General features: G+C 73.9%; 41 protein-coding genes and 3 tRNA genes (1 of these 44 running past the window's edge). 18 read left to right on the forward strand and 26 right to left on the reverse strand.

All coding sequences use genetic code 11. The features are described from left to right. Positions 1 to 343, reverse strand: the beginning of a protein-coding gene (ppk2, locus tag R2737_17700; protein MEZ5118098.1) for a polyphosphate kinase 2. The gene continues 566 nt to the left of window position 1, outside the view; the window shows 343 of its 909 coding nt (coding positions 1-343); the start codon lies at positions 341 to 343; the stop codon falls past the left edge of the window. A 128-nt stretch (positions 344 to 471) separates the two neighbouring features. Between ppk2 and R2737_17705 the strand changes: the two genes are divergently transcribed. The 4 genes from R2737_17705 (at position 472) to R2737_17720 (ending at position 4,638) form a co-directional block, all read left to right on the forward strand. Beyond that, on the forward strand, positions 472 to 1,272 hold the full coding sequence (locus R2737_17705; protein ID MEZ5118099.1) for an enoyl-CoA hydratase/isomerase family protein: 801 nt from the start codon (positions 472 to 474) through the stop codon (positions 1,270 to 1,272). After that, positions 1,269 to 2,054, forward strand: coding sequence for an IclR family transcriptional regulator (locus tag R2737_17710; GenBank protein ID MEZ5118100.1), 786 nt, complete (start codon positions 1,269 to 1,271; stop codon positions 2,052 to 2,054). The genes R2737_17705 and R2737_17710 overlap by 4 nt, the downstream gene beginning before the upstream one ends. Positions 2,055 to 2,252: 198 nt before the next feature. Further along, a complete protein-coding gene (locus R2737_17715; GenBank protein ID MEZ5118101.1) occupies positions 2,253 to 3,686 on the forward strand; it encodes an aldehyde dehydrogenase in 1,434 nt (477 codons plus the stop codon). Positions 3,687 to 3,837: 151 nt separating this feature from the next. Continuing rightward, positions 3,838 to 4,638: a protease inhibitor I42 family protein gene (locus R2737_17720; GenBank protein MEZ5118102.1), complete on the forward strand. Its 801-nt coding sequence runs from the start codon at positions 3,838 to 3,840 to the stop codon at positions 4,636 to 4,638. 7 nt (positions 4,639 to 4,645) lie between these two features. Here the strand turns inward: R2737_17720 and R2737_17725 are convergent, their stop codons facing one another. The 5 genes from R2737_17725 to R2737_17745 form a co-directional block, all read right to left on the reverse strand. After that, positions 4,646 to 5,524 (reverse strand): sterol desaturase family protein, encoded by an 879-nt coding sequence (locus R2737_17725; GenBank protein MEZ5118103.1) that lies wholly within the window; start codon positions 5,522 to 5,524, stop codon positions 4,646 to 4,648. Between the two features lie 161 nt (positions 5,525 to 5,685). After that, positions 5,686 to 6,471 (reverse strand): GDSL-type esterase/lipase family protein, encoded by a 786-nt coding sequence (locus tag R2737_17730; protein MEZ5118104.1) that lies wholly within the window; start codon positions 6,469 to 6,471, stop codon positions 5,686 to 5,688. Positions 6,472 to 6,614: 143 nt separating this feature from the next. After that, a complete protein-coding gene (locus tag R2737_17735; protein MEZ5118105.1) occupies positions 6,615 to 7,073 on the reverse strand; it encodes a hypothetical protein in 459 nt (152 codons plus the stop codon). Between the two features lie 326 nt (positions 7,074 to 7,399). Then, positions 7,400 to 9,427, reverse strand: a complete 2,028-nt coding sequence (locus R2737_17740) for an acetoacetate--CoA ligase (protein MEZ5118106.1) — start codon at positions 9,425 to 9,427, stop codon at positions 7,400 to 7,402. A 252-nt stretch (positions 9,428 to 9,679) separates the two neighbouring features. Next, positions 9,680 to 10,336 carry an HAD-IA family hydrolase gene (locus tag R2737_17745; GenBank protein MEZ5118107.1) on the reverse strand — a complete coding sequence of 219 codons (657 nt, stop codon included), beginning with the start codon at positions 10,334 to 10,336 and terminating at the stop codon, positions 9,680 to 9,682. A 371-nt stretch (positions 10,337 to 10,707) separates the two neighbouring features. Here R2737_17745 and R2737_17750 point away from each other — a divergent pair, with 371 nt between their 5' ends. Then, complete coding sequence (locus R2737_17750; GenBank protein ID MEZ5118108.1) at positions 10,708 to 12,696, forward strand: WS/DGAT domain-containing protein; 1,989 nt, start codon at positions 10,708 to 10,710, stop codon at positions 12,694 to 12,696. Positions 12,697 to 12,798: 102 nt separating this feature from the next. Here the strand turns inward: R2737_17750 and arfB are convergent, their stop codons facing one another. The 3 genes from arfB to R2737_17765 form a co-directional block, all read right to left on the reverse strand. After that, entirely contained in the window at positions 12,799 to 13,236 is a 438-nt protein-coding gene (arfB, locus tag R2737_17755) for an alternative ribosome rescue aminoacyl-tRNA hydrolase ArfB (protein ID MEZ5118109.1), read from the reverse strand. 273 nt (positions 13,237 to 13,509) lie between these two features. After that, positions 13,510 to 15,648 carry a heparinase II/III family protein gene (locus tag R2737_17760; protein ID MEZ5118110.1) on the reverse strand — a complete coding sequence of 713 codons (2,139 nt, stop codon included), beginning with the start codon at positions 15,646 to 15,648 and terminating at the stop codon, positions 13,510 to 13,512. A gap of 187 nt (positions 15,649 to 15,835) precedes the next feature. Continuing rightward, the gene (locus R2737_17765) at positions 15,836 to 16,768 is read right to left on the reverse strand and encodes an oxygenase MpaB family protein (GenBank protein MEZ5118111.1); all 933 of its coding nucleotides are present in this window, start codon (positions 16,766 to 16,768) and stop codon (positions 15,836 to 15,838) included. A gap of 71 nt (positions 16,769 to 16,839) precedes the next feature. On the opposite strand from R2737_17765, the gene R2737_17770 reads away from it, so the two are divergent. From R2737_17770 to R2737_17785, 4 genes are all read left to right on the forward strand, one after another. Next, the gene (locus R2737_17770; protein ID MEZ5118112.1) at positions 16,840 to 17,592 is read left to right on the forward strand and encodes a VOC family protein; all 753 of its coding nucleotides are present in this window, start codon (positions 16,840 to 16,842) and stop codon (positions 17,590 to 17,592) included. A 72-nt stretch (positions 17,593 to 17,664) separates the two neighbouring features. Beyond that, entirely contained in the window at positions 17,665 to 19,152 is a 1,488-nt protein-coding gene (locus R2737_17775; protein ID MEZ5118113.1) for a ferredoxin reductase family protein, read from the forward strand. Between the two features lie 96 nt (positions 19,153 to 19,248). Next, positions 19,249 to 19,794 carry an FMN-binding protein gene (locus tag R2737_17780; GenBank protein ID MEZ5118114.1) on the forward strand — a complete coding sequence of 182 codons (546 nt, stop codon included), beginning with the start codon at positions 19,249 to 19,251 and terminating at the stop codon, positions 19,792 to 19,794. Beyond that, the gene (locus R2737_17785; GenBank protein MEZ5118115.1) at positions 19,791 to 20,609 is read left to right on the forward strand and encodes an FAD:protein FMN transferase; all 819 of its coding nucleotides are present in this window, start codon (positions 19,791 to 19,793) and stop codon (positions 20,607 to 20,609) included. Before R2737_17780 ends, R2737_17785 begins: the two co-directional genes overlap by 4 nt. Before the next feature lie 229 nt (positions 20,610 to 20,838). On the opposite strand, the gene R2737_17790 is transcribed toward R2737_17785, so the two are convergent. After that, positions 20,839 to 22,146 (reverse strand): amidohydrolase, encoded by a 1,308-nt coding sequence (locus tag R2737_17790; GenBank protein ID MEZ5118116.1) that lies wholly within the window; start codon positions 22,144 to 22,146, stop codon positions 20,839 to 20,841. 4 nt (positions 22,147 to 22,150) lie between these two features. Further along, on the reverse strand, positions 22,151 to 23,284 hold the full coding sequence (locus R2737_17795; protein MEZ5118117.1) for a glutamate--cysteine ligase: 1,134 nt from the start codon (positions 23,282 to 23,284) through the stop codon (positions 22,151 to 22,153). A 54-nt stretch (positions 23,285 to 23,338) separates the two neighbouring features. Between R2737_17795 and R2737_17800 the strand changes: the two genes are divergently transcribed. Further along, the gene (locus R2737_17800) at positions 23,339 to 24,877 is read left to right on the forward strand and encodes a gamma-glutamyltransferase (GenBank protein ID MEZ5118118.1); all 1,539 of its coding nucleotides are present in this window, start codon (positions 23,339 to 23,341) and stop codon (positions 24,875 to 24,877) included. Positions 24,878 to 24,952: 75 nt separating this feature from the next. On the opposite strand, the gene R2737_17805 is transcribed toward R2737_17800, so the two are convergent. The 3 genes from R2737_17805 to R2737_17815 all read right to left on the reverse strand — a co-directional run bounded on the left by R2737_17805 (position 24,953) and on the right by R2737_17815 (position 29,572). Next, entirely contained in the window at positions 24,953 to 26,299 is a 1,347-nt protein-coding gene (locus R2737_17805) for a trypsin-like peptidase domain-containing protein (protein ID MEZ5118119.1), read from the reverse strand. A gap of 166 nt (positions 26,300 to 26,465) precedes the next feature. Next, positions 26,466 to 28,694, reverse strand: coding sequence for a GGDEF and EAL domain-containing protein (locus R2737_17810; protein ID MEZ5118120.1), 2,229 nt, complete (start codon positions 28,692 to 28,694; stop codon positions 26,466 to 26,468). Further along, positions 28,670 to 29,572, reverse strand: a complete 903-nt coding sequence (locus tag R2737_17815) for a hypothetical protein (protein ID MEZ5118121.1) — start codon at positions 29,570 to 29,572, stop codon at positions 28,670 to 28,672. The genes R2737_17810 and R2737_17815 overlap by 25 nt, the downstream gene beginning before the upstream one ends. Positions 29,573 to 29,763: 191 nt before the next feature. Here R2737_17815 and R2737_17820 point away from each other — a divergent pair, with 191 nt between their 5' ends. Next, entirely contained in the window at positions 29,764 to 31,296 is a 1,533-nt protein-coding gene (locus tag R2737_17820; protein MEZ5118122.1) for a hypothetical protein, read from the forward strand. Positions 31,297 to 31,380: 84 nt separating this feature from the next. On the opposite strand, the gene R2737_17825 is transcribed toward R2737_17820, so the two are convergent. Next, positions 31,381 to 33,120, reverse strand: a complete 1,740-nt coding sequence (locus R2737_17825; GenBank protein MEZ5118123.1) for a GGDEF domain-containing protein — start codon at positions 33,118 to 33,120, stop codon at positions 31,381 to 31,383. Between the two features lie 175 nt (positions 33,121 to 33,295). On the opposite strand from R2737_17825, the gene R2737_17830 reads away from it, so the two are divergent. Further along, positions 33,296 to 34,513: an L-threonylcarbamoyladenylate synthase gene (locus tag R2737_17830; GenBank protein ID MEZ5118124.1), complete on the forward strand. Its 1,218-nt coding sequence runs from the start codon at positions 33,296 to 33,298 to the stop codon at positions 34,511 to 34,513. Between the two features lie 93 nt (positions 34,514 to 34,606). Here R2737_17830 and R2737_17835 read toward each other — a convergent pair whose 3' ends face one another. Together R2737_17835 and R2737_17840 are read right to left on the reverse strand one after the other, a co-directional pair. Continuing rightward, on the reverse strand, positions 34,607 to 35,500 hold the full coding sequence (locus R2737_17835; GenBank protein MEZ5118125.1) for a DUF559 domain-containing protein: 894 nt from the start codon (positions 35,498 to 35,500) through the stop codon (positions 34,607 to 34,609). A 200-nt stretch (positions 35,501 to 35,700) separates the two neighbouring features. Continuing rightward, a complete protein-coding gene (locus tag R2737_17840) occupies positions 35,701 to 36,051 on the reverse strand; it encodes a metallopeptidase family protein (GenBank protein ID MEZ5118126.1) in 351 nt (116 codons plus the stop codon). Positions 36,052 to 36,089: 38 nt separating this feature from the next. Here R2737_17840 and R2737_17845 point away from each other — a divergent pair, with 38 nt between their 5' ends. From R2737_17845 to R2737_17855, 3 genes are all read left to right on the forward strand, one after another. Continuing rightward, a complete protein-coding gene (locus R2737_17845; GenBank protein MEZ5118127.1) occupies positions 36,090 to 36,770 on the forward strand; it encodes a GNAT family N-acetyltransferase in 681 nt (226 codons plus the stop codon). A gap of 26 nt (positions 36,771 to 36,796) precedes the next feature. Beyond that, positions 36,797 to 36,869, forward strand: a tRNA-Glu gene (locus tag R2737_17850). 13 nt (positions 36,870 to 36,882) lie between these two features. Next, positions 36,883 to 36,959 (forward strand) — tRNA-Asp (locus R2737_17855). Positions 36,960 to 36,994: 35 nt separating this feature from the next. Here the strand turns inward: R2737_17855 and R2737_17860 are convergent. The 7 genes from R2737_17860 to R2737_17890 form a co-directional block, all read right to left on the reverse strand. Then, positions 36,995 to 38,191, reverse strand: coding sequence for a 4Fe-4S dicluster domain-containing protein (locus R2737_17860; protein MEZ5118128.1), 1,197 nt, complete (start codon positions 38,189 to 38,191; stop codon positions 36,995 to 36,997). Next, the gene (locus R2737_17865; GenBank protein MEZ5118129.1) at positions 38,188 to 38,439 is read right to left on the reverse strand and encodes a hypothetical protein; all 252 of its coding nucleotides are present in this window, start codon (positions 38,437 to 38,439) and stop codon (positions 38,188 to 38,190) included. The genes R2737_17860 and R2737_17865 overlap by 4 nt, the downstream gene beginning before the upstream one ends. After that, positions 38,436 to 40,220, reverse strand: a complete 1,785-nt coding sequence (locus R2737_17870) for a CoB--CoM heterodisulfide reductase iron-sulfur subunit A family protein (GenBank protein ID MEZ5118130.1) — start codon at positions 40,218 to 40,220, stop codon at positions 38,436 to 38,438. The genes R2737_17865 and R2737_17870 overlap by 4 nt, the downstream gene beginning before the upstream one ends. Next, entirely contained in the window at positions 40,217 to 42,934 is a 2,718-nt protein-coding gene (locus R2737_17875) for an FAD-dependent oxidoreductase (GenBank protein MEZ5118131.1), read from the reverse strand. Before R2737_17875 ends, R2737_17870 begins: the two co-directional genes overlap by 4 nt. A gap of 69 nt (positions 42,935 to 43,003) precedes the next feature. After that, a complete protein-coding gene (locus tag R2737_17880; GenBank protein MEZ5118132.1) occupies positions 43,004 to 43,486 on the reverse strand; it encodes a DsrE/DsrF/DrsH-like family protein in 483 nt (160 codons plus the stop codon). A gap of 25 nt (positions 43,487 to 43,511) precedes the next feature. Continuing rightward, complete coding sequence (locus tag R2737_17885) at positions 43,512 to 43,943, reverse strand: hydrogenase iron-sulfur subunit (GenBank protein MEZ5118133.1); 432 nt, start codon at positions 43,941 to 43,943, stop codon at positions 43,512 to 43,514. Positions 43,944 to 43,946: 3 nt separating this feature from the next. Then, entirely contained in the window at positions 43,947 to 44,207 is a 261-nt protein-coding gene (locus R2737_17890) for a sulfurtransferase TusA family protein (protein ID MEZ5118134.1), read from the reverse strand. A 298-nt stretch (positions 44,208 to 44,505) separates the two neighbouring features. Here R2737_17890 and R2737_17895 point away from each other — a divergent pair, with 298 nt between their 5' ends. From R2737_17895 to R2737_17905, 3 genes are all read left to right on the forward strand, one after another. Further along, positions 44,506 to 44,952, forward strand: coding sequence for a Fur family transcriptional regulator (locus R2737_17895; protein ID MEZ5118135.1), 447 nt, complete (start codon positions 44,506 to 44,508; stop codon positions 44,950 to 44,952). A 126-nt stretch (positions 44,953 to 45,078) separates the two neighbouring features. Beyond that, positions 45,079 to 45,411, forward strand: coding sequence for a hypothetical protein (locus R2737_17900; GenBank protein ID MEZ5118136.1), 333 nt, complete (start codon positions 45,079 to 45,081; stop codon positions 45,409 to 45,411). Between the two features lie 107 nt (positions 45,412 to 45,518). Further along, positions 45,519 to 45,595, forward strand: a tRNA-Phe gene (locus tag R2737_17905). A gap of 3 nt (positions 45,596 to 45,598) precedes the next feature. Here R2737_17905 and R2737_17910 read toward each other — a convergent pair. Continuing rightward, on the reverse strand, positions 45,599 to 46,120 hold the full coding sequence (locus tag R2737_17910) for a GNAT family N-acetyltransferase (protein MEZ5118137.1): 522 nt from the start codon (positions 46,118 to 46,120) through the stop codon (positions 45,599 to 45,601). Next, the gene (locus tag R2737_17915; protein MEZ5118138.1) at positions 46,117 to 46,377 is read right to left on the reverse strand and encodes a DUF1778 domain-containing protein; all 261 of its coding nucleotides are present in this window, start codon (positions 46,375 to 46,377) and stop codon (positions 46,117 to 46,119) included. Before R2737_17915 ends, R2737_17910 begins: the two co-directional genes overlap by 4 nt. Positions 46,378 to 46,462 lie beyond the last annotated feature (85 nt).

Here is a 46,462-nt window from a genome sequence, read left to right on the forward strand (position 1 = left end):
GGATCTCCCCGGCCGCCGGCAGCTGCTCGACGTAGCGCTGGAAGTACCACTGCGACTTCTGCCGGTCGGTGGGCGTGGGCAGGGCGACGATCTGCGCGACGCGGGGGTTGAGGTACTGCGTGACCCGCTTGATCGTCGAGCCCTTGCCGGCGGCGTCGCGGCCCTCGAACAGCACGACCAGCCGGACGCCCTCCTGCCGCACCCACTCCTGCATCTGCACGAGCTCGGCCTGCAGCCGGAACAGCTCCTTCTCGTACAGGGACTTGGGGATCCGGGGGGCCGTCATGCCCTTCTTCGGCTTGTCCAGCTGGATGACCCCGTCGACGACCTTGTGCTTGGCCACGACCACTCCTTCGTACGCGCGCCCGGCGCGACCGGCGCCGACGCGGCACAGTCAACCATCGCGGCGCGCGCTCCGGACTACTGTCGGGGCAACGCGACCATGACGGCGCCGGACCGGAAGGGACGGCCATGACGAACCCCCTCCAGACCCTCACACTCACCGTGGACGGTCCGGTCGCGCTGCTCACCCTGGCCCGGCCGGAGCGGCTCAACGCGATGAGCGCCCGGATGCTGGACGAGCTCATCGACGCCGCGTACGCGCTGGACCGGGACCACCGCGTCCGCGCCGTCGTGCTGCGCGGTGAGGGGCGGGCCTTCTGCGCCGGCGTCGACCTCGGTGACCTCGGCGCGGCGGCCGCGAGCCGGCCTCTGCGCGACCTCGCCGACCTCGGCCGCCGCGCCATCGACGCCGTCGCGGCGATGCGCCCCCCGACAGTGGCCGCCGTGCGCGGGCACTGCATCGGTGGCGGGCTGGTGCTGATGCTCGCCTGCGACCTGCGGGTAGCGGCCGACGACGCGGTCTTCAGCGTCCCCGAGGCCGCCCTCGCACTGCCGTTGGGGTGGGGCGGCATCCCGCGCCTGGTGCGCGAAGTGGGCCCTGCCGTGGCGCGCGACCTGGTGCTGACCTGCCGCGAGTTCGGGGCGGCCGAGGCGGCCCGGCTCGGAGTCCTCAACCGGGTCGTGCCCGCGGATCAGGTGGACGTCACCGCGCGCGGTCTCGCGGAGACGCTGGCCGGTCGCGCGGAGATCGTCGTGCGGACCACCCGGGAGCAGGTGCACGCCGCCGCCGAGGACCTGGCCAGCACGGCCGGGGCGGCTGCGGACGCCGACCTGCTCGTGGACGCGCTGGCCGACCCGGAGGCGACGCTGCTGCGCTCGGCCTACCTCGCCGACCGCGGCGTCGAGACCGGTCCCGGGGACGGGCGGTGACCGCCCCCGAGCGCGAGACCGCGGGCACCTCCCGGGACGTCCCCGGCGGGGTCCGCTCCGTCGCCACGGCCCTGGACCTGCTCGACTGCTTCGCCCAGGAGGAGGAGCTCGGGGTCAGCGACATCGCCCGACGGCTCGGGGTGTCCAAGAGCACCGCGCACCGCATCCTCACCACCCTCACCTCCCACGGGCTGACCGAGCAGGACGAGGAGACCGGCCGCTACCGCCTGGGCCTGCACCTGTTCGAGCTCGGGCACCTGGCGTCCAGCCGGATGCGACTGCGCGCGGTGTCCGTACCCCTGCTCGAGGAGCTGCGCGAGCGCACCGGCTGGACGGTGCACCTCTCGGTCCCGGTCGGCCCTGACGTGGTGTTCGTCGAGCGGCTGCCGACGCTGCGCGGCCTGCGCGCGATGCCGACACGACGCCGCCGGTGGGCGGTGCACGCGACCAGCTCCGGCAAGGCCATCGCGGCGTACAACCACGACGTGGCGGTGGCCCGGGTGGAGGCCGGGCTGCCGCGCTTCATGCCCGCGACCATCACCGACCCCGCCGCGTTCGAGCGGGAGCTGGAGGCGGTGCGCCGCCGCGGCTACGCGACCGCGTACGAGGAGTCGATGCCCTCACTCGGCTCCGTGGCGGCCCCGGTGCTGGACTCCGGCGGGATCGCGCGGGCCGCGATCTCGCTCGCCGGCTCGGTGGAGGAGTTCCGCGCCGCCGAGGAGCGCCACGCCCGGGTCGTGATGGCCGCGGCCCGCAAGCTGTCCACCCTCCTCGGCCGCTGATCGGAGATCCCCGCGAGATCGCAGTTGTGGCGCGGATCGAGGGCACCTTCCGCGCCACGTCTGCGATCTCGCAGCGATCTTGGGAGGGGGCCGCCCGGGGGGCCCGGGCGTGCGTTCCGCAGGTCGGAACGGGTTCCCCGGCCCGGCTAGGCCCTTCGTAGGCTCGCCGGGCACCGGCTGCCGGCGGGAGGACCACCCATGGACGTGTACGGCCACATCATCGACGGCCAGGAGGTCGAGTCCCTCGACGGCGCCCGGATGGACACCGTCGACCCCTACACCCGCGAGGTATGGGCCCAGGTCGCGCTCGGCAGCCAGAAGGACGCCGACGTCGCGGTCGCCGCCGCGCGGACCGCGTTCGACGAGGGCCCGTGGCCGCGGATGGGCTACGCCAAGCGCCAGCAGCTGCTGCACCGGCTCGCGGACCTGATGGAGGAGCACGCCGACGAGCTGGCGATGGCCGACACCCGCGACATGGGCAAGCCGATCACGCAGGCCCTGCACGACGTGGCCCGCAGCGTGTGGAACTTCCGCTTCTTCGCCGACCACGCCGTGCTGTCGATGGCCGACACCTACCCGATGGACTCCGGCCACCACGCCTACTCCCGCCTCGACCCCGCCGGCGTCGTCGTCGCCATCTCGCCGTGGAACTTCCCGCTGATGATGAGCACCTGGAAGGTCGCTCCCGCGCTGGCGTGGGGCAACACCGTGGTGCTCAAGCCGGCGGAGGACACCCCGGTGTCCGCGACGATCCTGGGACGCCTGGCGATCGAGGCCGGCATCCCCGCCGGCGTCCTCAACGTGGTGCACGGCTACGGCCCGGACTCCGTGGGCTCCGCGCTCACCAGCAACCCCGACGTCGACCGGATCACCTTCACCGGCGAGTCCGGCACCGGCAAGATCATCTCGGCCGCCGCGGCGCAGAACCTGATCCCGGTCAGCCTGGAGCTCGGCGGCAAGGGCGCCAACGTCGTGTTCGAGGACGCCGACATCGACAACGCCGTCCACTGGTCGATCGAGGCCATCTTCCGCAACGCCGGTCAGGTGTGCCTGGCGGGCAGCCGGCTGTACGTGCAGCGCGGGATCTACGACGAGTTCGTGGCCCGCTACAAGGCGGCCGCGGAGGCGCTGGTCGTCGGCGACCCGAAGGACCCCGCCACCCAGTTCTCCGCTGCGCTGGCAAGCGAGGAGCACTACGCGAAGGTGTCGTCGTTCCTCACCCCCGAGGCGCTGGCCGGCGGGCAGCTGGTGACCGGCGGCCTGCGCGAGGGCTGGAGCGTCGCGCCGACCATCATCACCGGCGCCCCCGCGGACGCCCGGGTCGTCAACGAGGAGATCTTCGGCCCGGTCGTCGTGGCCACCCCCTTCGACACCGAGGACGAGGTCGTCGCGCTGGCCAACGACACCCGGTACGGCCTGAACGCGATGCTGTTCACCGAGAACCTCTCCCGCGCGCACCGGGTCGCGGCGAAGCTGCGGGCGGGCACGGTCTGGGTCAACTGCTTCTTCATCCGTGACCTGCGGGCGCCGTTCGGCGGCGTCGGCGACTCCGGCGTGGGTCGCGAGGGCGGCAACTTCAGCCGGGAGTTCTTCACCGAGCCGAAGGCCGTCGTGATGCAGATCAGCCAGTAGGCCCGGGGGCCGCGGCGGCCGCTCGTCCGAACGTACGAGGCAACTCCGACCGGTCGGCGCGCATCAACTGCTCTGCGCGGGAAACATCAGGGGTGACAGGCGATCCCGCGCGGGGGACTCCCCGCCCGCCATTGGACCGAGGAGGTCCCCCGTGAAGCCGCTGGCCCGTGCCGGACTCGCCGGCACCCTCGTGCTCGTACCCGCCCTCGCCCTGCCGACGATGGCGAGCGCCGCTCCTGCTCCGTCCGTCGTCCCGGCCGCCTCGTACGACTGGTGCGGCAAGGACTACCAGGGCGGCAACTACATCTGCATCAGCGTCTCCCCCACCACGGCGAAGCAGTGGGCCCCGGTCACCATCGAGGGCTCGCTCAACAAGCTGGCCATGACGCAGAACAAGGACGCGCTGTCGCAGGGGCTGTGGCTGTGGCGACTCCAGGGCAACACCTGGAAGAAGCTCGACATCATGACCCCGGTCGCGTCCGACGGCAGCTTCCGGATGATCGCCAAGCTCGGCGTCCCCGGGGCGTACGAGTACCGCGTCGGCGTCGACCCGGCGTACCACTCCGGTGACGACCCGGTCAGCTCGGCCCCGTTCGGCCTGGTCACGACCGGTCCCGGGACCCCGTGGGGGACTGTGACTCCGAAGGTCTACACCAGCGTGCCGAAGACGATCGTGGTCAAGGACGGCAGCCCGGTGCAGTTCCGGCTGAAGTCCAACATCACCACCGGCTACACGTACCGGGTGGACACGGTGCGCGACAACGCGGACACCGTGGTGGTGGGCCCGTCGTACGTCCCGCCGAAGAACCCGATCCCCGGGCGGGGCGGGACCACCGTGGTCACGGCCTACCCGGGCCACTCCGGGGTGACCGTGCTGAAGTTCGAGTACGTCGGGCCCGGCGGCGACGTCGCGCAGACCAACAAGGTGAAGATCACCTGGATGAACGACTGACCGAGCGTCAGGCCGGCCGCGCGGCCGACGCTACCGCAGCCTCCTGCGGGCTCCAGCCGGGGTGGGCGAGCACGTACTTCCAGCGTGCTCCCCACCCCGGTGCGTGCCGTACGTCGCGCGCGATGGCGGCGAACTCGTGCCAGGCCACGTACACCGGGTTGTACGACGAGATGTTCTTGGTCAAGCCGTAGACGACCGGCTCCCGCTCCGGCTCGAACGTCCCGAACATCCGGTCGAACACGATGAGGATGCCGCCGTAGTTCTTGTCCAGGTACTGCGGGTTGGTGCCGTGGTGCACCCGGTGGTGCGACGGGGTGTTGAGCACCCACTCCAGCGGACCGAGACGGTCGATGCGCTCGGTGTGGATCCAGAACTGGTACAGCAGGTTCGCACCGTGGACCAGCGCCCACTGCCACGGAGCGAAGCCGAGCAGGAAGACCGGGACGTAGAACAGCAGCCCGGTCATCGGGGTCCACGACTGCCGGAGCGCAGTCGACAGGTTGTAGTACTGCGACGAGTGGTGCGTGACGTGCGCGGCCCAGAACAGCCGGCTCTCGTGGTGCACGCGGTGGAACCAGTAGTAGCAGAGGTCGTCCATGACGACGAGGAGCACCCACGCCAGGGCCACGGTCCAGCCGAACGAGCCGCCGGCGACCGCCCCGAGGTCCAGCGGTGACAGCGCCGAGATCCAGCTGTAGAACGCCAGGGCGACCAGGCCCCACACGGCGCCGATGACGAGGCTGCCGAGACCCATCGTGATGCTGGTGGCGGAGTCCTTCAGCGCGTAGCCGCGCTCGTCCTCGTCGGGGAAGAGCCGGAAGCTCACCGCCTCCAGCGTCATCAGCCCGATGAACATCGGAATGGCGATCACGGTGAGATCGGGCACCGCAGGAGGCTAGGAGATGGCTCCCGAGCGGGTCAACGAGGGGTGCTCGACGTGGCCTGCGGCTCCTCACCGGTGGAACGTTCGACCGGTCTTGCCGCGGGCAAGGGTGGACGAGGGTTCCACCAGTGGGCGTGGGGGCCGGCTCGGGCCCCCGCGGCGCCTCACTCCAGCGTGCTGAGCGACGCCGCGGCGGCCTCGGCCATCAGCCGCGCGCCCTCCTCGTTGGGGTGGATGCCGTCGGTGGTGAGCCCGGGACGCCACCCACCCTGCCCGTCGGACAGCACGGTCGTGGTGTCCAGCAGCAGCGCGCCGGACTCGGCGGCGAACACGCGGATCGTCGCGTTGACCAGGTCGACCCGGCCGCCGAGGTCGGAGTCGGACAGCGGCGGGATCGTCGACACCGCCATCCGTACGCCGGCGGAATCGGCCGCGGCCTTGATGGTGCGCAGGTTGGCCATCGTCTCCTCGGCCGGAAGCCCCGCCCCGATGTCGTTGGTGCCGCCCAGGACGACCAGCAGCTGCGGGTCGAGCGCGAGCGCCTCGTCCACGTGCTCCGCCATCCAGCCGGTGTTGCGGCCGTTCTCCGCGACGCCGCCGGCGTAGACCATCGGGTCGGTCTCCTCGTCCACCAGGCCGTAGAACCAGGACTGCGGGCTGAGGACGCCGTTGGCGAGATCGGAGTTGCCGACGGTGATGGAGTCGCCGAGGAACACCGCGCGGATCGGGGTCCGGATCGCGTCGTCGACCGCGGCCTCCGCCGCCACCTCGGGCGCGGCCTGGGCGCCGGCACCGGTGCCGTCGTCCGCGGCGGGACCGGCCGCAGCAGTGCCGCGGGCGACCGCCGCGGTGGACGCGCCGGCGCGCACGACCAGCCCGGCGATCGCCCCGATCGCGATGATGACCAGCATCACGGGGACCAGGACGCGCCAGAGGGTTCGCGTCGGCACCAGACCAGGGTCACACACGAAGGCCGTCCGGGTGAACCCGACCCGCGCCGGATCCGCGACCGGGGCAGGGTCCGATCCGGCCCGGACAGCACGACGGGGCCCGGAGACCTGTCGGTCTCCGGGCCCCGTCGTCCCGCGAGAGGTCAGACGGTGGCCGCCTCGGCAGGCTCCTCGCGCCGGACCCCCAGCGCGCCCATCAGGCTGCGCACGGCGACGCCGACGAGGATGAAGAGGACGCCGAGGCCGACGACCAGGGCGGACACCCCGAAGGCGACGACGGAGGTGAACAGGGATGCGCGGAGGAACGAGCCGTTCATCGCGACGGCGCGCAGCGGGTCCTCGCGGTCGAGCTCGGCGTACGTCTTGCCGCCGGTCGCCTCGATCGCGTGCTGCTCAATGATCATCGCCTCGCAGTACGCGGTGAACGGGCCGTTGACGTCCTGGCCGCCCAGGCAGGCGTCCTCCGACACGGTGATCCGCTCGTCGGCGAGAGTGTTGCCGACCATGGCGTAGGTGGTGGTGCCGGCGACCATCATGAGGGCGCCGACGACGATGAGCACGATGCTGATCCAGTTGGCCGCACCGGCCTTCTTCTCGTTCATTCCTCTGCTCCTCTCGCGGACGGGTCCGGGTCGCGGCCCGTCGTTGGAACAGGACGTTACGCCTGACGCATCAATGATTTCTGCTTCAACTAGCCCCGAATGCGGAAGTCAGGACCTCTGCGGACGGAGTGGTGACGGAGGGGCAACCGGGGCCGGGACATAGGTGAACGGTCAACGGGACCAACGACACGTTCCAACCCCCCTCGATGTGACCCGCACCACTGCGTCGGCCCTGACTCCCGAGTCAGGACAGGGCCAGCGTGGTCCGTGCGTCCCTGCGGTGGGGTGGATCGGGCGGCCCGGGCGCCCCGGGAACGATCCTCCGGTCAGCGCAGATCGGGCAGGGCGGCGATCCGGTCCAGCGCGTCGGGGTTCGCGAGGGCATCCCGGTTGCGGACCGGGCGACCGTTGACGGCCTCCGCAACGGCGATCTCCGCCAGCTTCCCGGTGAGCGTGCGCGGCAGGTCGTCGACCTGCAGCAGCACCGCGGGAACGTGCCGCGGCGAGCAGGTCTCCCGGATGACGGTCCGGATCCGCTGGCGCAGCGCGTCGTCGAGGAGTTCGCCCTCCGGCAGGACGACGAGCAGGACGATCCGGGTGTCGCCGTCCCACGCCTGCCCGAACGCCAGCGACTCGACCACCTCGGGGACGGCGTCCAGCGCCCGGTACAGCTCGCCGGTGCCGATCCGCACCCCGCCCGCGTTGAGGGTCGCGTCCGAGCGGCCGTGGATGACGAACCCGCCGTCGACCGTCCAGGACGCCAGGTCGCCGTGCGCCCACACGCCGGGATAGCGGGTGAAGTACGTGGCGCGGAACCGCTCCCCGTCGTCGTCGCCCCAGATACCGAGGGGCACGGTCGGGAAGCCGACGGTGCACACCAGCTCGCCCTGGCCGGGCGCGGGCACGGGCCGGCCGTCCTCGTCGTACACGTCGACCGCCATACCGAGGACCGGCCCCTGCATCTCGCCGGGCCGGTACGGCCGGGTCGGGTCGCTGGCGACGAAGCAGCCGACCAGGTCGGTGCCGCCGGAGATCGGGGCGGGCAGCACGCCCGGCCCCAACTCGTCGGACAGCCACCGAGCGGTCGCCTCCGACAGCGGCGAGCCGGTGACCATCACGGTCCGCAGGTCGTCCAGCGGGCCCGCCGCGGAGAGGGACACCTCGGCCGTGCGCATCGCGTCGAGGAAGCGGGCCGAGGTGCCGAGGTGCGTCACGGCCAGCCGCGACGCCAGCCGGAACAGCGACAGCAGGTCCGGATGGTTCGGCGCCCCGTCGTACAGGACCAGGGTGGCGCCGGCGGCCAGCGCGGACACCGCCCAGTTCCACATCATCCAGCCGGTCGTGGTGAAGAACAGCATCCGGTCACCCGGACCGAGGTCGCAGTGCAGGCGCTGCTCGACCAGGTGCTTCAGCAGCACGCCCCCGGCACGGTGCACCAGGCACTTCGGCGCCCCGGTGGTGCCGGAGGAGAAGAGCACGTACGCCGGGTGGTCGAAGGGCAGCGGCACCGGCTCCAGCGCGGCTCCGCGGTGCTGCGCGACCGCGTCGGCGAGCCCGTCGACGCGCAGGGCCCGGCCGGTCCCCGCCACCGCGCGGGCGGCGAACGCGGACACGTCGAGGACAGCGTCGTCGACGGCACTGGTGAGGTCGGTGGGTGCGGGCACCAGCAGGACCGCGCGCAGCGACGGCAGGCCGCGCACGATCTCGAGCAGGTGCTCGGTGCGGTCGTACCCCCGGCCGGCCCAGCGGTAGCCGGCGGTGCCGACGAGGACGGTGGGGTCGAGCTGCCCGAAGCGGTCCAGGACCGCAGGCACGCCGAACTCCGGGGCGGCGGACGCCACCACCGCGCCGAGCGACAGCGCGGCCAGGGTGACGGCCAGCGCGTCCACCCCGACGGGCAGCAAGAGGACCACGCGGTCGCCCTCGCCGACACCGCGGTCCCGCAGCGCGGCAGCGGTGGCCGCGACCAGGGCCCGCAACTCGGCGCGGGTGAGGACCGCCGTGACGTCGACGTCGTCGCCGGCCTCCGCGGCGGCGACGACGGCCGGTGTCAGCGGATCCAGGCCGGGGGGCTGGTGGAGCAGCGTGTCGACGACGTTGAGGCGGGCGTCGGGCCGGAACCGGGCCGTGCGGACGTCACCCGGCTCCTCGTCCCGCTCCCCCGGGTCGCCGATGACGCCAAGCTCGTCCCAGGCCAGCCGCCAGAAGGCACCGGGGCGCTCCACCGACCAGCGGTGCAGCGCGCCAGTGTCGGGCAGGTCCGCGCCGGCCGCCGCCTGCGCCGCCGTGCGGAATCGGTCCATCGCCGTCCGTGGGACCCGGTCCGGGTCCGGCCACCACACCGGTTCGGTCATGCGGCCATCCTTCCCTGCCCCGCGCCCTCCGAGCTCACCCCAGTGGGGCACACGATCCGCTAAGCGGATCGTGTGCCCCACTCCGGCGGCGTGTCGGGCCGGAACCTGACCATACGGACCGGGTCTGGGGACGGACGTGGCTGCTGTGACCGCGGGTGCGTCGCCGCGCCTCTCGGCGCCACCGGGACGCTGTGGCGACGTAGCCGCCGCGCGGTCAGCACCACCTCTGCCGATGCGGGCCTCCCCGGTCCCCTACCCCAGCCCCAGCGACCGACGCGCCTGGTCGAACGCGGCGGCCGGGTCCCGGACGTCCAGCAGGACGCAGCGCAGGCCCTCGCGGCGCCCGGCGTCCACGTACGCGGGGTTGTCGTCGACGAACACGATCCGGTCGGCGGGCAGGCCCATCCGCTCGATCGCGACCCGGTACGGCTGCGGATCCGGCTTGCGGATGCCGAGCTCGGAGGAGTCCACGAACACCGGGAACAGCGGGTACCACCACTGTCCCTCGGTGAACTCCCGGCCCTGGAAGTCGATCATCTCGTTGGTGAGGATCCCCAGGCGTATGCCGCTCGCCGCGGCCTCCCGGATCAGCGCCGCCGCCTCCGGTCGGACCGGGTCCACACCGGGGGTCTGGAACATCGCGCGCATCAGGTGCGGGTGCCCGTCCAGCGGGGCCCCCCGCTCGACCGCCCGCGCCGCGAACGACAGCCAGTAGTCCCGCTCGGTGATCTCCGCGGCCTGGTACCGCTCCCACAGCGGGTCGCCGCCGGGGTCGAGCGGGCCCCGACCCTGCACGGTGCCGGCCGGCAGACCGCGCAGTCGCTCGTAGTCGTCCGCGATCTCCCAGGCCGACTTGAACAGCACCACGCCGATGTCGAGCAGCAGTCCCTCGCACACGTCGTCCGTCACGGCGCCATCCTCTCCGCCGCGGACCCGGTCCGCCTCCCCCAGCCCGCACCGCGGGACGCCCGGCGCGGGCGAGCCGACGCTCCTCGCAGGCTGTGGCCCACGCCCAGGCGGCCCCATCGATCCCGTGCACACCTCCCACATCTGCTGGTGGAACCCACGACCCGCTGCCGGGCGCGAGGGGGTGGTCGTACGTTCCACCAGCAGGTGGGCGAGGCGTCGGGAGCCGCCGTGACCGCCTCAGTGCCGACGCGGGCCGCGGGCCAGCGTCCCGCGGGTCGGGGACCAAGGACCGGATGCCGGACGACCCCGTCGGGCCGTACGGTCGGCACGTCGCCCGCGCGGCCGGCGACCCGTCGGAAAGGAACCAGCACATGGCGACCCGGACCCGAGTCCCGATGAGCGCCCAGGACTCCCTGTGGCTGACGATGGACCGGCCCAACAACCTGATGATCGTCGACGGCGCGATGGTCCTCGGGGCCGTGCCCTCGCTGGACGACGTCAAGCAGGTCGTGCAGGAGCGGATCGTGGACCGGTTCCCGGTCTACCGCCGCCGGCCGGTGAAGGCGGGCAACGGCTGGGCGTGGGAGGACTACCCGGCCTTCGACCTCGACCAGCACGTGAGCTCCGTACAACTGCCGGAGCCGGCGGACATCGCTGCGCTGCAGCGGTTCATGTCGGTCGAGCGCGCCAAGCCGATGGCCAAGAACCGCCCGCTGTGGGTCATGTTCCTGATCGACAACCTGGTCCTGGACGACGGAACTCCCGGCGCCGCGGTCGTGTCGCGCTTCCACCACGCGATGGCCGACGGCGTACGCATGACGCAGGTCATGCTCAGCATGTGCGACACCGACTCCCGGCAGGTCGCGGCGAAGGTGTCCCGCAAGGCCCCGCCTGTGCCTCGCGACCCCGCGTCCGTGCTCGCCACCTCGCTGGAGACGATGAAGGCGACCACCACCGGCGTGCTCGGGCACGCGCTCTCGGGCGCCGCGACGGCGAGTGACCGCGTACGCGAGGCCGCGTCGGCCGCGGAGACCGCGGCCAGCCACCTGGCCGAGGAGGTCGCGCACGCCCTCGGCGACGCGATGGGCGACCCGCTGGGGTCTCTTGCGGCGCTGCAGGAGGCCCTGGCGGCCGTACCCGCCCAGGTCGCTGCGGCGGCGACGGAACTGGTGAAGGCAGGCACCCACGGCCTGGACGAGACGGTGGCGCTGGCCCGGCACGCGGACCGGTTCGTGGACGCGCTGGAGTACCTCGGCGTGCCGGAGAACCGGGCCCTCAACACGATGTCGTCGGCCACGAAACTGCTGGTCGCCGGCCAGACGGAGCGGACGTTCTGGAACGGCACCCCCGGCAAGAAGAAGGCCATCGCCTGGTCGCACCCGCTGCCGCTGGAGGACCTCAAGGCGGTCGGCCGCGCGCAGGGCTGCACCCTCAACGACGTGCTGCTCGCCGCGGTCGCGGGGGGCATGCGGCGGTACCTGTCGCAGCACCACGCGCAGCTGCACGAGGTGCTGTGGATGGTGCCGGTCAACCTCAAGCCGTTCGAGGACAACCTGCCCGAGGAGCTCGGCAACTACTTCGCGCTGGTCATCCTGCCGATGCCGCTGGGCTCCGAGGACCCGCGCGACCGGCTGCGCGAGATGCATCAGCGGATGGAGCGGATCAAGCACTCCGACGAAGCGGTGCTCACGTTCGGCCTGCAGCGCGGCATCTCGCAGTCGCCCGGACAGGTCGCCTTCTTCCTCACCAACTTCTTCGCGAACAAGGCGCTCGGCGTGCTCACCAACGTCCCCGGCCCGCGGACCGAGCTGGTGTTCGGCAACGTGCCGGTGCTGCAGGTCGTCGGGTTCGCTCCCTGCTCCGGGGACCAGCCGATGACCGCGACCATCTTCAGCTACAACGGGACAGTGACGGTCGGCTTCGCCACCGACGCCGGCCTGGTGCCGGACCCCGACGTGCTCGCCACGCACGTCGCGGAGGAGGCGCTGCAGATGTGCGCCACGCTCACCGCCGGCGGTACGGGCACGAAGAAGTCCCCGCCGAAGCCGGTGCCCGCACGCGGTGCGGCGAAGAAGCCCGCAGCGAAGGAGGCTGGCGCGAAGAAGGCCCCGACGCGGAAGGCCAGCGCCGCGAAGAGCGCGACGAAGAAGCCTGCGGCGGCGAAGAAGGTCGCCGCGAAGGAACCCGCCGCGACCACGGGCGCGACCAAGAAGCCCGCGGCGAAGAAGCCCGCCGCCCCGAAGGGCACGGCACAGAAGGCCACCTCACAGAAGGCCACCTCACGGAAGGCCGCCACGAAGGCGGCCGCCACGAAGAAGCCTGCCGCCACGAAGGCGGCCCCCAAGAAGGCGGCGTCCTAGCCCGGCCCGCTGCGGTACCCCCACCCCACCTGCGTTGAGTGCTCGCGCGTGGGGGTTTCGGGACGGTCCCGAAACCCCCACGCGCGAGCATTCGCGGAGACGCTAGTCGTCGCCGCGGGAACGTCGGCCCCGTTTCACCTCGGACCTGCGCTGCTTGGTCCGCAGCCGCCGCTCGACCGAGGACCGGGTCGGTCGGGTCGCGCGACGTGGTCGCGCCGGCGGTGCCGTCGCCTCCCGCAGCAGATCGGCCAGCCGGCGTAGGGCCGCCTCCCGGTTGCGCCACTGCGACCGGTGCTCCGACGCCACGACGACGACCTCGCCGTCGACGAGGCGGCCGCCGAGCCTGGCCAGGGCGCGGTCCCGCCAGGACGGTGGAAGAGCCGCCGAGCCGGCGAGGTCGTACCTCAGCTCCACGCGCGAGTCCGCGGTGTTCACCGACTGACCGCCGGGACCGGAGGAGCGGGAGAACCGCCAGCGCAGCTCGGCGGCGGGGATCGCCACCGAGCCGCGGATCGGCAGGTCACCGCCCGGATCGCTCACGTCCCCAGCATGCCCGGGCTCCTCGTGGCCGGAGGCTTGCACGGGGGTCGGCGCGGCGGGTCGTCGCTGCTGTCCTACGCCCCGGTGCCCGGGTCGGCCCGCGCACCACCTGCCCCATCCGCCACGACGACCGGTTCGTATGGCCAGCTTCCGGCCCGACACGCCGCCTCAGTTGGGCACACGATCCGCTTAGCGGATCGTGTGCCCAACTAGCGCCGAGGGAGCGGACGGGACCGACAGGGGTGGGAGGGACCGACCGGGGCGGGCGGGGCGTCAGAGGGTCGAGGTGACCGGGCCGCGGGTGATGGTGACCGGTCCGTTGCCGACCGCCGGGTCGAGGGCCACCGAGGCGGGGTCCCCGGGCCGCTGCGGGGTCAGCACGGTCGTCCACGTCATCCGACCGCCGGCGGTGGGGAACCGGTACGACCGCGCCAGCACCGTGCCCGGCGCCTTGTGCCCCCAGGACGTGGTGTGCCAGCCCTCCGACGACCCCGACCGGCCCCGGCGCGTCGACCACGACCCCGGCCCGGACCCGACCACCGTGACCCGCTGCCCGTCGCCGACCAGGGTGACCTGTGCCCCCGAGACCGCCACCCCCGTGCCCGGCGTCACCTGCCACCGCTGCGTCACGATGCGCGGCGGCGGGGGCTTGGGCTTCGGCGGCTTCGGACACTTCGGTGGCTTGGCGCCGGGCTTCGGCGGCTTCTTCGGCTTGCAGGGCTTGGGCTTCGGCGGCTTCGGGGTGATGTCCTTCGCGGTCAGCGAGTCGGTCACCACCAGCGCGTCGACGGCGCGGTCGTAGCGCACGCACCGCACCCAGACCACGGTCGACCAGGACGTGTCCCGCACGCACGCGATGTCCCGGCCGTCCTGGCCGCCGGCCCCGCGGTCGACCAGGCGCACGGACGACGAGGTACGCCGGACGGCGGCGACCGTCAGCGACGAGTGCGCCGAACGCGTCTTGAGGAAGGCGCGCAACCGGCTGGTGTTGTAGCGGTACGGACCCGGGTCGCCGATCCACTCCCGGCCGAGGGCGAAGAACGTCAGCCCGCCGCCGTCGTCGTGGGAGTGGGCCGTACGCGGGCGGGACGACGTGAAGCGCAGCGAGTAGAAGCTGTCCGCGGCCTCGGCCACCCGCTGGGGCAGCCGCCAGGTGGCGCGGCCGAACACGTAGCCGCCGCTGAACACGGAGTACAGCCGACCGGGGGCCGTGCCGATCGCGCCGGCGGTGCGCACCCAGTCCGCCTCCGGCAGGCCGACGCCGAAGGAGCTCGGCAGCGGCTGCGCGATGCCGTCACCCAGCGACTCCAGCCGGAAGTCCGGGCGCACCGCCTGCGCGATGAAGTCGTACAGCCGGTTGCGCAGCGTCGGGATCGGCGCCGGGGAGGTACCGCACTCGGCCGCGGCACGCTCGATCTCGCGCAGGAGCTGCTCGTCGTAGACGGCGTACGCCGGTGAGCCCTCCACGTCGGAGCCGTCGTCCTGCACGACCCCGCGCGCGACCGCGACCAGGTTGCGCCAGCCGGAGTTGCGCATCCACCCGTCGTTGCGCCAGCAGCCGACCGCGAACGCGCCGGTCTGCCGGATCAGGTCGGTGTTGTTGACGCCGTACCCGACCGACTGGCCCCCGTGGTAGGTGGACAGCATCGACCGGGCGTCACGGATCGCCGCCTTGCGCATCGCCTTGTCGCCCAACGTCTGCGCGGCGCACAGCAGGGTCTGGGTCCGTTTGCCGCCGAAGATGGACGCCTTGATCCAGTACGACCGGTCGGACGACTTCGCGTGGTCCTTGATCCAGAAGCGGATCAGCTGGGTGAACCGATCGATCATCGCCCGGTTCTGCGTGCGCACGCCGACGTAGAGCAGCGGCAGCGCCCAGTCCAGCGAGTGCACGTGCCGGTTGCCGGAGGTGTCGGCGGTGCGCTGCGGCTTCCAGTTCGGGTGCGTGGTGAGCGTGTACGTGCCGCCCTTGCCCAGGTCGACCCGGCCGGCCATCAGGTCACGGGCCCAGCGCTTCTCCTTCGCCCACGTCTTCGGCGGGTACAGCGCCAGGCACCAGGAGCCGATCTCGGTGGGCAGCGGGTCCGGCGGGCGCGGGGTCGGGACGGTCGGCGGAGACGGGGTCCCCGGATCGGTCGGCACGCCCGGGTCCGTGGGCGTGCCGGGGTCCGTGGGCGCCGTCGGATCCGCGGGCAGGCCGGGGTCGGTCGGCACGGTCGGGTCGGTCGGCACGGTCGGGTCGGTCGGGGTCCCCGGGTCGCTCGGCACCGGATCGGCGGCGACGTCCGCGGCGCCGGCACCGGGCGCGGCGGTCGCCGAAGGCGGGACCGCGAGCAGCAGCGAGGCGGCCAGGACGGCCCCCGTCGTCGAGGCGAGGGCGCGCGACCACCGACCGACGCCCTCCGCACGCATGCGCCCCATCCTCACCCGGGACGGGGCGGGACGTCACCCCCATACGCGGACAATTCACCCGCAATCCCCGCCCCGCACCTCCGCCGGTGGAACGTACGACCGGCCCTCGGCGCCCGGGAGGTGGCCGAAGGTTCCACCGGTGCGAGGGGGTCCACCAGCGGCGCGGGAGGGTCCGCCCCCGAAGGGGTCAGGGGGTGGCCACGCCCGGGGATTCGGCGGGCAGCCGGGCGATCCGGTCCCGCGCGGCCCGCTGCGACGGGGACTGCGGGCCCAGCGCCGCCGCCAGACCGGCCAGCATCGCCCGGACGGCGGGCCGGGCCAGCCGCGCCGGTACGGGCGGCAGTCCCAGCACCTCCCGGTGGTGCGGCCGCAGCGTCGACACCGCACCGGCCACCAGCACCGCGTACGGAGGCCGCGCCGCCAGCGGCAGCGGCGCATCCCGGATGAACCGCACCGTGTCCCGGGTCGCGTCGTCCCCGCGCAGCACCGGGTCGAACCCGGCCAGGGCCGCGTCCAGCTCGGCCACCGAACGGGGCGGGTCGACCACGCCGACCAGCTCGGCCGCCGTCGCCCACTCCCGCACGTACGCGTCCTCGCCGCCCGGGATCGGGCCGCCCCACACCCGGTGGGTGGCGAGGAAGGAGTCGGTGAACGCCACATGCACCCAGCGCAGCAGGTCCGGGTCGGAGGCGGCGTACGGGGCGCCCTCGAACGAGCCGCGGACCTTGCGGTGCAGGCCGCGCACCCGGGCGGACTCGCGCTCGGCCGCCGCCCGGTCGCCGAAGGTGGTGACCGTCAGCCAGCGCGTCGTCCCGGCCAGCCGGCCGAGCGGGTCCTGCTCGTAGCGGGAGTGCTCGCGGACCCCGGCCAGCGCGACCGGGTGCAGCGCCTGCATGAGCAGCGCCCGTACCCCGCCCACCAGCGTCGGCAGCGACCCGTGCACCGTCCAGGCCGCGGAGCCGGGCCCGAAGTAGCCCTCGTCGGCCCCGTCGGCGAGTGCGCGCACCCAGTCCGGCTGCCCGCTCGGGTCACCGGAGACGATCCGCCGGAACCCGGCGGACACCCGCTCCCGCGCGACGTCGAGCGGGCCGCGCGGCGAGGACGGGACTGTGGTGCTCACCGGACCAGGGTGCCCGCGGCAGCGCGGGCGCGCATCCGCAGCCGTCGGCCCCCCGCGAGAGCATGGGTCGCATGACCACGCCGGCAGCACCCGACTGCTCCTTCAAGGACCTGTGCCTCGACGCGCCCGACGCGGAGCCGCTGGCCCGGTTCTGGGCCGCCGCGCTCGGCCGGCCGGTCCGCGACTGCGGCGACGGCGGCTGGCAGGTCCAGCCCGTCGCGGGCCGGGGCCCGGCGGAGGGCATCTGGGTGGACCCGGTGCCCGAGCCGCGCACCGTCAAGACCCGGGTCCACCTCGACCTGCGCCTGGCCGCCCCGGACCCCGGCGCCCTGCTGGCCCTCGGCGCCACGGTGCTCCGCGAGCCCGGCGCCGACGGCACCGACGACCACTGGTGGGTGCTCGCCGACCCCGACGGCAACGCGTTCTGCGCCTTCCCGCCGCGGACCGGGTCCGCAGCCGGTCCTGATGACCCGTCGGGCACCCCGTTCGAGCTGGTGGTCGACGCCCGCGACGCCGAGGCGCAGGCCCGCTGGTGGGCCGAGCGCACCGGTGGGACCGCGCGCAGCGAGGGCGGCGTGCCCTGGTGGTGGGTCGAGGGCACGGCCGGGTTCCCGTACGACGCGTGGGTCTTCAACCCCGTCCCCGAACCCAAGTCGGTGAAGAACCGGATGCACTGGGACGTACGGCTGGCCGGCACCGACCCGGCCGCGCTCCTCGCCGCCGGAGCCACGCTGCTGCGCGAGCCGGACGACGAGATCGACTGGTGGGTGCTTGCCGATCCGGAGGGCAACGAGTTCTGCGCGTTCTCCCCAGCCGCGGACTGAGGCGGCAGACCCTTACACAACTCTCACCCGTCCGGAGCGACTCCCTCACCCGGCTGCCGCAGGATCGGGTGCATGAGCAGCAGCACCCTGGACCGGCCAGCCGCCGTGCCCCCGGTCCAGCCGCCCGCGCCTTCCGCGGGCGGCGCACCCCCGCCCCGCGCTCCCAGGTCGATTGCCCGCGGGACCCGGGGCCGCTCCCCCCAGACCTCCCCGCACCAGCCGGCCCGGGCCCCGCACCGGGCCACCCGCTGGGTCGCCGACGCCGCGGCCTGGCTGGCCGGCATCGGCCTCGGCGTCGTCCTCGGGATCTACGCGGCCACCCGCACGGCCACGCCCGACTCCTGGGCCACGGCACTGACCGAGACCGGTCGCCTGACCGGCCTGGTGGGCACGTACGGCGTGCTGCTCGTCCTGCTGCTGGCCGCCCGCATCCCGTGGCTGGAGCGTGAGGTCGGCCAGGACCGGCTGATCCGCTGGCACCGGCTGCTCGCCCCCTGGTCGCTGGCGCTGATCGCCGCCCACGTCGTGCTCATCACGGCCGGCTATGCGCTGACCGACCGCGTCGGGTTCGCGCCCGAGGCCTGGACGCTGGTCTCGTCGTACCCGTGGGTGCTGCCCGCACTCGCCGGCTTCGTCCTCATGCTCGTCGCCGGGTTCAGCTCCTACCGCCGGGTCCGGCGCCGGATGACGTACGAGACCTGGTGGGTCACCCACCTGTACACCTACCTCGCCGTCGCCCTGGCGTTCGCGCACCAGGTGGTGCTCGGGGCGCCGTTCGTGGAGCACCGGTGGGCGCAGGCGGTGTGGATCGCGATGTACGCCGTCACCCTCGGCTCGCTGGTCGCGTTCCGGTTCGCGCTGCCGCTGTGGCGCGGCGCGCGGCACGACCTGCGGGTCGCCGGGGTCGTGCGCGAGTCCGCGGACACGGTGAGCGTGTGGGTCACCGGCCGCGGCCTGGACCGCATGCGCGTCGCCGGCGGCCAGTTCTTCGCCTGGCGGTTCCTGACCCGGCAGTGGTGGTGGCAGGCGCACCCGTACTCCCTGTCGGCCTCCCCCGACGGCCGCCACCTGCGGATCACCGTGAAGGACCTCGGCGACCAGAGCCGCGAGCTGGCCCGGCTGCGCCCGGGGACCCGGGTGCTGGCCGAGGGTCCGTACGGCGCCTTCACCGCCGGGCACCGGCGCTCCGACCGGGTCGTGCTCGTCGGCGGCGGCGTCGGCATCACCCCGATCCGCGCCGTGCTGGAGGACCTGCCCTACGACGCGCCCGTGGACGTGCTGTACCGCGCCCCCCGCCCTGAGGCCGTGGTCCTGCACGCCGAGCTGGACGCGCTGGCCCGCGCGCGGCCGCGGACCCGGGTCCGCTACCTGGTCGGCAGCCGCCGGCAGTTCCCGCTGGACGCGCGCAGCCTGACCTGGCTGGTGCCCGACCTGGCCGCCGCCGACGTGTACGTGTGCGGGCCGGACGACCTGGTGACCGCGGTCCGGGAGGCCACGCGGGTCGCCGGGGTCCCGCCCGAGCGCGTGCACAGCGAGGACTTCGCGTTCCTCCCCGGCTGACCCCGCTCACCCACCGAGCCCCCGACCGAGACCCCGTCCGCGTTCCCGTCCCCGACCCGACGCCCGACCCGAACCCCGACCCTGGAGGCGATCCCCGTGAAGCGGGCCCTGCTCGTCAGTACCGGCACCGTCGCCGGACTCGTCACGGTGCTGGTCCTCAACCCCACCTCGCAGACCGTGCTGACCGCGACCGCGGCCAGCGCCGCCGACAGCAGTGCCTCCGACAGCAGCAGCACCGACAGCGGCAGCACCGACAGCGGTGCCGCCGACAGCGGGTCCGGCTCCGGCAGCACGACCCCGGACGGCGGCACGGGTTCCAGCGGCTCGGGCTCCGGCGGCTCCGGGGCGGGCGACTCCGGCACGGCGACCGGGACCTACGAGGGCGACACCATCCAGACCCGCTGGGGCCCGGTACAGGTGCAGGCGGTGGTCGAGGGCGGGTCGCTGACCGACGTCCAGGCGCTGCAGCTGCCCAGCGGCGACCACCGGTCGTACCAGATCAGCGTCCAGGTCGAGCCGATGCTGCGCGAACAGGCGCTCGCCGCCCAGTCGGCCGCGATCGACGGGGTGTCCGGCGCCACGTACACCTCCGACGGCTACGCGCGGTCCCTCGCGTCCGCCCTCGACCGGGCCGGGCTGTGACCGGGCTCGCCGGCGCGGCCGGACCGACGGTCACGGCGCTCCCGGCCGGGCCGCGGCACCTGCACGCCGAGCACGTCTGGGGCACGGTGGTGACCCTGGACCTGCGCGGGCCCGAGGTCGACGAGGCCGGCCGCGAGCGCATCGACGCCGCGGTGCGCGGGACCGTCGCCTGGCTGCACCACGTGGACCGGGTGTTCAGCCCGTTCCGCGAGGACAGCGAGGTGTGCCGGGTCCGCCGGGGCGAGCTCGACACCGCGCCCGGCGGCCTCGCCTCGGGCGACCTGCGGGAGGTGGTCGCGCGCTGCCGGGCGGCCGTGGCGGCCACGGCCGGCGCCTACGACCCGTGGGCGCTGCCTCAGGGCTTCGACCCCTCCGGCCTGGTCAAGGGCTGGGCCGCGCAGCGGGCCGCCGACCTGCTGGTCGGGTACGGGTTCCGGCACCTCAAGGTCGACGCGGGCGGGGACGTCGTGGTGCGCGGCGGGGCCTCGCCCTACCGGCCCTGGGTGCTGGGCATCCAGCACCCCCAGGACGCCGATGCCGTAGTCGCCACGGTGGCGCTCGACGACGGCTGCGTGGCGACCTCCGGGCGCTACCAGCGCGGCGACCACGTGGTGGACCCGCTGACCGGCCGGCCGGCCACCGCGGTGCAGACCGCGACGGTGGTCGGGCCGGATGCAGGACTGGCGGACGCGCTCGCGACCGGGCTGCTGGTGGCCGGCCGCGACGGCGCCCGCTGGGTCTCGCAGCGCCCCGGCTGGTCGGCGTTCGTCGCCGCCGGCGGCGAGGCCTGGAGCGTCGGCCCCGCCTTCGGCTGACCACCACCGCCGCGTGCGGCGGCCCGTCACGACCGGATCCGGCTGCCCGGCTCGAACACTCGCACCCCACCGCACGGTCCCGCATCACCCGTCACACCTGGTGGAACGTCTGACCACGCGCGCCTCGGCGCGACGTGGTCAGACGTTCCACCAGCCAGAGGCCCCGGGAGCGAAGCACTCACGAACCAGCCTGGTCCCGTCGCCCCCGGGCGCCGGGCGGCCGCGGGACTCAGCGGGTGTCGCGCAGGCCGGACAGCTCGGCCAGTGCCGCGGTCACCAGGACCCGCACCCCGTGGGCGAGGCAGTCCTCGTCGACATCGAAGTTCGCCGCGTGCAGGTCCAGCCGGTCCGCCCCGTTGTCGGGTCCGTGCACCCCGAGCCGCGCGTACGAACCGGGCGTGTCCTCCAGGTACCACGCGAACGAGTCCCCGCCCATCGACCGCGGCGTCTCCACGACCCGGTCCGGGCCGAGCAGCGCACGGCCGGCGTCGGCCAGCACCGCAGTCGCCCGTGGCTCGTTCACCACCGGCGGGACGCCGCGGACGTGCGACAGGGACCACCCGGCGCCGGTCGGCCCCACGACCGCCGCGACCGCCTTCTCCAGCAACTCCTCGGTGACGTCCCACACCTCGCGGTACGGCGTCCGGATCGACCCGCGCAGCACCGCCGAGGCCGGGATCACGTTCGCGGCGTCGCCGGAGTGGACCGCACCGAAGACCAGGCTCACCTCGCCGTACGGCTCCGCCAGCTCGGTCAGCGCCGCGGGCAGCCCGCGGATGACCTCGGCGGCGACGCTGACCAGGTCCACCGTCAGTTGCGGCCGGGCGGTGTGCCCTCCCGGCCCGTGCAGCCGCAGCTCGAAGGAGTCGGAGGCCGCGGTCATCGCCCCGACCCGCACGCCCAGGTGGCCCACGTCCAGCTTGGGGTCGCAGTGCACCGCGTAGACGGCGTCGACGCCGTCGAACCAGCCGGTCCCCAGCACCTCGACCGCCCCGCCGGGCACCGTCTCCTCCGAGGGCTCGAAGACCAGCCGGACCCGGCCGGTCAGCCCCAGCCCGTCGCGCATCCCCAGCAGGACCAGCCCCGCGCCGAGCACCACCGCCGTGTGGACGTCGTGCCCGCACGCGTGGGCGACGCCGGGCACCCGGGACCGGTACGGCACCGCCTTCTCGTCCTCCATGGCGAGCGCGTCGATGTCGGCGCGCAGCACCACGGTCCGCACCGGACCGGCGGCAGCGCCGTCAGCACCCTCCGCGCCGTCCCCCGGGCCCAGGTCGAGGTCGCACACCAGGCCGGTGCCGGACGGCAGCACCCGCGGGTCCAGGCCCTCGACCCGCAGCCGCTCCGCGATCTCCTCGGTGGTCCAGTACTCCTGGCCGGACAGCTCGGGGTGGGCGTGCAGGGTGCGCCGGAACGAGCGCAGCTCGCCGAGGTGCTCGCGGACCAGCCGGTCGAGGTCGTCCCCGTGGGACCGCAGCAGCGTGTCCACACCGGACCCCACGACGGGGTCCGGTGCGGGGATGGAGCCGTCGATCACGCGGTCACCCTCCGGGTCGGTCGGTCAGCAGCTCGCGGCGGAGCAGGTCCACGACGTCCTCGAGGGATCCCCCGGCATCGACGACGCTGCGCTGCCGAACATATCCCGGGCCGCGCTCCAGGATCAGCCCGATGTCGGCCAGATCCTCCGCGCAGCCGAGCCGCTCGGCCACCGGCGCGAGCTCGGCGACCAGTCCGGCCGCCAGCTCGGCCAGCGGCTGGGACCGCCCGTCGGCGTCGAGGATGACCTCCGCGTCGGTGCCATACCGCACGGCGCGCCACTTGTTCTCCCGCAGCACCCACTCGGGCAGCCGCGGCGGCCGGTCGCCCGCGTCGACCCGTTCCGCGAGCTCGGTCACCAGGCACTGCCCCAGCGCGGCCAGCGCCATCGCCTCCCGCAGCGTCGGCACCGCGTCGCACATCCGCAGCTCGACGGTGCCGAAGTCGGGGTGCGGTCGTACGTCCCACCAGATCTCGCGGACTGACTGCACCGTGCCGGTCCGGATCATCGCCGCCAGCAGCGCCTCGAACTCGGCCCAGTCCGTCAGCGGAGGCGGCAGCCCGGTGCGCGGCATGGCGCCGAACACGACCGCCCGGGCCGAGGCGATGCCGGTGTCCTGACCGTGCCAGTACGGGCTGGACGCGGACAGCGCGAGCAGGACCGGCAGGTACGTGGTCAGCGCGCCGGTCACCCCGATCGCGGTCTCCGCGGAGCGGACGCCCACGTGCACGTGCAGCCCGTGGGTCGCCAGCCGGCGCACCGGCCACTGGATCTGCTCGACGATCTCGGCGTAGCGCTCGCCCGGGGAGTACGCCAGCTGGTGCCACGGGGTGAACGGGTGCAGCCCGGTGCTCACCACCCCGATGCCGCGCGGCTCGAGCACGTCGAGCAGCTCGCTCACCTCCACCGCGAGGTCGTGCCGGGCGTCGGCCACCGACCCGCAGACCCCGGTGACGATCTCGACGGTGGACTCGTACAGCTCGTGCTTGATCCGCGGATGCGTCCCCGCGGCCGGGCCCTGCCCCAGCTCGGCGATCACCTCGCTGGCAGCGCACACCAGGCCGCGGCCGTCGGGGTCGACGAGGGCGAGCTCCATCTCGACGCCGAGGGTGCTGCGCTCGGACCCGCGGAACTCCACCCGCTCACCCCTCTCGCCGGTGGCAGCGTACGGCGGCGGTCTACGGTGCGTCTCGTGACCGACACCCGACCGGGTGGCCGCAGCGGCCCGCAGGTGCCCCGGGTGGCGCGCGCCGTCGGGCCGCCCGGGTCCGCCGCGGTCGCCGCCGGTTCCCAGGCCACCGCGGACGCCGCCGCCGAGGTGCTGCGGGCCGGCGGCAACGCCGTGGACGCGGTCATCGCCGCCGGCCTCGCGGCCACGGTCGCCGAGCCGGGGCTGACCAGCCTCGCGGGCGGCGGGTTCCTGCTGTCCCGATCCCCCGCCGGCGACCTGACGCTGGTCGACTTCTTCGTCCAGACCCCCGGCCTGGACCGCGACCCCGCGCTGCCGGTGTCCGACTTCGTCCCGGTGACGGTGAAGTTCGCCGGCGAGGACCAGGTCTTCCACGCCGGCGGCGGCGCGGTCGCGGTGCCGGGCGTGCTCGCCGGCTACCTCACGGCGCACCGCGCTCTGGGCCGGCTGCCGCTGGCCCAGGTCGTCGCCCCGGCCCGTCGGCTGGCCGAGCGCGGCGCGGTGATCGAGCCGGCCCAGGCCGAGGTCCTGTTCCTCATCGGCGGGGTGCTGCGCGTGACCCCGCCCAGCCGGGCGCTGTACGAGCGCGACGGCAGGTCGCTGGCCGCGGGTGACCGCTTCGCCGACCCCGACCTGGCCGACTTCCTCCGGCTGATCGCCGACGAGGAGGTGACCGGGCTGACCTCGCCCGCGTTCGCCGACCCGCTGATGGCGGCCATGGCGGAGTACGGCGGCATGGTGACCCGCGCCGACCTCGCCGCCTACACGGTGCACCGGCGCGAGCCGCTCATCACCGAGCACGCCGGCGCCTTCGTCGTCACGAACCCGATGCCCTCGTTCGGCGGGCCCATCGTCATCGACGCGCTGGCGGCGCTGCGGTCCCGCGGGCGGGTGGCCGGCTGGGGCGACGTGGCGGCGGCGCTGGTAGCGGCGACCGAGCAGCGGCGGCTCGCGGACTCCGAGTCCGCGGGCGTCGCCACCCAGGTGTCGCGCGGCACCACGCACGTGAGCGTGGTGGACGCCGACGGCGGCACCGCGGCGATGACGACGTCGAACGGCAGCTGCTCGGGCGTGGTGGTCCCGGGCACCGGCATCCAGTTGAACAACATGCTCGGCGAGGACGACCTGAACCCCGGCGGCCAGCACTCGCTGGCGCCCGGCCTGCGGATGGGCTCGATGATGGCGCCCACCGTCGTCGTACGCCCCGACGGCAGCGTGGTCGCGCTGGGCAGCGGGGGCAGCAAGCGGATCCGGTCGGCGCTGCTCGCCGTCACGGTGCGGCTGCTGGACCGCGGGGAGTCGCTGGCGGACGCGGTGGCCGCGCCGCGGGTGCACCCGTCCGACGGGTCGATCCAGGTCGAGCCGGGTCACACCCCCGAGGCGCTGGCCTCGCTCGGGGCCGTGGCACCGGTGCACGAGTGGCAGGCGCCGAACCTGTACTTCGGCGGCGTGCACGCGGTCGCCCGGTCAGCGGACGGCGCCGTGGAGGCGGTGGCCGACCCCCGCCGCGGCGGCGCCGTCGCCCTGGTCCGCCCCGCCTAGGACACCGACACGGTCGCTACCGGGGAGGGGGGAGGGCCCGGTAACGACCGTGTCGGTTCTCGAGAGGGGAAGTGGTCAGCCCTGCTGGCTGCCGAGGACCACGTCCAGGGTCTGGGTGCTGCCACCGCGCTCGACGGTCAGCGAGACCGTGTCGCCGGGGGCCTTGGCGCGGATGGCCACGATCAGCTCGGTGCCGTCGGCCACCTTGGTGCCGTCGACCGCGGTGATGACGTCCCCGGCCTGCAGGCCGGCCTTGGCGGCACCGCTGTCCGGGGTGACCTCGGCGACCTTGCCGCCGGGGCCGGTGTACTGCATGTCGAGCTGCACGCCGATGACGGGCGTGGCCGACGACCCGGAGGAGATGATCTCCTCCGCGATCCGCTTGGCCTGGTCGATGGGGATGGCGAAGCCGAGCCCGATCGAGCCGGCCTGGCCGGTCGTGCCGGCGCCGAGGGTCGCGATGGCCGAGTTGACGCCGATGACCTCGCCCTTGCCGTTGACCAGCGGGCCGCCGGAGTTGCCGGGGTTGATGGCCGCGTCGGTCTGGATGGCGTTGATGAAGGCCGTCTCACCCTCGCCGCCGGCGGTCACCGGGCGGTTCAGCGCGCTGACGATGCCGGAGGTCACGGTGCCCTGCAGGCCGAGCGGGGACCCGATCGCGATGGTGGTGTCGCCGACGTTCAGCGAGGCGCTGGACCCCAGCGCGACGGCGGGCAGGTCGGTGCGGTCCACCTTGACGACGGCGAGGTCGTAGCCGGGGTTGGCACCGACCAGGGTGCCCTTGGCGGTCGAGCCGTCGGAGAACAGCACCTCGATGGTGCCGCCCTGGCCGGCCGGGCCCGCGACGTGGTTGTTGGTGAGGATGTAGCCGTCGCTGCGGATCACGAAGCCGGACCCGGTGCCCTCGCCGGTGGCGCCGGACACGTTGAGCTGGACCACCGAGGGCTGCACCGCGGCGGCGACCGCGGCGATCGAGCCGTCGGCCGGGATCGACGGCGAGGCGCCGCCGATGGTCGACGCGGCGGCGGTGGTCCCGGTGTCGTTGCGGTCGGCCAGCGTGTAGCCGACGGCCCCGCCGACCCCGCCGGCGAGCAGCGCGGCCACGGCGGCGGCCGAGACCACGGCGACCGCGGTGCGGCCGCGGCGGGGGCCGCCGGTCGAGGGGGCCGTGGGAGCGGGCACGTACGGCGGCGGGGGCCCGACCACCGGGTCGCCCACGGGCGGCGGCGCGGACGTCGCGCCGTGCGGGGCGTAGGAGCCGTAGCCGCCGTAGCCGGCATCCGCGCCGTACGGGGGCGGCGGGGTGGTGCCGGTCCGGTACGGCGCGGTGGCGTAGGTCTCGGTGCCGTACGCGGGGGCGCCGTACGGGTCGGAGCCGTACGCGTCGCGCGCGCCGGGGGCGGTGTCGGTCGGGGTGCTCACGGGGGTCCTCCTGGACGTTCGGTGCGGCGGTCCTGCACTGCCGTCGACGTCCACTGTGCGGCACCGGTTTCGCCTCGGACACCGGGCGAGCCGGTCCTGACGTTCCTCGTACAGAGGCCTGTCGATCCGCTCACGCAGGGGCGCCGTGTGCGGCCTCGCGCGGCCCTCAGCCGTGGTGCTCCTCGGTGCGCCCTAGGAAGGACAGGAAGTCCGCCGGCGGCAGCGCGGCGGACCACAGGAACCCCTGGGCCAGGTCCACCCCGCGGGCCCTGAGCTCGGCTAGGTGCGCCGGGGTCTCCACGCCCTCCGCGACCGTGCGCAGCCGCAGGGCGCGGGCCAGCGCGACGACCGACTCGACGATCGCGGTGTCGTCGGGGTCGTGGCCCAGGCCGAAGACGAAGGCCCGGTCGATCTTGAGCAGGTCCACCGGGAACTGCTTGATCCGCGCCAGCGAGGAGTACCCGGTGCCGAAGTCGTCGATGGCCACCTGCACGCCGAGGTCGGCGACGCGACGCAGGATCGACCGGGCCGCCTCCGTCTCCAGCAGGGCGGACTCGGTGATCTCCAGGCACAGCCGGTCCCCGGGCAGGCCCGACTCATCCAGGGCGTCGGCGACCGACCCGAGGAACGACGTGTCCAGCAGCTGGGGCGTGGCGACGTTGACGGCCACGGTCAGCGGGCCGTCCAGGTCCGAGCGCGGCCACTCCGCCGCGGCGCGGGTCGCGCGGCTGAGCACCTGCGAACCCAGTTGGGTGATCAGGCCGGTCCGCTCCGCCAGCGGGATGAACGTGTCCGGCGGGATCTGGTGCCCGAGGTCGTCGGTCCAGCGGGCCAGCGCCTCCGCCCCGACGACCGTGCCCGTCCGCACGTCGAACACCGGCTGGAACCAGGCCTGGATCTCATTGCGGTTCAACGCCTCCCGCAGCTCCGCCTGCAGCTCCAACCGGCGCCGGGACCGTTCGCGCAGGCCCCGGTCGTACACCCGCAGCGAACCCCGGCCGAGGTCGCGGCTGGCCTGGCACGCGGTGGACGCCTCGGTGATGAGGTCCTCCGCGCCCGCGCCGGCTCGGGCCAGTGCCACCCCGACCCGCAGGTCGAGGTGGAGCGACTGCCGTCCGACGCGGTACGGACCCGACGCGATGCCCTGCAGCTCGGTCGCCAGCGCGGTCAGCCGGGACCGGCTGACGCCCGGCACCACGACCAGGAACTGGTCGCCGGAGAAGCGGGCCATGTGTGCACCCGCGGGCAGCACCCGCGCGGCCCGCTCCGCCAGGCCGATCAGGATGGCGTCGCCGGTGTCGTGGCCGTACGTCTCGTTCACGACGCGGAAGTCGTCGACGTCGAGGAACAGCAGTCCGCCGGACGCCTCATCGGTCGGCTCCAGGGTCGCCTGCCGGAGCAGCTCGGTCAGGTCGTGGTCGATGCCACGCCGGTTGAGCAGCCCGGTGAGCGGGTCGTGCAGGGACTCGAACATCAGCCGGGCCTGGTTGTCGACGTGGTCGAGGGCGACCCCCGCGACCAGCGCGAGCCTGCTGAGAGCGTCGAGGTCGGGGGCCGGCGCGAACCCCTCCGGCAGCCGCCAGCCCAGCAGCGCGGCCACCGAACCGCGCCCGCCGATGACCGGGACCACGCACAGGTGGCCGGCGCCGACCGCGTCGACCTGGGGGGCGGACCGCATCGCGGCGTGCGCCCAGGTCCCCGCCGGCGGGGCTGCCTCGGGCTCCGGCCCCTCTCCGGTCCAGTCGTGCCCGGGCGCGGGGTACCACGCCCGCACGGTGCGGTCGTCGGCCAGCTCCGCGACCCCCACCTGCCCGAGGGGGACGAGGCCACCGGCGAGGTACGCCAGTTCGCTCAGGATCCGCGCCGGTCGGCCGCGCGAGAGGGCCACGTCGAGCAGCCGGGCCTCGTCGCGGAGCAGCTCGCGAGCGACGGCCTGGTCGTGGTGGTCGAGGATGACGCCCTCCAGCAGCGCGACCCCGTCGGAGTCGTAGCCGACCACGCGGCCTCGCTCCTGCACCCACCGGACCGAGCCGTCGCGGCGGACGATGCGGTACTCGATGTCGTACGTGTCCCCGATGTCGCGCAGCCGGGCGGTGGACTCGGCGACGTGCCCGGCATCGGCCGGCAGGATCAGGTCGACGAACGTGACCCGACCCGAGACCAGGTCCGCCGGGGCCCGGCCGAACAGGTCCTGGAACCCGTCGCTGACGAACAGCGCCGTGTAGGCCTCGTCGTTGCGGCAGCGGAACGCCACGCCCGGGAGGTTGTCCATCAGGGCGGCCAGCGTCTGCGCCTGGGCCCGCGCCTCGACCAGCAGCACGCCGTGGCTCTCCCGCAACCGAGCCAGCGCCTGGTCGCGCTGGCGCACGGTCACGGCCACCAGGTAGCCGGCCACAGCATCAGGATCGCCAGCGCGGCCAGCCGCCACAGGTCGCCGTCGCGGTAGCCCCCCGTGTGGGTGTCGAGTCCCCCGAGCCCCAGGGACAGGGGGACGGCCAGTGCGATCATCACGGCGTACACCGCGGCGACCACGCCGTGCGCGTACCAGCGGGCGGCCAGCCAGACGACCGGGACCAGCAACAGGTAGCCCGTGGGCACCCCGGTGAGGAAGAGGACCGCGGCCACACCGGCCACCAGCGACAGCGCGAGCAGCACGAGGGCCCACAGCTGCTCGGCTCGGGTCGACTGCCGCGGGGGCGTCGGGTCGGAGGACCACCACACCAGGAACGGGACGGGGATGAGGATCCCGCCGAGCGCCGACATCACCATCCACAGGCCGGCCCGGCCCTCGCCGAAGCCCACCCCCTCGACGCTGAGGACGGCGGCCGCGAGGAGCCCCGAGAGGAGGGGTACGACCAGGCAGGTGACCGCGACGAGGGCCAGCAGCGAGGCCAGCGAGGCCACCCGTCCCCCCGGCAGCCGGCTCCGGAGCAGGCCGACCGCGGCCAGCAGGGCCGCTCCCGTCCCGATGGCGACGGCCAGGGCCCCGAGCGGTCCCACCGCGACCCAGGCGCCGATCCCCGCCACCACGAGGACGACGAACCCCCACCGCAGCCGGGTGGCCAGCGCGACCAGGACCGCGACCGATCCCATCGGCCAGACCGGGAAGCGCTCCGCCCCGACCAGCACGCCCACTGCCACGACGGCTCCGACGGCGAGAGCGGTCAGGACCCAGGTGGCCGGTTCGCGCCAGTGCCGGAGGAAGGCGCCGAACGGGGTCCCACGCGCACCGCGGGGACCCGCGTCCGCGGTCGCCGCCGTCCGGTCCGGCATGCCGTCTCCCGTCGCCGCCCTGGCTGGGCCGCCCCGTCCCTGCATGGTGGCACCGGGGTGGGTGTGGTCGCAGCGTGACGCGGCATCGCGGCACGAGGCGGCATCTTCGTAGCGAGCAGGATCTCGGTGCGGGCCGGGATCTCGGTGCGGGGCGGGATCGCGCCGGGTCGTGGCGTCGAGCACCCGCCCGCGTGACCGCGATCGGACTGCACCGGCCGCGGCGGTCCGGCATGCTGGCGGTGATGGCGGACGAGCACAGCGACCCCGGAGGGCCTCCGGCGGACGGGCGCGGACAGGACGGGACGGGCGCCGACGGCCTGGGCCCGGCCGAGCGCGCGCTGGCCGCGGCCCGGGGCGCCCTGGACGCCGCCCGGGCCCGGGAGTCGGCGTACGGCATCGCCGCCGCCGAGGTCCGGATGGCGCAGGCCCTGGCAGTCCTCGGCCGCACCGACGAGGCATTGCAGCGGCTCGACGACGCCGGGCGCTACGTCGACCTGCTCCGCGCGGACGGCCGGCACGACACGGTCAGCTGGCTCAAGCGCGCCAGCCCGGCGCTGCCGCCTCCGGGCCAGGACGACGGCGACCTGGGGCTGCTGGAGGCGTACGCCGGGGTGGTGCGCGCGCAGACGCTGGCGGCGGCGGGCCGGTGGGGGGAGGCGTCGGCCGCGGTGGAGGCAGCCACCCCGCTGGTGCGCGGCTGGGGGCGCCGCGACCTGCGCCGGGCGCTGGACGCAGTCCGTACCGCCCTCGCCCAGGCGCACGGGGACCACGTGTCCGCGTTGGCCGGCCTGGACCGGCGGATCCGGGAGACCGAGCGGGCCGACCCCGCGGGCTCGCTGCGGGCCCGGTACGAGCGGGCCGCGGTGCTCCTCGACGACGGGCAGGCGGGCGAGGCGGCGCGCGCGGCGCTGCTGGTGGTACGGGACGCCGACCCGGAGCGGGATGCGGCGCTGGTCGCGGCGAGCCGCCAGCTGCTCGGTGCTGCCCTGGCCGCGGACGGGCGTACCGACGAGGCGCTGACCGCGCTGCGGGCCGCATTCGACGACTTCTCCCGGCTGGGCGACACGGCGGCGGTCCTCGGCGCCGCGCCGGGGCTGGCCGACGGCCTGGTGTCCGCGGGGCGCCCGGCGGAGGCGGTGGACGTCCTGGCCGCCGCGCTGGCGACCGCGGAGGCCGGTGGGTCCGGGCCGGGCGGGTCCGGGGCGGGCCCCGCCGCGGCGCTGCGCTCCTCGCTGGGGGTCGCGTACGACGAGGCCGGCCGGGTGGACGAGGCGGTCACGACGCTGGAGGCCGCGGTGGCGGGCGCGGAGGCCGCCGGCGACCCGGTCGCGGCCGCGGACGCCCGGCACGGGCTGGCGGTCGTGCTGGCGACCCGGCGGGGCGACGACCCCGAGCAGGCGGTGGAGGCGCTGTCGCTGCTGGACGCGGCGCGGGACGCCTACCGCGAGCACGGGCACCCCGACCGCGCGGTGGGCTGCGACCACGAGGCGGCGGCGCTGCTGGGCCGGCTGGGCTCGTACCCCGCCGCGCGGTCCCGGTACGCGGCGGCCGCCGCCGGCTACGAGGGCCTGCCGGAGGCGCTGCGGGACACCGGGTCCTGGCCGGACGAGGTGGCGGACGTGGCCGCGAACCTGGCCCTGCTGGACACCCTGGCGGCGGACCCGTCGGGTACGGAGGTGCCCGACGGCGCCTTCCGGTCCGGCGGCCACCGCATGCGCCACTGACCTCCCACCCGACGACCCTCTGGGGGAACGTACGACCGCCCGCGCCGTGCGCGGGGCTGGTCGAAGGTTCCACCAGGAGGGGGGTCAGCGGGGGCGGGCGAGGGCGCGGCGGCGCTTGTCCTCGTACATGGCCCGGTCGGCCTCGGCGAGGACGGTCTCGCGGTCCCGGCCGCGGTCCATGGTGGCTCCGATGCTGGCGCCCAGCGGGATCCGCACCGGCTCGCCCTCCCGTCTGGGTACCTCGAGGTCGCCGCTGAGCACCGCCCGCAGCCGCTCGACCAGCCCGTGCACCTCGCCGCCGTCGCTGACCTCCGCCACGACCACGAACTCGTCCCCGCCCAACCGGGCGACCAGGTCCTCCGCGCGCACCGCGTCCGTCAACCGTGTCGCGGCCAGCTGAAGGACGCGGTCACCGACGTCGTGCCCGTACCGGTCGTTGACCTCCTTGAACCCGTCGAGGTCCACGTAGACGACGACCGTCTCCCGGTCCTCCCGTGGGCGGGCGCCCTGCTCGTCCAGCACGCGCGCCAGCAGGTCGCGGTTGCCCAGCCCGGTCAGCGGGTCGTGCGTAGCACGCTGCTCCAGCGACGCCTCGCGTGCGCGGCGGTCGGTCACGTCGACCAGCTGGACGACCACCACGGGATCCACGTCCTCGGTGGCCGCGGGCGTGACACCGACGTCCACCCACAGCGTGGAACCGCTGGGGAGCAGCAGGCCGACGTCGAACCGTTCGTACGCGGTCTGCCCCGATGCCACCGCCTCGAGACGCTGCAGCAGGCCGGGCCGGTCCGGCTCGCCCACCAAGGTGGTGAGCTCCAGCCCCACGAGCAGGTCCGGCTGCCGCCCGACCAGGGCGGCCAGGGTCGGGTTGGCCTGGCGGACCCGGCCGTCGGGGGTGACCAGGGCCATCGCGGACGGGGCGTGCAGGAACGACGCGGCGACCAGCGCCCGTTCCCGGGCCAGCCGCCGCTCGGCGCGGGCCTCCAGCAGGGACAGCACCGCCGCGTAGGCCGCCACGACCAGGACGACCGCCAGCTTGCTGTCGGTCATGGCCTGCTCGTGGGTGGCCCCGCGTGCCTCGGTGAACTTCTCGATCGTCACCTGGACCAGCGGGAGGACCAGGATCAGGGGCGCGAGCCGGACCAGGATCCGCCGGCCGATCGGGTCGGTGAGCAGCGTCATCGGCGCCCGGTCCGGGCGCGCCGCGGCCGTGGCGCCGGCCACCAGCGCGAGGCCGAGGGCGGCCGGGTACGACATCCCGGTGCCCTCCTCGAGGACGAAGGCGTGCGTGGCCCCGTACAGGGGCGCCAGCAGGACCCCCACGATGAGGAACCAGGCGGGGACCTGGACCAGGGGGAAGGCGATGCCGGTGCGGCGGCCGCCCAGGGTGAGCAGCACGCCGCCGAGTGCCAGGGACAGCACCGCGGCGGCCGTCTGGGCGCTGGGGCGACCGGGGGTGTCCTCGACCACCTGGCGAAGGGCGTCGGCGTAGCTGAGCGTCCCGCGGTAGTGCAGCAGGGCCGTCATCCACGTGACGATCAGGACCACCGCGATGCCGGCGGCCGCCGCGCTGAGCGTCCGGCCGGCCCGCCGGGTGAGTCGCGGGGCGAAGGTCTGCAGGAGCACGCCGCCCGCGAGGACCGCGACCAGGACCGGACCGAGAGCGGTGACCGGGGCCCCGCCCGGCCAGGCGACGCCGGAGCGGTCGCGGCCGAGGAGGCCGCCGAGGCTGACCAGCAGCGCGACCGCCATCGCGCCGCCCGCCAGCAGCCGGGCAGCCGTCAGCGAGGTGCGCACGATCGTGCCGTCGCGGTCGTCGGGCATCCGTGACCTCTGCCGGGCGGGATCGCGGCCACGGCGCCGTGATCGGCCCGTACGTTCATGGTGGCACCGAGGGGGCGCGGGTTGCCTGGGCTACCGAACGGGATGCCGGGCGGCGGGGCGCCGTAGGCCCGGGACAATGGCGCCCGTGTCCTCGTCATCCGATGCCGGCTTGAGCGTGCGGACGAGCACCGAGCCGGCCGATGCCGTCGCGGTGCTGCGGGCCGGCGGGCTCGTGGCGCTGCCGACGGAGACGGTGTACGGGCTGGCCGCCGACGCCACGGACCCGCACGCGGTGGCCCGGGTGTACGCGGTCAAGGGCCGGCCCGCGGACCACCCGTTGATCGTGCACTTGGCCTCTGCCTCGGGGCTTTCCGCGTGGGCGGTGGACGTGCCGGGCTATGCCCGGACGCTGGCTGCCGCCTGCTGGCCGGGACCGCTCACGCTGGTGCTGCGGCGCTCCGCGCGGGCCGGTGACCACGTCACCGGGGGGCAGGACACGGTGGCGTTGCGCGTGCCGGCGCACCCGCTGGCGCTGTCGGTGCTCCGTGGGCTGGACGTGGGGGACCCGGACGGTGCGCCGCACGGCCTGGCCGCGCCGAGCGCCAACCGCTTCGGCCGGGTCAGCCCGACGAGTGCCGCGCACGTGCTGGCGGAGCTCGGGCCGTCGCTGGGGCCGTCGGACCTGGTGCTGGACGGCGGGCCGAGCGCGGTCGGGGTGGAGTCGACGATCGTCGACTGCACCGGACCGCGGCCGCGGATCCTGCGCCCGGGCGGGGTGTCCGCGGCCGAGGTGGAGCGGGTCACCGGGCTCCCGGTGGAGCCGGCCGGCTGGATCCCGGCGGAGCCGACCGGGTCCGGGTCCCCGTCCGCGCCGGAGGTCCGGGCACCGGGGACGCTGGCCTCCCACTACGCCCCGAAGGCCCGGGTGGTCCTGGCTGAGGGACTCGAGGGCGCGCACCTCGGGGGTCGGGCCGAGCAGACGTCGCCGGGACCCGCCTCGCCGGACGGCCTGCGGGCGCCGGCGGAGCCCGAGGTGACGGTTCCCCCGGGGGTCGCGGGTGGCGTACCGGACACCGGGCTGCTGGCGCTGGCGGAGGTGCCGACGCCCCCGGGCGTGGTCCGGCTGTCCGCGCCGGAGGACGTGGCGGCGTACGCCCGGGTCCTGTACGCCGCGCTCCGGGAGGCCGACGCCCTCGGCCTGACGACCGTGATCGCGGTCCCGCCCGAGGCCGCGGATGACCGGCCCCGTGGTCCCGCGGATGACCGGCCCCGTGGTCCCGCGGACGCTGGCACCCCGGGTCCCGCGGGCGCCGGGCCCACGGATCCTGCGGACGCCGGCCTGGTGGCCGCGATCCGCGACCGCCTGACCCGCGCCGCGCACCCCACTGCGTAATCCGGACCCCGGCCCCCCAAGATCCCCGCGAAACACCAGAAGGCGCCCGCCGGGACCCGCGAAACCCGGCCCTTTCTGGTGTTTCGCGGTGATCTACCAGCGGGCGCCGGCCACCCGCAGGGCCGCGGTCACCTTCGCCACGGCCCGGTCGGGGTGACGCAGGTCGTCCGCGTGGATCTCGACCACGTACCACCCGTGCTCGCGCAGCAGCGCGCGACGCGTCGCGTCGGCCCGGCGCCGCCGCGGGTCGTCGTGGTGCGCCCCGTCATACTCGATGACGATCCGCAGCTCGGGGTAGACGAGGTCGCCCCGGGCCAGGAAACCGCCGAACTCGTCGCGGATGACGTAGTTCGGCACCGGAGCCGGCAGCGCCGCCAGCACGATCAGGACCCGCAGTCGCGACTCCTGCGGGGACTCGGCCCGCTCGTCGAGCAGCGGCAAGGCACGCCGTACCTGTCGGATCCCGCGGGAGCCGAAGGCCTCGTACGCCCGCCGAGCGAGGTTGTTCCGAGTGGTGAGGCCCTCCCGCAGGACCCAGTCCCCCACCGCGACCAGATCCGGCAGGGTCAGGAACCGACCGAGGTCGACGAAGGTCCGCGCAGGGTCCGTGACGGGACGGCCATCGACCTCCGCCCGGTCCCACGCCGGCAGCCGCACCGAATGGATCCGCACGCCGCGGCGGCGCGGATGGTCCGGGGCGTCGGCGGGCACGGCGACGTGGGGCACCCGGCCACCCGAGTCCGCGTATGCCGGCACCGGCATTCCGCACAGCCGCCCCGCCGTCGGGGCGTAGAAGACCGCGCACGGCGGCAGAACCAGGAGCAATGCGTCGCACCGCGCCTCGACGCCGTCGGGGGCGTCCGCCGCGGCCCGGACCGCACGGGTGGGGCTGCGGTACGCGGCCGACCGGAACCTCCCCGTCCGCGGCTCACCCCCGTGGTGCGACGCGATCCGGAACGGCCCCCTCGACTCCCCCGCGGTGCGCATGCGCACGAGGGTCGAGCCAACGGCACTCGGACCGCGGCGCCCGCGGCTCCCCTGTGGACGGACCGCACCGAAGCACCCGGACTGGGGACGCTGCCGCGGAGACGGCTGCCCCGAGCGCCGGAGATCCCCGCGAAACACCAGAAGGGGCCCGCTGGGACCCGCGGAACCCGGCCCTTTCTGGTGTCTCGCGGGGATCTTCGTCAGTCGTAGCCGAGGTCGTGCAGGCGGTCGTCGTCGATGCCGAAGTGGTGCGCGATCTCGTGCACCACGGTCACGTGCACCTCGTCGAGCACGTCGTCGTACGTGTCGCAGATGCGCAGGATCGGCTTGCGGTACAGCGTGATCCGGTCCGGCATCGCCCCGGCGTACCAGGTCCCCCGCTCGGTCAGCGGCACCCCCTCGTACAGCCCGAGCAGGTGCGGATCGTGCGGCGGCGCCTCCTCCTCCACCACGATCACCACGTTGTCCACCAGCGCCGCGAGCTCGGCCGGGATCTCCTCCAGGGCCTCGGCAACGAGGTCCTCGAACTGCGGCGGCGGCACGTCCAGCACGGGTCGATCCTGCCGCGACCGGCAGTACCGTGCCCACCGTGACCCCCGGCCCGACGTCCCCCCCGACCGAACCTCCGGCCACCCCGGCGCCCGCCCCGCGGCCGACCACCCCGTGCCGCGTCCCGGCCGGCCGGCTCGCGCTGCGCCCCTGGGACCCGGACCGCCCGGGGGACCGGGCCGCCGTCCTCGCCATCGCCCGCGATCCCGACGGGCGCGCCTGGAACCCCATCGCCGGCATGCCGGAGGAGCCCGGGGACGGCGACGCCCGGGCCTGGTGCGCGCGGCAGGCCGACTGGGCGAGCGCGTCCGGCGTGTCCTGGGCCGTGACCCCGCACGACGACGACACCACGGCACTCGGCTACGTCTCGGTCCACCTGTGGGACGAGGACCAGCGGGTGGCCCAGGTCGGCTACTGGGTCGTCCCCACCGCTCGTCACCGCGGCGTCGCCACGCAGGCACTCGCCGCCGCCGCCGGGTGGGCGTACGGCGAGCACGGCCTGCACCGGCTGGAGCTGTTCCACGCGGTCGAGAACGACGCGTCCTGCAGCACCGCCGAACGGGCCGGCTTCACCCGGGAGGGGCTCCTACGCAGCAGCCACCGGTTCGGCGACGGGGCGTACCACGACGAGCACCTGCACGCCCGCCTGGCCAGCGACCCCGTCACCGCTTTGGAGATTGCAGAAGGGCTCCCCTATGCTGTGCGGGCCCTCGACGGCTAGTCGACGGACGGCCGTGCGTTGTGCTGGTCCCCATCGTCTAGCGGCCTAGGACTCCGCCCTTTCAAGGCGGCAGCGCGGGTTCGAATCCCGTTGGGGGCACGCCTCACCACGAGGCCCCGTAGCGCAGTTGGTTAGCGCGCCGCCCTGTCACGGCGGAGGTCGCGGGTTCGAGTCCCGTCGGGGTCGCCACCCTTGGTCCGTCGGCGTGCGCGCCGGGCGGCCGCCTACGCCACCGTCTCCCGCTCCCGCTCCTCCACCGGCACCGGGTTCTTCGCCAGACCGTAGAAGAACAGCCCGATCGGCCGGTACATCACGTGCGCGAACTTGGTGAACGGCAGGAAGAGCAGCAGCTCCATCGCGATCGCCACATGCACCACGAACACCGCGTAGCCCCAGGCCGGGGTCGGCGGGGCGTAGAGCGCGACCTCGATCACGAACCCGGTGACACCGGTCAGCCACAACAGGACCAGGAACATCCAGTCCGTCGAGGTCGACACCCGGTACGACGAGCTGTCGGCCCGGACCCGGTTGACCATGAAGACGGTCACCCCGTAGACCAACGCGATCCCGGCCACCGTGCCCAGCAGACGCGTCGGGTACCACAGCGGGACCTCCGCGCCGGTCTCCTTGATCCCCAGGACGTCCAACCCGTAGTCGAGCGTGGTCGCGGCCAGCAGGCCGAGGAAGCCCCACAGGGTGACGAAGTGCACGATCCAGCGGCGGCGCCACAGCGGCTCGACCGGGTCGTCGTCCTTGCAGTCCTCCCGGTAGCGCCTCTGCCCCAACGACTCCCGTCCGACTGAGAACCACAGCGCGCGCACGGCGGCGGCCCGCCCAGCCGCGGTTCCGACGAGCGTCCGGAAGCGCACGCCGTCCTTGCGGGCCATGTCCCGAGCCAGCGACACCGCTCCCACGAGGCTGGCCAGCGCCACGACGGCCATGACACCGATGCCGAGCCAGTGGATGACGTGGTACGGGACGAACTCGAACAGCGCCAGCGACTCGGTGCTGGCCGGGCCGCGGGTGGACAGCAGGAACAGGGAGAAGAAGGCGACCCCGAGGGCCGCGACCAGCCACCCCAGCACGGGCCGCGTGGACATCACCCGGGCCAGCCCGGTCCGGTCGTAGTGCGCGATCGCGTAGCGGCGGGAGGTGGCCATGAACTCGGCCGGGTCCGCGTCGGTGGGGCACTTGCTGGTGCACTGCCCGCACTGGTAGCAGGTCCACAGCTCCTTGCTCGCCACCAGGTCCGCCTCCAGGCCGACCTGGGCGAGGCGGATGAAGCGCCGCGGGAACGTGGCGTCGTTGTCCGCCAGCGGGCAGGTGGCCGTGCAGTTGCCGCAGCTGAAGCAGGCGTTGACCTGCATGGCGCCGAAGCGCTGGAGGTCGGTGATCAGGTCGGGGTTGACCAGGGTGGTCACGGCACGACCTCCTTGCGCGCGTCGGAGTAGGCGAAGTAGCCGTCGTCGTCGGCCTCCGGGCCCTCCACCAGCCAGCCGTACCGGCGCATCCCCATCACCCAGTACAGCGTCTCGTGCGCGGGGTGCCCGATGCGCTCGGCGATCTGGACGATCGTCAGGGGGCCGTCGGCGACCGCGGCCAGGATCGGCCGGTGCATCAGCGGCTCCTCACGGATGACCTCGTACGTGTCACGCAGCTGCTGGCTCATCCGACCGGCTCCTTCACCAGATCCACCAGACCGTCGATGGCGGCGAGCATCTGCTCATCGGTGTACCCGAGCAGGTCCAGCGCGTTGTCGCCGCACACCGGTACGCAACCGCCGCAGCCCTTGCAGGCCGCCGCGTCGACGGACGCCACGGGAGCGCCGTCGCAGTGGACCAGGGAGATCGCGGCGTACGGGCAGACCTCGAGGCAGTCACCGCAGCCGGTGCAGGCGTCCGGGTGCACGGTGGCCACCAGCGGCTCCAGCTCGGCGTACCCCTTCTTCAGCAGCGCCGCGCTCTGCGTCACCGCGGACAGGCCGGACGCCACGCTCTCGGCGGCGCTGCCCGGTGCCTGGCAGCAGCCGGCGATCAGGACCCCGTCGACGACGGTCTCCACCGGGCGCAGCTTGGGGTGGATCTCGTTGAAGAACCCGTCACTGCCCAGCGGCAGCTTGAGCAGGTCCACCAGGGCCTCGTTGCGGCGGGGCACCATGCCGGTGACGAGTACGACCAGGTCGACCGGGAGCGTGATCTCGCGACCGTCGGTCAGGACGTCGATGAGGGTGACCCCGAGCCGCCCGTCGGGCAGTTCCTCGACCGTCGGGGGACCGTCGTCGGGGTACTTCAGGTAGACCGAGCCCGCCTCGCGGGACTTGGTGTAGAGCAGCTCGTTCTTGCCGTACGCCCGCACATCCCGGTGCAGGTGGAACTGGCGGACGGAGGCGTCGACGGCGCCCACCTGGAGCGAGGCGTGGATGGCCGCGGTGCAGCAGAACTTCGAGCAGTACTCGTTGCCGGGCGCCTCCTGCCTGCTCCCGACGCAGTAGACGTAGGCCACGGAGTGCACGTCGCGCCCGCGGTGGCGCAACGTCCCCTCGGACTCCTCCACCAGCCGCTTGAACTCCGGCAGCGTCAGGACCCCGTCGATCCCGAAGCCGAACTCCCCGGGCTCGGGCGCGTACGTGTCGAACCCGGTGGCCACGACGACGGAGCCGACGGTGACCTCGGTGACCCGGTCGCCGTCCGGGCCGTGCGTGGTGAGCTGCACCGCGTAGTTGCCGAAGCTGCCGGACTTGCCGGTCAGCTCGGTACGGGTGTGCACGGTGATCCGGGGCCGGGCGTGTACCTGCTCGACCAGCTCGGCGATCTCGTCACGGCCGGCGCGGTCCCGCGGGAAGGTCGGGCCGAAGGTGGCCATCCACCCGCCGAGGTTCTCCTCGCGCTCCACCAGGTCGACGTCGATGCCGACATCGGCCAGACCGACGGCGGCGCGCAGGCCGGTGATCCCGGCACCGACGACCAGGGTGCGGGGCACCGTCTCGACGACCAGCGGCTCGAGCGGGTCGGACAGCCGGGTCTTGGCGACGCCCGCGCGCACCAGCCCGATCACCTTCTCCGTGGCCCCGGCGCGGTCGTGCTGGTGGGCCCAGGAGCCCTGCTCCCGGATGTTGACCTGGGTGTAGTTGTACGGGTTGATGTCGGCCCGCTTGGACACGTTGCGGAACGTCACCTGATGCAGCTTGGGCGAGCAGGACGCGACAACCAGGCCGTCCAGGTCGTCCCGGTGGATGTCGTCGATCATGTCGTGCTGGGTGCCGTCGGCACACGCGAACATCGGCGCCTCGGACACCACGACACCGGGCTCGTCCTTGAGCGCGTCGCGCACGGCGTCGACGTCGACGAAGTCGGAGATGTTGCCCCCGCAGTGGCAGATGTAGACGCCGATGCGCTGGGGGTGCTCCTCGGCTCCTTCGGTCGCAGCGGGTGTGCAGGTCTCGTCACTCATGCCGGGACCTCCGTCCTGGCGTGCTCCAGGTGGGCGGCCACCTGGGCGACGGCGGCGCCGGAGTGCAGGATGGTGTCGACGATGTCCTTGGCCCCCGCAGCCGTCCCGGCGACGAAGACTCCGGGGATGTCGGTCTGGCCGGGGTGCAGCTCCTCGCTGGGCTCGGCGACGTAGAAGAACTCGTCCAGCCCGAGCGGGGTGTCGCCGAACAGCCGCTCCACCTCACGGTTGGGCTGGATTCCGACGGCGAGTACGACCAGGTCGTACTCGGCCTCGACGATCTCGCCGCCGTTCTCGATGTCCTCGTAGCGCAGGACCAGGTCGCCGTCGTCCTTCTCCCGGATCTCCGCGACGCGGCCCTTGATGTACGTGGCGCCCATGTCCTTGGCCTGCTCGTAGAACTCGTCGTAGCGCCGGCCGGCCGCCCGCATGTCCATGTAGTGCATGGACACGTCCGCCAGTGGGAGGGCCCCCATGATCAGCTGGTTCTGCTTGATGGAGTACATGCAGCAGAACTTCGAGCACAGCGGGTTGCCCACCGTCTGGTCTCGGGATCCGGTGCAGGACACGTACGCGATGCGGTCCGGCACCTTGCCGTCGCCGGGTCGCAGCACGGTGTTGTACGGGCGGGTCGGGGCCAGCAGGCGGTCCATCTGCATGCCGGTGATGACGTTGGGGAAGCGGCCGTAGCCGTACTCCGGCTTCAGGTCGGCGGCGAACAGCTTGTGCCCGGTCGACAGCACGACGGCGCCGACGGTGACCTGGTGGAACGTGTCGCGCATGTCCATGCGGATGGCGTCCGCCGGGCAGGCCTTCACGCACTCCTGGCACTCCGAGCAGACGCCGCAGTCCAGGCACGAGCCGGCGCCGGCGAGCGCCTGCTCCTCCGTCAGCGGCTGCTCGATCTCGTCGAACCCGGCCGGTTCGGGGAGCAGGACCACCTCGCCCGTGACGGGGTTCCGGTGCCCGAACCGCTTCTGCCGGGCCAGGACGGTCGCCTTGTCCACCGTGGGCAGCAGCCCGTCGAGGGCCGTGAAGCCGTCCAGCGGGCGGCCGTCGAGCCACGCGTCGACCGTGTGCGCCACGCGGCGCCCGGCCCCGATCGCCCGGGTGATGTCGGTGGCCCCGGCCGCCACGTCGCCCGCAGCGAAGAGATAGGGGATGTCGGTCTGCAGGGTGGTGGTGTCCACCTTCACCTGGCTGCCCCGTACGACCCCGGCCAGGGCCGCGAACGGCGCCGAGTCCGGGACCATTCCGATGGCCGAGATGACCGCGTCGCAGGGGACCAGGTACTCACTGCCGGGGACCGGCTCGGGGCGACGCCGTCCGGAGGCGTCCGGCTCGCCGAGACGCATGCGCTGCAGCCGGATCCCGGTCACGGTGCCGTTCTCGTCCGCGACCACGGTGACGGGCGAGACGAGCAGGTCGAAGACCACGCCCTCCTTCTCCGCGTCGTCGGCCTCGACGTGGTGCGCCGGCATCTCCGAGCGGCCGCGGCGGTAGGCCACCCGCGTCTCCGCGGCGCCGAGCCGACGTGCCGCGCGAGCCGCGTCCATGGCCACGTTGCCGCCCCCGATGACGACGACCCGCTTGCCGGCCAGGTCGGGCGCCCGGTCGTTCGCCACGTCGTTGAGGAAGTCCAGGCCCGTCAGTACGCCGGTCGCGTCCTCGCCGGGGATGTCCATGAGGGTGGCGAGCTGGGTGCCGGTGGCCAGGACCACGGCGTCGTACCCCGCGTCCTTGAGGGCCGCCAGGTCCTGGACCGGCGTGTCACAGGAGATCTCCACGCCGATCGCGGTGACGTTGGCGATGTCCGCCTCGACCACCTCGGGGGGCAGCCGGTAGGACGGGATGGCGTGCCGCAGGAAGCCGCCGGGCTCCGCGCGTGCCTCGAGGATGCGGACCCGGTATCCGCGGCGGGCCAGCTGCCACGCCGCGGTGAGACCGGCGGGGCCGGAGCCCACGACGGCGACGCTGCGCCCGTTCGGCGCGGCCGGCTCCACCCCGGTGCCCTGGAAGCGGGAGTAGTGCCAGTCGGCGACGAACCGCTTGAGCAGCCGGATGGGGACGGCGCCCTCGAGGCTGGCGCGGGTGCACTCGGTCTCGCACGGTGCGTAGCAGGCCCGGCCGAGGGTGCCGACCAGCGGCGTCGCGTCGAGGACGAGCTGGAAGGCCTCCTCGTACTTGCCGCTGCGAATGAGGGACACGTAGCCGTGCGCCTTGATGCCCGCGGGGCAGGAGGCGATGCAGGGGGAGGTGCCCTCGCGCTGCAGCACCGCCTTCTTCGGGACCGCCTGGGGGAAGGCGATGTAGGCCGCGCGCCGGGCGGCCAGGTCGGCGTTGAACTGGTCCGGGACGGCGACGGTGCAGGCGGTCTGGCAGGCGTCGCACCCGGTGCAGGCGGACCAGTCCACGAACCGCGACTTCTCCCGCACCGTCGCGGTGAAGGTGCCGCCGTCGCCCCGCTCGATCCCCTCCACCTGGCTGTACGCCATCGTGGTGATGTTCGGGTGGTTGATGGTGGTCGACATCTTCGGACCCGAGATGCAACTGGCGCAGTCCAGGGTCGGGAAGACCTTGCTGAGCAGGATCATCCGGCCGCCGACACTCGGCTCCTTCTCCACCAGCAGGACGCGGTATCCCATGTCCGCCAGCTTGATCGACGACTCCATGCCGCCGATGCCGCTGCCGATGACGAGGACGTCGTGGTCCATCGTGTGCTCCCGTGGTCTCGCTGGCTGCCCGGGATCCCTCTGGGGGGTAGGTCGGACGGGTCAGACGAATCAGATGAAGAGGTTGACGTTGGACTCGTCGGCCTCGTCGAGGTAGGTGGCGACGCCGGCGTACTCGAGGTCGTCGACGAGCTCCTCCTTGCTGATGCCCATGACGTCCATCGACATCGTGCAGGCGATCAGCCGCACGCCGAGCTCGCGGGCGCTGTCGATCAGCTCGGGCAGCGGCATGACGTTCTCCTGCCGCATGACCTTCTTCATCATCCGCTGCCCCATGCCGCCGAAGTTGAACTTCGACAGCCCCAGGCGCTCGGGGCCGCGCGGCATCAGGGCCCCGAAGCCCTTCTGCAGCGCGCTCTTCGATGCGGTGACGCCAGCGGGCGCGCGCTCCGGTCGGCGCAGCGCGCTGAGTCCCCAGAAGGTGAAGAACATGGTGACGTCGTCGCCCATCGCCACCGCCCCGTTGGCGATGATGAAGGCGGCCATCACCTTGTCGTAGTCACCGCTGAAGACGATGATCGTCTTCTTGGCCATGGTTCCCTCTTCGGTGGTCAGCCGCTCAGGCGGCCGGGGTGACGGGGCTCAGCTGCTGGAGAGCCTCGGAGAACTCACGCATGTAGGCCACGAAGGGCTCGGCGCACACCGAGCAGACCGCGGCCATCTTGAGCCGCCGGGGGTCCAGGCCGCGCTCCCTCATCAGGTCCTGCGCCTGCGTGACGAGCGCGGCGGTGCGCTCGGCGCAGTCGCCCCGGTAGGAGCACTCCTCGCCGTCGGAGGCGATGAAGACGCCGTCGAACCCGCGCTCGAAGGCGTGCACGAGCCAGGAGGGCTTGATCCCGCTGCTGCAGGGGACGGCCAGGGTCTGGACGGTGGACGGGTAGTCCAGGTGACGGCTACCCGCCAGGTCGATCCCCGGGTCGGAGATGGTGATCGTGGAGAAGACCAGGATCCGGGGCTGCGTCCCGACCGGATCCCGGACAGGATCGGACACGGGTCACTTCGACTTGCGGAGGTACAGGTGCAGGTAGCCGGCGTCGTCGTACGAGCCGAGGTACTCGTGCCCCATCTTCTTCGACCAGGCCGGAATGTCCTTCAGGGTCCCGCTGTCGGTGGCGAGGACCTCCATCACCCCGCCGACGGGCACGGCGCCGATCGCCTTCTTCGCCGCGAGGATCGGACCGGGGCACGAGGTGCCGCGGGCGTCCACGACGGTGGTCTCGACGAGGCCCTTGAGTTCTTCGACGGTGGCGGTCATGGCGATCGTTCTCCCTGGCTGAATAGGTCCTCGGGGCTACCGGGCGGGGACCGAGATGGGTGGGCCTGCAGCCAGGCGGCCGGCGTCGGACGGCGCCGTGGAGGCGCCCCGGGGGTCACGCCGGACCCGCTGTCGAGCCATCACCCACCTCGTCCCCGGCGATCCCCGCACTGGGGTTGCGGGGATCGCCCTGTTGAGACTGAGTCTCGATAATGAATGCTATACCGGGTTGGGTACGAAGTGCGGGGAACGCCCTGTGTTCCACGTCACGTCCACGACGACCAGGGCGGAGCGAGCCATGGTGATCGGCGTTCGATCCACCCGACCGAGGCGACTCGTCGCCGAGGCGTTGGAGTCCTTCGACGACTTCCGCTCCGCCCAGGAGATCCACGACGCGCTGGCCGCTCGGGGCGAGTCGGTCGGTCGCGCCACCGTCTACCGCACGCTTCGCGCGATGGCCCTGACGCCGAACGTCGACGTGATGGTGCGACCGGACGGCGAGACCGTGTACCGGCACTGCACTCCGAACCATCACCACCACTTGGTGTGTCGTGGATGCGGCGTGACCATCGAGATCGTCGGCCCCGTCGTGGAGCAGTGGTCCAACCAGACCGCAGCCGAGCACGGTTTCGACGAGGTCTCGCACACCCTGGAGGTGTTCGGTCGCTGCGCCGCCTGCCGGCAGCGCGACCAGCTGCGCGGGGCGGGCCGTCGGCGCAGGAGCGCGACGGGCGACAGCGCCTGATCTCGAGAGTCACCGGCTCGCTCCCGACGATCCAGGCCCGTTGGTCGGTCAGGGATCGACACCCAGCCCGGTAGGGGATACGGTTCGTTCTGTTGAGAAGCCTTCTCAATAAGAACCGAGGTCGCCATGACTGACATCACCGCGTGCGTGCCGGTGAACCCGGACGGCACCATCCACGAACGCCTCGGCCAGGCCCACACCGTGGCCACCTGCCGGCTGCACGACGGGCAACTGACCGACTGGTCCGAGCACGTCGTGAACTGGGACTACGCCTACGGGGTGGACGGCTACGGGGTGCACCACCCGCGCGTCATCCGCTTCATGAAGGACCACGAGGTCGACGTCGTGGTCGCTCACGACGTGTGCGACACCGTGGCGGACTCGCTGCGCACCATCGGGATGCGCGTCGTCGACGACGCCTCCGGGGACGCCCGAGCCGCGGTCGCCGCGCTGTCCTGACCGGACCTCCCCACGCCGGTGCGGGGACGGATCCCGCCCCGGCGTGGGGTATCGTGTGCCCCCGCAACGGCACCGGCGGCGGCATCTGGAGCAGTCGGCGCCTACCCGGCCAGGTAGCTCAGTTGGTACGAGCGTCCGACTGAAAATCGGAAGGTCGGCGGTTCGACCCCGCCCCTGGCCACCACAGTCAAGTCCGGCCCAGTCCCCTCGCGACCGTCTCTGCGCGCACGATCAATCGGTCCGCGCGCCCGGGGACGGGCACGAACCCGAACCGCGCGTACAGAGCCCGACCGCCGTCGGTCGCGGCATCGACGACGATCGCCCGCACCGCCGGGCCAGACTCACTGGCGGTGATGATCCGCTCGAGGGCGTCGGCCAGGAGCACGTCGCCGAGCCTGCGCCCCCGCAGCGAGCGGTCCAGGGCCAGCTTCGCGATCAGCGCGGCGGGCACCGGGTCGGGGACGCCACGGGCGATCCGGTTCGGTGCCTCGCCGCGGGGTACCCCGTGGGCACTGAGTGCGTAGAACGCGACGACGCGAGCACTGCCCGACCCGGTCCACACGAATGTCTGGGCGACGCGGGCCCGTGCCGCGGGGCCGGCGTGGTCACGCAGCCAGGTGTCCAGGTCAGGCTCGCCTGACTCGAACGCGGAGACATCGTGTACGGCGAGGTCCAGCACAGCGCTCGTGAACCGAGGTCGATCGGTCACCGGCGCACGGTCTGCCGCAGCCGCTCCGCCGCCTCCACCAGGACAGGGCTCGGTTCGGGTGCCAGCGCCTCGAAGAAGTCGTCGAAGAACTCCGCCGGCAGCGGGGTGGTACGGGCATTCGCGATGACCCGATCAGCCTTCTCGTCGGCCGCCGACAGCACGAACGACGTCAGCGTCTCGTGGGCGAGGTCGGCCGCGATCTGCAGCCGGCGCTTCCGCTGGGCGTCGGTACGCATGTTGATCGTCTCGGTCGACATCGGAACCCCCTTCGTAATGCAATTGTGCGCACAACGGAATCCTCGTCAACCTCTCTCCGCACCGCGAGGCACCCCGGGCGCCGGG

The sequence above is a fragment of the Candidatus Nanopelagicales bacterium genome, from assembly GCA_041393815.1.
Taxonomy (GTDB): Bacteria; Actinomycetota; Actinomycetes; order S36-B12; family JAWKJK01; genus JAWKJK01.

Excerpts from the sequence above, each read along its gene's own strand:
- R2737_17915 (MEZ5118138.1), bottom strand. The coding sequence starts at position 46,377 with ATGTCGACCGAGACGATCAACATGCGTACCGACGCCCAGCGGAAGCGC.
- R2737_17715 (MEZ5118101.1), top strand. The coding sequence starts at position 2,253 with ATGGACGTGTACGGCCACATCATCGACGGCCAGGAGGTCGAGTCCCTC.
- R2737_17750 (MEZ5118108.1), top strand. The coding sequence starts at position 10,708 with ATGGCGACCCGGACCCGAGTCCCGATGAGCGCCCAGGACTCCCTGTGG.
- R2737_17900 (MEZ5118136.1), top strand. The coding sequence starts at position 45,079 with ATGACTGACATCACCGCGTGCGTGCCGGTGAACCCGGACGGCACCATC.
- R2737_17770 (MEZ5118112.1), top strand. The coding sequence starts at position 16,840 with ATGACCACGCCGGCAGCACCCGACTGCTCCTTCAAGGACCTGTGCCTC.
- R2737_17735 (MEZ5118105.1), bottom strand. The coding sequence starts at position 7,073 with ATGAACGAGAAGAAGGCCGGTGCGGCCAACTGGATCAGCATCGTGCTC.
- R2737_17865 (MEZ5118129.1), bottom strand. The coding sequence starts at position 38,439 with ATGAGCCAGCAGCTGCGTGACACGTACGAGGTCATCCGTGAGGAGCCG.
- R2737_17815 (MEZ5118121.1), bottom strand. The coding sequence starts at position 29,572 with ATGCCGGACCGGACGGCGGCGACCGCGGACGCGGGTCCCCGCGGTGCG.
- R2737_17895 (MEZ5118135.1), top strand. The coding sequence starts at position 44,506 with ATGGTGATCGGCGTTCGATCCACCCGACCGAGGCGACTCGTCGCCGAG.
- R2737_17705 (MEZ5118099.1), top strand. The coding sequence starts at position 472 with ATGACGAACCCCCTCCAGACCCTCACACTCACCGTGGACGGTCCGGTC.
- R2737_17875 (MEZ5118131.1), bottom strand. The coding sequence starts at position 42,934 with ATGGACCACGACGTCCTCGTCATCGGCAGCGGCATCGGCGGCATGGAG.
- R2737_17775 (MEZ5118113.1), top strand. The coding sequence starts at position 17,665 with ATGAGCAGCAGCACCCTGGACCGGCCAGCCGCCGTGCCCCCGGTCCAG.
- R2737_17890 (MEZ5118134.1), bottom strand. The coding sequence starts at position 44,207 with ATGACCGCCACCGTCGAAGAACTCAAGGGCCTCGTCGAGACCACCGTC.
- R2737_17870 (MEZ5118130.1), bottom strand. The coding sequence starts at position 40,220 with ATGAGTGACGAGACCTGCACACCCGCTGCGACCGAAGGAGCCGAGGAG.
- R2737_17880 (MEZ5118132.1), bottom strand. The coding sequence starts at position 43,486 with ATGGCCAAGAAGACGATCATCGTCTTCAGCGGTGACTACGACAAGGTG.
- R2737_17760 (MEZ5118110.1), bottom strand. The coding sequence starts at position 15,648 with ATGCGTGCGGAGGGCGTCGGTCGGTGGTCGCGCGCCCTCGCCTCGACG.
- R2737_17740 (MEZ5118106.1), bottom strand. The coding sequence starts at position 9,427 with ATGACCGAACCGGTGTGGTGGCCGGACCCGGACCGGGTCCCACGGACG.
- R2737_17835 (MEZ5118125.1), bottom strand. The coding sequence starts at position 35,500 with ATGCGCACCGCGGGGGAGTCGAGGGGGCCGTTCCGGATCGCGTCGCAC.
- R2737_17825 (MEZ5118123.1), bottom strand. The coding sequence starts at position 33,120 with ATGCCCGACGACCGCGACGGCACGATCGTGCGCACCTCGCTGACGGCT.